54 protein-coding genes and 1 riboswitch are annotated in these 51,459 nt (G+C 69.6%); of the genes, 27 read left to right on the forward strand and 27 right to left on the reverse strand.

From position 1 onward, the window contains the following. The coding region (locus tag ASF60_RS12840; RefSeq protein WP_200940962.1) for a polysaccharide biosynthesis/export family protein at positions 1-582 on the reverse strand (582 nt) is incomplete at its 3' end. Positions 583-822: 240 nt separating this feature from the next. Here ASF60_RS12840 and ASF60_RS12845 point away from each other — a divergent pair. The 8 genes from ASF60_RS12845 to ASF60_RS12880 all read left to right on the forward strand — a co-directional run bounded on the left by ASF60_RS12845 (position 823) and on the right by ASF60_RS12880 (position 8,002). After that, entirely contained in the window at positions 823-2,103 is a 1,281-nt protein-coding gene (locus ASF60_RS12845) for a hypothetical protein (RefSeq protein WP_056185213.1), read from the forward strand. An 88-nt stretch (positions 2,104-2,191) separates the two neighbouring features. Beyond that, positions 2,192-2,746 (forward strand): gluconokinase, encoded by a 555-nt coding sequence (locus ASF60_RS12850; RefSeq protein ID WP_056185216.1) that lies wholly within the window; start codon positions 2,192-2,194, stop codon positions 2,744-2,746. Positions 2,747-2,767: 21 nt separating this feature from the next. Next, complete coding sequence (locus ASF60_RS12855; RefSeq protein WP_056185219.1) at positions 2,768-3,613, forward strand: Cof-type HAD-IIB family hydrolase; 846 nt, start codon at positions 2,768-2,770, stop codon at positions 3,611-3,613. A gap of 213 nt (positions 3,614-3,826) precedes the next feature. Beyond that, positions 3,827-4,729 carry a lytic transglycosylase domain-containing protein gene (locus ASF60_RS12860; RefSeq protein ID WP_056185221.1) on the forward strand — a complete coding sequence of 301 codons (903 nt, stop codon included), beginning with the start codon at positions 3,827-3,829 and terminating at the stop codon, positions 4,727-4,729. A gap of 417 nt (positions 4,730-5,146) precedes the next feature. After that, a complete protein-coding gene (locus ASF60_RS12865) occupies positions 5,147-6,058 on the forward strand; it encodes a helix-turn-helix transcriptional regulator (RefSeq protein ID WP_274533555.1) in 912 nt (303 codons plus the stop codon). Between the two features lie 239 nt (positions 6,059-6,297). Next, a complete protein-coding gene (gene cysE, locus ASF60_RS12870) occupies positions 6,298-7,155 on the forward strand; it encodes a serine O-acetyltransferase (protein WP_056185342.1) in 858 nt (285 codons plus the stop codon). A gap of 142 nt (positions 7,156-7,297) precedes the next feature. Next, positions 7,298-7,528: a DUF3126 family protein gene (locus tag ASF60_RS12875; protein WP_282103770.1), complete on the forward strand. Its 231-nt coding sequence runs from the start codon at positions 7,298-7,300 to the stop codon at positions 7,526-7,528. Between the two features lie 144 nt (positions 7,529-7,672). Beyond that, positions 7,673-8,002 carry a DUF6949 family protein gene (locus tag ASF60_RS12880; protein WP_056185226.1) on the forward strand — a complete coding sequence of 110 codons (330 nt, stop codon included), beginning with the start codon at positions 7,673-7,675 and terminating at the stop codon, positions 8,000-8,002. 128 nt (positions 8,003-8,130) lie between these two features. Here ASF60_RS12880 and ASF60_RS12885 read toward each other — a convergent pair whose 3' ends face one another. After that, positions 8,131-8,817, reverse strand: coding sequence for a transglutaminase-like cysteine peptidase (locus ASF60_RS12885; protein WP_056185228.1), 687 nt, complete (start codon positions 8,815-8,817; stop codon positions 8,131-8,133). Positions 8,818-9,069: 252 nt separating this feature from the next. Beyond that, entirely contained in the window at positions 9,070-9,696 is a 627-nt protein-coding gene (locus ASF60_RS12890; RefSeq protein WP_056185232.1) for a transglutaminase-like cysteine peptidase, read from the reverse strand. 355 nt (positions 9,697-10,051) lie between these two features. On the opposite strand from ASF60_RS12890, the gene argS reads away from it, so the two are divergent. The 6 genes from argS (at position 10,052) to tatC (ending at position 16,574) form a co-directional block, all read left to right on the forward strand. Continuing rightward, positions 10,052-11,800: an arginine--tRNA ligase gene (argS, locus tag ASF60_RS12895; protein ID WP_056185235.1), complete on the forward strand. Its 1,749-nt coding sequence runs from the start codon at positions 10,052-10,054 to the stop codon at positions 11,798-11,800. Between the two features lie 30 nt (positions 11,801-11,830). Beyond that, positions 11,831-13,363, forward strand: coding sequence for an SPOR domain-containing protein (locus tag ASF60_RS12900; RefSeq protein ID WP_056185237.1), 1,533 nt, complete (start codon positions 11,831-11,833; stop codon positions 13,361-13,363). Between the two features lie 234 nt (positions 13,364-13,597). Beyond that, the gene (gene nagZ, locus ASF60_RS12905) at positions 13,598-14,605 is read left to right on the forward strand and encodes a beta-N-acetylhexosaminidase (protein WP_056185239.1); all 1,008 of its coding nucleotides are present in this window, start codon (positions 13,598-13,600) and stop codon (positions 14,603-14,605) included. A gap of 196 nt (positions 14,606-14,801) precedes the next feature. Continuing rightward, positions 14,802-15,059, forward strand: a complete 258-nt coding sequence (locus ASF60_RS12910) for a twin-arginine translocase TatA/TatE family subunit (RefSeq protein WP_056185242.1) — start codon at positions 14,802-14,804, stop codon at positions 15,057-15,059. 115 nt (positions 15,060-15,174) lie between these two features. Continuing rightward, positions 15,175-15,777 (forward strand): Sec-independent protein translocase protein TatB, encoded by a 603-nt coding sequence (gene tatB / locus ASF60_RS12915; RefSeq protein ID WP_056185245.1) that lies wholly within the window; start codon positions 15,175-15,177, stop codon positions 15,775-15,777. Continuing rightward, complete coding sequence (tatC, locus tag ASF60_RS12920) at positions 15,774-16,574, forward strand: twin-arginine translocase subunit TatC (protein ID WP_056185248.1); 801 nt, start codon at positions 15,774-15,776, stop codon at positions 16,572-16,574. Before tatB ends, tatC begins: the two co-directional genes overlap by 4 nt. A 16-nt stretch (positions 16,575-16,590) precedes the next feature. Here the strand turns inward: tatC and ASF60_RS12925 are convergent, their stop codons facing one another. Next, the gene (locus ASF60_RS12925) at positions 16,591-17,343 is read right to left on the reverse strand and encodes a lysophospholipid acyltransferase family protein (protein ID WP_056185252.1); all 753 of its coding nucleotides are present in this window, start codon (positions 17,341-17,343) and stop codon (positions 16,591-16,593) included. A 164-nt stretch (positions 17,344-17,507) separates the two neighbouring features. On the opposite strand from ASF60_RS12925, the gene xth reads away from it, so the two are divergent. The 3 genes from xth (at position 17,508) to ASF60_RS12940 (ending at position 20,458) form a co-directional block, all read left to right on the forward strand. Beyond that, positions 17,508-18,317 carry an exodeoxyribonuclease III gene (gene xth, locus ASF60_RS12930; protein WP_056185254.1) on the forward strand — a complete coding sequence of 270 codons (810 nt, stop codon included), beginning with the start codon at positions 17,508-17,510 and terminating at the stop codon, positions 18,315-18,317. 189 nt (positions 18,318-18,506) lie between these two features. Beyond that, positions 18,507-19,754 (forward strand): DUF3419 family protein, encoded by a 1,248-nt coding sequence (locus ASF60_RS12935; protein WP_056185257.1) that lies wholly within the window; start codon positions 18,507-18,509, stop codon positions 19,752-19,754. Continuing rightward, entirely contained in the window at positions 19,751-20,458 is a 708-nt protein-coding gene (locus ASF60_RS12940) for a class I SAM-dependent methyltransferase (protein ID WP_244478415.1), read from the forward strand. Before ASF60_RS12935 ends, ASF60_RS12940 begins: the two co-directional genes overlap by 4 nt. A gap of 191 nt (positions 20,459-20,649) precedes the next feature. Here ASF60_RS12940 and ASF60_RS12945 read toward each other — a convergent pair whose 3' ends face one another. After that, on the reverse strand, positions 20,650-22,125 hold the full coding sequence (locus ASF60_RS12945) for an amino acid permease (protein WP_056185260.1): 1,476 nt from the start codon (positions 22,123-22,125) through the stop codon (positions 20,650-20,652). A 114-nt stretch (positions 22,126-22,239) separates the two neighbouring features. Next, positions 22,240-22,352, forward strand: a riboswitch (SAM-I-IV-variant riboswitch). A gap of 64 nt (positions 22,353-22,416) precedes the next feature. Between ASF60_RS12945 and ASF60_RS12950 the strand changes: the two genes are divergently transcribed. The 3 genes from ASF60_RS12950 (at position 22,417) to pnp (ending at position 26,353) form a co-directional block, all read left to right on the forward strand. Next, positions 22,417-23,487: a threonine aldolase family protein gene (locus tag ASF60_RS12950; RefSeq protein WP_056185262.1), complete on the forward strand. Its 1,071-nt coding sequence runs from the start codon at positions 22,417-22,419 to the stop codon at positions 23,485-23,487. Between the two features lie 218 nt (positions 23,488-23,705). Continuing rightward, a complete protein-coding gene (gene rpsO, locus ASF60_RS12955) occupies positions 23,706-23,975 on the forward strand; it encodes a 30S ribosomal protein S15 (protein WP_056185264.1) in 270 nt (89 codons plus the stop codon). Positions 23,976-24,181: 206 nt separating this feature from the next. Next, positions 24,182-26,353 carry a polyribonucleotide nucleotidyltransferase gene (pnp, locus tag ASF60_RS12960; RefSeq protein ID WP_056185267.1) on the forward strand — a complete coding sequence of 724 codons (2,172 nt, stop codon included), beginning with the start codon at positions 24,182-24,184 and terminating at the stop codon, positions 26,351-26,353. A 124-nt stretch (positions 26,354-26,477) separates the two neighbouring features. Here the strand turns inward: pnp and phnN are convergent, their stop codons facing one another. The 8 genes from phnN to phnG are packed head-to-tail and all read right to left on the reverse strand — an operon-like array spanning position 26,478 to position 32,797. Next, positions 26,478-27,014 carry a phosphonate metabolism protein/1,5-bisphosphokinase (PRPP-forming) PhnN gene (gene phnN, locus ASF60_RS12965; protein WP_200935907.1) on the reverse strand — a complete coding sequence of 179 codons (537 nt, stop codon included), beginning with the start codon at positions 27,012-27,014 and terminating at the stop codon, positions 26,478-26,480. After that, on the reverse strand, positions 27,014-28,177 hold the full coding sequence (locus ASF60_RS12970; RefSeq protein WP_443136759.1) for an alpha-D-ribose 1-methylphosphonate 5-triphosphate diphosphatase: 1,164 nt from the start codon (positions 28,175-28,177) through the stop codon (positions 27,014-27,016). The genes phnN and ASF60_RS12970 overlap by 1 nt, the downstream gene beginning before the upstream one ends. Then, positions 28,174-28,893, reverse strand: coding sequence for a phosphonate C-P lyase system protein PhnL (gene phnL, locus ASF60_RS12975; RefSeq protein WP_056185272.1), 720 nt, complete (start codon positions 28,891-28,893; stop codon positions 28,174-28,176). The genes ASF60_RS12970 and phnL overlap by 4 nt, the downstream gene beginning before the upstream one ends. After that, on the reverse strand, positions 28,890-29,660 hold the full coding sequence (phnK, locus tag ASF60_RS12980; RefSeq protein ID WP_056185275.1) for a phosphonate C-P lyase system protein PhnK: 771 nt from the start codon (positions 29,658-29,660) through the stop codon (positions 28,890-28,892). Before phnK ends, phnL begins: the two co-directional genes overlap by 4 nt. Continuing rightward, positions 29,660-30,577 (reverse strand): alpha-D-ribose 1-methylphosphonate 5-phosphate C-P-lyase PhnJ, encoded by a 918-nt coding sequence (locus ASF60_RS12985; protein ID WP_056185278.1) that lies wholly within the window; start codon positions 30,575-30,577, stop codon positions 29,660-29,662. Before ASF60_RS12985 ends, phnK begins: the two co-directional genes overlap by 1 nt. Continuing rightward, complete coding sequence (locus ASF60_RS12990; RefSeq protein WP_056185280.1) at positions 30,574-31,695, reverse strand: carbon-phosphorus lyase complex subunit PhnI; 1,122 nt, start codon at positions 31,693-31,695, stop codon at positions 30,574-30,576. Before ASF60_RS12990 ends, ASF60_RS12985 begins: the two co-directional genes overlap by 4 nt. Next, positions 31,686-32,354, reverse strand: coding sequence for a phosphonate C-P lyase system protein PhnH (gene phnH / locus ASF60_RS12995; RefSeq protein WP_082507939.1), 669 nt, complete (start codon positions 32,352-32,354; stop codon positions 31,686-31,688). The genes ASF60_RS12990 and phnH overlap by 10 nt, the downstream gene beginning before the upstream one ends. Next, positions 32,354-32,797, reverse strand: a complete 444-nt coding sequence (phnG, locus tag ASF60_RS13000) for a phosphonate C-P lyase system protein PhnG (RefSeq protein ID WP_082507940.1) — start codon at positions 32,795-32,797, stop codon at positions 32,354-32,356. Before phnG ends, phnH begins: the two co-directional genes overlap by 1 nt. Before the next feature lie 133 nt (positions 32,798-32,930). On the opposite strand from phnG, the gene phnF reads away from it, so the two are divergent. Together phnF and ASF60_RS13010 are read left to right on the forward strand one after the other, a co-directional pair. Further along, a complete protein-coding gene (gene phnF, locus ASF60_RS13005) occupies positions 32,931-33,677 on the forward strand; it encodes a phosphonate metabolism transcriptional regulator PhnF (protein ID WP_056185285.1) in 747 nt (248 codons plus the stop codon). Positions 33,678-34,083: 406 nt separating this feature from the next. Next, complete coding sequence (locus tag ASF60_RS13010) at positions 34,084-35,142, forward strand: hypothetical protein (protein ID WP_244478416.1); 1,059 nt, start codon at positions 34,084-34,086, stop codon at positions 35,140-35,142. Here ASF60_RS13010 and ASF60_RS13015 read toward each other — a convergent pair. Next, positions 35,082-35,525, reverse strand: coding sequence for a PACE efflux transporter (locus tag ASF60_RS13015; protein ID WP_056185288.1), 444 nt, complete (start codon positions 35,523-35,525; stop codon positions 35,082-35,084). The genes ASF60_RS13010 and ASF60_RS13015 overlap by 61 nt on opposite strands. Before the next feature lie 89 nt (positions 35,526-35,614). On the opposite strand from ASF60_RS13015, the gene ASF60_RS13020 reads away from it, so the two are divergent. After that, positions 35,615-36,523 carry a LysR family transcriptional regulator gene (locus ASF60_RS13020; protein ID WP_056185292.1) on the forward strand — a complete coding sequence of 303 codons (909 nt, stop codon included), beginning with the start codon at positions 35,615-35,617 and terminating at the stop codon, positions 36,521-36,523. A gap of 42 nt (positions 36,524-36,565) precedes the next feature. Here the strand turns inward: ASF60_RS13020 and phnE (ASF60_RS13025) are convergent, their stop codons facing one another. From phnE (ASF60_RS13025) to ASF60_RS13050, 6 genes are all read right to left on the reverse strand, one after another. Continuing rightward, positions 36,566-37,417, reverse strand: coding sequence for a phosphonate ABC transporter, permease protein PhnE (gene phnE, locus ASF60_RS13025; protein ID WP_056185295.1), 852 nt, complete (start codon positions 37,415-37,417; stop codon positions 36,566-36,568). Beyond that, positions 37,414-38,292: a phosphonate ABC transporter, permease protein PhnE gene (gene phnE, locus ASF60_RS13030; protein WP_056185297.1), complete on the reverse strand. Its 879-nt coding sequence runs from the start codon at positions 38,290-38,292 to the stop codon at positions 37,414-37,416. The genes phnE (ASF60_RS13025) and phnE (ASF60_RS13030) overlap by 4 nt, the downstream gene beginning before the upstream one ends. 32 nt (positions 38,293-38,324) lie before the next feature. After that, a complete protein-coding gene (gene phnD / locus ASF60_RS13035) occupies positions 38,325-39,251 on the reverse strand; it encodes a phosphonate ABC transporter substrate-binding protein (protein WP_056185300.1) in 927 nt (308 codons plus the stop codon). A gap of 29 nt (positions 39,252-39,280) precedes the next feature. Then, positions 39,281-40,081 carry a phosphonate ABC transporter ATP-binding protein gene (gene phnC / locus ASF60_RS13040; RefSeq protein ID WP_056185303.1) on the reverse strand — a complete coding sequence of 267 codons (801 nt, stop codon included), beginning with the start codon at positions 40,079-40,081 and terminating at the stop codon, positions 39,281-39,283. Positions 40,082-40,170: 89 nt separating this feature from the next. Next, positions 40,171-40,803 (reverse strand): DapH/DapD/GlmU-related protein, encoded by a 633-nt coding sequence (locus tag ASF60_RS13045; protein ID WP_056185306.1) that lies wholly within the window; start codon positions 40,801-40,803, stop codon positions 40,171-40,173. An 11-nt stretch (positions 40,804-40,814) separates the two neighbouring features. Beyond that, entirely contained in the window at positions 40,815-41,381 is a 567-nt protein-coding gene (locus tag ASF60_RS13050; protein WP_244478417.1) for a DUF1045 domain-containing protein, read from the reverse strand. Positions 41,382-41,548: 167 nt separating this feature from the next. On the opposite strand from ASF60_RS13050, the gene ASF60_RS13055 reads away from it, so the two are divergent. Both ASF60_RS13055 and ASF60_RS13060 read left to right on the forward strand, forming a co-directional pair. Beyond that, positions 41,549-42,499 (forward strand): DUF3108 domain-containing protein, encoded by a 951-nt coding sequence (locus ASF60_RS13055; RefSeq protein ID WP_244478418.1) that lies wholly within the window; start codon positions 41,549-41,551, stop codon positions 42,497-42,499. A gap of 117 nt (positions 42,500-42,616) precedes the next feature. Continuing rightward, positions 42,617-42,835 carry a YgaP family membrane protein gene (locus ASF60_RS13060; RefSeq protein WP_056185312.1) on the forward strand — a complete coding sequence of 73 codons (219 nt, stop codon included), beginning with the start codon at positions 42,617-42,619 and terminating at the stop codon, positions 42,833-42,835. Positions 42,836-42,959: 124 nt separating this feature from the next. On the opposite strand, the gene ASF60_RS13065 is transcribed toward ASF60_RS13060, so the two are convergent. Beyond that, positions 42,960-43,226 carry a GlsB/YeaQ/YmgE family stress response membrane protein gene (locus ASF60_RS13065; RefSeq protein WP_056185315.1) on the reverse strand — a complete coding sequence of 89 codons (267 nt, stop codon included), beginning with the start codon at positions 43,224-43,226 and terminating at the stop codon, positions 42,960-42,962. A 270-nt stretch (positions 43,227-43,496) separates the two neighbouring features. On the opposite strand from ASF60_RS13065, the gene ASF60_RS13070 reads away from it, so the two are divergent. Further along, the gene (locus tag ASF60_RS13070) at positions 43,497-43,871 is read left to right on the forward strand and encodes a RidA family protein (RefSeq protein ID WP_056185318.1); all 375 of its coding nucleotides are present in this window, start codon (positions 43,497-43,499) and stop codon (positions 43,869-43,871) included. Further along, a complete protein-coding gene (locus tag ASF60_RS13075; protein WP_056185321.1) occupies positions 43,868-45,025 on the forward strand; it encodes a polyamine ABC transporter substrate-binding protein in 1,158 nt (385 codons plus the stop codon). Before ASF60_RS13070 ends, ASF60_RS13075 begins: the two co-directional genes overlap by 4 nt. Positions 45,026-45,096: 71 nt before the next feature. Here the strand turns inward: ASF60_RS13075 and ASF60_RS13080 are convergent, their stop codons facing one another. The 6 genes from ASF60_RS13080 to ASF60_RS13105 all read right to left on the reverse strand — a co-directional run. Then, a complete protein-coding gene (locus ASF60_RS13080) occupies positions 45,097-46,512 on the reverse strand; it encodes a murein hydrolase activator EnvC family protein (protein ID WP_056185324.1) in 1,416 nt (471 codons plus the stop codon). Between the two features lie 119 nt (positions 46,513-46,631). After that, positions 46,632-47,288 (reverse strand): protein-L-isoaspartate O-methyltransferase family protein, encoded by a 657-nt coding sequence (locus ASF60_RS13085; RefSeq protein WP_056185328.1) that lies wholly within the window; start codon positions 47,286-47,288, stop codon positions 46,632-46,634. Positions 47,289-47,321: 33 nt separating this feature from the next. Beyond that, positions 47,322-48,101 carry a 5'/3'-nucleotidase SurE gene (gene surE / locus ASF60_RS13090; RefSeq protein WP_056185331.1) on the reverse strand — a complete coding sequence of 260 codons (780 nt, stop codon included), beginning with the start codon at positions 48,099-48,101 and terminating at the stop codon, positions 47,322-47,324. Further along, positions 48,101-49,384 (reverse strand): serine--tRNA ligase, encoded by a 1,284-nt coding sequence (gene serS / locus ASF60_RS13095; protein WP_056185333.1) that lies wholly within the window; start codon positions 49,382-49,384, stop codon positions 48,101-48,103. The genes surE and serS overlap by 1 nt, the downstream gene beginning before the upstream one ends. A gap of 221 nt (positions 49,385-49,605) precedes the next feature. Further along, positions 49,606-50,556: a LolA family protein gene (locus ASF60_RS13100; protein ID WP_056185337.1), complete on the reverse strand. Its 951-nt coding sequence runs from the start codon at positions 50,554-50,556 to the stop codon at positions 49,606-49,608. 360 nt (positions 50,557-50,916) lie between these two features. Then, positions 50,917-51,459 (reverse strand): DNA translocase FtsK (locus ASF60_RS13105; protein WP_162241316.1); only part of this gene is annotated, 543 nt, incomplete at its 5' end.

A 51,459-nucleotide genomic window follows, 5' to 3' on the forward strand; every position in this document is an offset into this window, starting at 1 on the left:
CACGCGGGCGCCGGCCACGACCTCGCCCGTCACCGTCACGGTCTGCGACACCGCCTTGGTCACCGAGACCAGCACCTGGGGCTGGATCGCCTTGCCGGCGAGTTCGGTCTCGATCAAGGCCTGCACGTCCTGGGGCCGGCGCCCGGCCACCTGGATGCGCCCGGCATAGGGCACGCTGATGGCCCCGTCGCGCGGCACCACCTGCTCGGGGATGAGGGCCGACTTGGAACCGGCCGAGAAGCGGTCGGCCACCAGGGGCCCGGAGAACAGGCCGCCCGAACCCGCTTCCCACACCGACACGGCCACGTAGTCGCCGACCCCGATCACGGGTTCGAGGGAGGGGCGCCGGTCGCCGAACGAGGCCAGCAGGCTGTCGAGGGCGCGTCCGCGCAGGGCCTCGATGGTGGCCGCCGACAGGTCGACGATCTCGTAGCGCGCGAAGGTCCCCTCGCTCGTGGCGATGTCGGCCCCGTCCACCACCGCACCCGTCGTCGGACCGGCGGCCGGTAGCATCGACGAGCAGCCCGACACCGCCAGGGCAGTGCCCAGGGCGGTGCAGAGGGCCAGAGGCAGTGCGCGCATGCAGGATCGCCTGTCGGTTTCTCTCACAGGCTGCCTAGACCATCGCCGAGGTTCTGTCCGTGGCGGAGGGGTCACAGTCCAACGGCGAGCGCCCGGACCCAGCCTCTCATCCCCGCTACCCACGCCTATCCCAAACAAATCGTGCAACGAGTAACATTTGAAAGGACAGGGCAATATACGTTCTCACCTCAAGGCGCAGGATCGATTTGCGAAACCTGAATTCCTGGCCCATCGGACGCTATGGCATCGCCGTTTGACTATACGCCTCCAGGCCTAGCGGATGCGGTCGCAGGGCCGGTCAAGCGACGACATATCTTCTATGTCCCGGGATACGACCCGGAGGGCAGCAGCCGCTACAGGATGCTGTTCGTCCGGGAACTGGCACGTTACACCAAGCGCTTCGCCGAGCCCAAGCGCGCGATCTCGCGCGCAACCCTCAGTGCGGACGGGACGGTGCAGAGCTGGCGGGTGGCGGCGCAGCCCGAGACACAGGGGGCTGAGACCACCTACGACGTGCTGATCTGGGACGATCTCGTCCGGACGGACTTCGGGCGGCGGCGCCCCCTCAGCGTCGCCCTCCTGCTGATGGGCACGCTCCAGACCCTTGCATCCGGTCTGATGATCCGGTTCTACCGCCTGAACTGGAAATACGGGAACGTCATTCTCTATCCCCTGGTGATGGTTCTCATCCTCGCTTTGTGCACGCTTGCCATCGCGACCTTCGTGCATGCCCATCTGGGGACGGCCTTCGGACACAGCCTCGGATGGCCGCTCTGGATCACCATGCCGGCGGGGCTTCTCATCGCCCTCGCGTGGATCAAGGCGATGGAAGCGTTCCTCAACCGGATCTACTTCTGGCAGCTCCTGAACGACTGGGTCTTCAACTGGCAGCATGGCCAGGGCTGGAGACCGGATTACGAGCAGCGCCTGGACGCGTTCACCGACCATGTCCTGGCGCGCTGCGCCGGGTTGGTAGCAGGGGACGAGCCCGACGAAATCCTGATCCTCGGCCATTCCTCGGGAGCCATGACCGCCGTCGAGGTTGCGGCCAGGGTCCTCGCCCGCAACGGGCGCCTTGGCACGGGGTCCACGACACTGGCCCTCGTGACCCTCGGCTCCGGACTCCCTCTCGTGGCAATGCAGCGCAGGGCCCAGCGCCTGCGCGATGAGATCACGAGTCTCGTCACCTCGCAGCGCCTGGTCTGGGCCGACTTCCAGGCACCCCAGGACTGGATGAACTTTCCGGGCTTCAATCCGGTGATTCATCTCGATCTCGACCTACGTGGTCGCCTCGCAACCAATCCGCTGGTGCGGTCTGCGCGATTCCGCGAGATCATCAGCGCCGAAACCTACCGGAAGGTGCGATGGCGCCCGTTCCGAATGCACTTCCAGTTCCTGCTCGCCAACGACCAGCGCGGCTATTACGACTTCTTCGCCATGACGCTCGGCCCGCAGCGCCTGCGCGAGCGCGTGCTGAGCCCGGTCCAGCCCGGGCTCTGCCCCGTCGCGATTGCGTCCTGACGCACCGCGAAAGCAGCCCACACCCGACCCGCGCAATCGCGCCAGAGCCTGCTAAGAGGCGGTTTCGTCAGGACAGTAAGGATACGCGATGGCGTCTCATCAGGCTCCGCCACAGACCCGACGTCCCAAAATCCTGATGGTGATGGGCGTCTCCGGCTCGGGCAAGAGCACGGTGGCAGCCCGCCTCGCCGAGCGCCTCGGCTGGGCCTTCGTCGATGGCGACGGTTTCCACAGCCCCGAGCACGTGGCCAAGATGCGGGCCGGCCACCCCCTCGACGACGATGACCGCGCCCCCTGGCTCGCCGCGATCGGGGCCTGGATCGATACCCGGATACAACAGCGTACACCCGGAATCGTAGTCTGCTCGGCCCTGCGGCGCGCCTATCGCGACATCCTTGTTCGCGGTCGCGACGAGGTGCGGATCGTTTATCTGGAGGGCGATCGAGCCCTGATCGAACGGCGTCTCGCGCAACGGCAGGGGCACTTCATGCCGCCGGCCCTCCTCGATACCCAGTTCGCGATCCTGGAGCCGCCGGGACCGGAGGAGAACGCGACGGCGGTCGGCATCGACGCGGCCCCCGAGGCCATCGTGGCAACGATCCTGGCCCGTCTGGACTTGGGGGAGGGCGGTCAGTCCTCCTGAAATCTCAACCCGAGCCTTGCCATGCCTGCTTCCCCCGACGCGCCCTCCTCTGTCGACGCGCCTCCCGCCGCGATCGCCCTGGTCATCTCGGATGTGGACGGCACGCTCGTCACCTCCGACAAGCGCCTGACACCGGCGACCCGCGCGGCCCTGCGCCGGCTGACAGCCGCGGGCATCGGCTTCACCATCGCGTCGAGCCGGCCACCGGTGGGGTTGCGATCCCTGGTGGCGGAGCTCGGCCTGACCCTGCCGATGGGGGCCTTCAACGGTAGCACCCTGGTCGCTCCCGACCTGACGATCCTGTCGGAAACGCTGATCCCCGCTGAGGCAGCCCAGGACGCGGCACGACGTTTCGCGGCGGCCGGCCTCGACACCTGGGTGTTCGCGCACGGGGCCTGGAACCTCACCAACCCGTACGGCCCGTACACGGACCTCGAGCGCCGAACACTCCGGACCGAGCCGAACGTGGTCGCGGATCTCGTGCCCCTCCTCGACCACGCCGCCAAGATCGTCGGCGTCAGCGCGGACGCGGCCCACCTGGAGGCCTGCGAGACCGAGATCGCCAAGGCGCTGGCCGGACGCGCCGAGGTCCACCGCTCGCAGGCCTACTACCTCGACGTAACCCCGCCGGGTTCCGGCAAGGCAGCCTTCGTCGAGGCCATGAGCCGCCATCTCGGCCTCGATCCAACCCGGATCGCGACCCTGGGGGATGCCGGCAATGATGTGCCGATGTTCAGGCGCAGCGGATTTTCGGTGGCGATGGGCAACGCATCGCCTTCGGTCCAAGCCGCGGCCAGTGCCGTGACGGCCACCAACGACGCCGACGGCTTCGCAAAGGCGATCGCCGATTTTATTTTGCCGTGCTGACCTCAAACGCAAGCCAACGACCGAGCAGATCCACGAGATCATTGGCAACATTGGAGAATCACTTCGGACACACTCAGTCAACCGAGCGTGAGCCTGTGTCGCGTGCGCCACAGCACATGGGGAAACGGCTACGCTCACCCCTTCGAAGCCGCTTTCCGGCCTCAATTGGCCCGGACCCTGACCGTCCAAGAAAAAGGACATCCGGGTCTCCGTATGAACCAGCGCTTCCTGATCCTCGCCGTCGTCGCGGTCGCCATGCCGTGCCGGCTCTTCGCGCCCGGCGAGGCGGCTGCGCAGGGGTCGGTCGCCCGCGACAACATCGATGCGCTGATCGAGGAGCAGGCCAAGGCCCAGGGGCTCCCATCCAGCTTCGTCCATCAGGTGGTGAAGCGCGAGAGCAACTACAATCCGAACGCCAAGGGCGGCAGCGCTCTCGGCCTCATGCAGATCAAGCACGCCACCGCGCGCGGGCTCGGATACCAGGGCGACGCGGCCGGCCTGTTCGACCCCCGGGTGAACCTGCGCTACGGCATCGCCTATCTGGCCGGCGCCTACCGCGCCGCCAAGGGCGATATCGCCCGCGCCTACGGCTTCTACAATCGCGGGTACTATTACGCCGCTAAGCGCCTCGGGATCGAGACCAACGTTCCCGACGAGGTCGAGGCGCCGAAATCCGGCGAGGCCTTCGGAAACGCCTTCGCGCGCGCCGACAAACCGGCCATCATCGCTGCCAACACCGCATTGGCCTATGCGCCGAGCCCAATCGCGAACGGGATTCCGACCGACCTCGTCGAGGTACCGCTGCCGCCGCGCCGTCCGGCCTCACTCGCCGGGCTCGATGTCGCCGCCCTCGCACCAGCCGAAGCCGCCCCGTCCATCTCCTCCGCAAGCCCCGCCGCTGCCATCAGCCCTCATCCCGGCATCGCGCCGGGGATGACCCAGGCTGGAGCACAGGTGGAGGCCGCCTTCAGCGAGGCCATCGAGGTGCCGCTGCCGCCTCGTCGCCCCTCGGCGCTCGCCCTGGCTTCGGTCGGCCGGACAGTCGTGGTGGCCAAGAAGGTACCCGTGGCCGGAACGGTGCTCGAGGCCTCGGCGCTGCCGGTCGCCGCACAGTAAGTCGTCCCGCCGGGCCTCCCTGTTGGGCCTTTTTTGGTTCGGTCCGCGTCTCGGTCTCTCCGAGACTGGCCGATCCCTTCCCGTCCCGGCCTTGCGCCCATCTGGACAGGGTGCGCTTCCGCTGAGTGGTTCCCGGGCGGATTATCGACGTTTCCAACGGCTCCTTGACCGCTGACCGCTTGCGCCGGAGCACGGCTCGCCTCACATGGTGCAATGCAAAGTGGCGCGGGTCGGTTAGCTTGGTCGGATCCGATCGGCATCCCAGGATCGCTCCACGGGAGACACGCATCCGGTTGTTGGGGTTGATGTCTTCAAAGCGCCCGTTTGGCGCGTGATCGTTCCCGATCCGCGGATAAGCGTTTCGAAATCAACATCGTGTTGTGGCAATCTGCGCTCGGATGAAGGTCCGAAGCGCGAATCGAGGAAGCGGACGACGGCATGGCCGGGGCGGTAGAACAAGAATCGACCTTCCTGGCCGACCTGGGCCGGCGGGTTCGTCATGCCCGGACGGTGCGTGGCCTGTCGCGCAAGCTTCTCTCTCAGACCTCCGGGCTGTCGGAGCGCTACATCGCTCAGTTGGAGAGCGGCCAGGGCAACGTCTCGATCATTCTGCTGCGCCGGGTCGCCAACGCGATGGGCGTACGCCTCGACGACCTGATCGCCGGGCAGGAGACGCTGCCGGACTGGCACGTGATCCGCGACCTTCTGGGCAATGCTTCGCCCGAGCAGATCGCTCTCGCCAAGGGCATCCTGTCGGGCCAATCTTCGTCCAGCGGCGACTCGCCGCAGCCACGCGTCGCCGTGATCGGTCTCCGGGGGGCGGGCAAGTCGACCCTTGGCCGCCGGGTCGCCGATCGACTGGGATGGACCTTCGTCGAACTCAATGCCGAGATCGAGCGCGAGAACGCGCTCTCGGTGAAGGAAATCTTCGCGATCTACGGGCAGGAGGGCTATCGCCGACTCGAGCAGGCCGCCTTGCGCAGGCTCACCGAGCACCCCGGCCCCCTCGTCCTCGCGACCAGCGGCGGCATCGTCGCCGAACCTCTGACCTACGATCTGCTGCTCCAGGCCTTCTTCACCATCTGGCTGAGGGCGCGCCCGGAGGAGCACATGCAGCGGGTGCGCGACCAGGGCGAGCTCACCACCACCGGTGACCATCCCTCGGCGATGCAGGAACTGCGCGCCGTGCTGGCCAGCCGCGAGCCCCTCTATGCCCGCGCTTCATCCGTGGTGGACACCTCCGATGTGCCCGTCGACGTGATGGTGGATCGCCTCGCCGAAGCGATCGAGGCCCGGTTCGGCAATCTGGATCACCGGCGCAGCGCCTGACGAGTCGCCTCCTGCTATGAGAAAGCGGGTGGACTTGATCGGCTGTGCCGGGCATCCCAAGCTAGGATGAGCTTGTCAGAGGCCGGTTTCGTCTGCCGGCCCCACGGATGACTGCAAAAACGTTCCCGGAGCGCCTGGAACGGGAGCACGGTCTGCCGGCCATGCAGCGCCAACTCGCGAAAGCCGGCGCGCGGTGCGCTCCGATCCGCCTCGACGAGACCGGTCCAGAGGAGGACCCGATGTCCGCCAGCCCATCACCCATCCCCCAGAGGGGCACCGAGCCGCTCGCTGTCTGCGATCCGATCTGGGCGCGCCTGCGCGGCGAGGCCGAAGCGATCGTTCGCGAGGCGCCGCAACTCGCTTCGTTCATCGTGGCGACCGTCCTCAACCACACCTCGCTGGAAGGCGCGGTGGCGCACCGCGTCGCGGCGCGGCTCGGGCACGCCTCCCTGCCGGCCGAGCTCATCGCCCACGGCTTCTTCGAGGCGATCACCGCCGAGCCGAGCCTCGGCCAGGATTTTCGCGCCGACATCGCAGCCGTGCTGGATCGGGACCCGGCCACCAGCCGCGCGATCGAGCCGGTCCTGTACTTCAAGGGTTTCCACGCCATCCAGGCCCATCGCCTGGCTCACTGGTACTGGACGGCCGGCCGGCGCGACCTTGCGCTCTATCTCCAGAGCCGGTCCTCGGAGGTGTTCCAGACCGACATCCACCCGCAGGCCCGGATCGGCCGTGGCATCTTCCTCGACCACGCCACAGGCCTCGTGGTGGGCTCCACGGCAGTGATCGAGGACGACGTCTCGATCCTGCACGCCGTCACCCTCGGCGGGACCGGCAAGCAGGGCAGCGATCGTCACCCCAAGATCCGTCATGGCGTGATGATCGGCGCGGGCGCCAAGATTCTGGGCAACATCGAGGTGGGTGCCTGCGCCCGGATCGCCGCCGGCTCGGTGGTGCTTCGCGCAGTGCCCGCCAACACCACCGTGGTCGGTGTCCCCGCTCGCGTGGTCGGCACCGCCGGTTGCGCCGAACCCTCCCGGGCCATGGACCAGCTCGTCGCCATGGACCAGTTCATCCACATGGCGGACGGCATCTGACGGCAAAGCCGGCCGGCGATTGCGGCGGCTTGCCCATCCCCCGGCGGCATGGCAAGCGGGGGCCAGCCCGGCCGAAGGCCGCGACCGGCTGGTCTTGCAGGCCGCCGCGCGCCGTCACACCGCCCGGATTCCCGAAATCTCAATGCGAGAGGCGACCAGCGTGAACAAGACCGACATTGTGAAGGTGCAGGATTACCTCCGCCGGACCTTCGCCAACACCAACATCCGCCTCGTTCCCCGTCCGAAGAAAGATGATTCGGCCGAGGTCTATATCGGCGAGGAGTTCCTGGGCGTGGTCTCGGTGGACGACGAGGACGGGGACCGCTCGTTCAACTTCGCCATGGCGATCCTCGACATCGACCTCGAGGATTGAGGCCTGCATTCCTGCCGGCGGGCGCTTCGGGGCACACCAGCCTGTGAGTGGATTTAACCCTGACGGCAGGAAACCCTTAACGTTTCGTAAACGACACGGCACAATGCGCGCTACATCGCCTCTCGATGGTGGAGCGTTCGCGTCATGACCCTGAGTCCCTCAGCCCTCGAATCTCTTCAGACCCTCTGCGTCGGACTCGCCCTGTCGGGCCTGCTCGCCAGCGCGTTCGAACTCTTCACCGAGCGCCGCGCGAGCTTCAGTCTGCTCGAGCGCGGCGGCGTCACGGCCGTGGCAGCCCTGCCGATGCTGGCCTTTGGTGCCCCCTTCATCATTCTGCGCAACACCGTGCGGGGCCGTCGTCTGGAACGCCGGCCGATTCCCTTCGTGATGATCGCCACGATGATCGCCTGCGGCTGGAGCCTGATGTCAGGCCGCATCGCCCTCGATCTCGCCCACCTGATCGCCGGCGTCTGATCGCCAGACATCCCGGAAGCGGTCCTTCATCCGAGCTCTCAGGATTTTCGAGTAAACACAGGTCTTCTCAACAAAAAAAGCCGCTCGCGCGAGCGGCCTTTTTTGCGTCGAGCGCTGAGGCCGCGCCGTCAGCGGTTGGCGGTAGCCACAGGCGACGCGCCGCCGTTCAGGGTGACCCAGGCAAGGCCATCCTGGCCCTCGCGCTTGATGAAGGTGTAACCGGTGCGCGGGCCGGACAGGACCGCATTGGTCTTGTTGTCGAGGATCAAGTCGCCCCGATCCGTCCGGACCATGAGGACCGCGTGCCCCTCGCCGATCTCATCGATCACCACGGTCATCCGCAGGGCCCGACGCGGCAGCCCGCGCTCCACCAGCATCCGCCGCTTGAGAAGCTGATAATCCTCGCAATCGCCGAAACCGTCATCTGGATAGTCCCAGCGGTCGACCACACCCCAATGGGCGAGGTCGGTGATCGGCTTAATTCGGGCGTTCACCCGCCGATTGACCCGGTTGAGCAGATCGCGAATGCGCGGCGTCATGGTGATGGTGGTCGGTTGCGTCGTGTCGACGGCGCACTCGCTAGGCATCCGACCGCAGAGAGCGGTCCAGGCCGCGACGGGTCGGGCGGGAGCGCCCTCTTCGAGGGCAGAGGCATCAGGCAGGGCCGCGACGGTCTGGGCTTCGGTGCTGGCGCCACCGAGCAGCAGGATGGTGCCGACGAGACCGAACTGCACCGTGCGGGCAAGGCGTCGCCACACGACGCCACAGCGCTCTTGCGGCTGTCCCTCGACGCTTCGCAGTATCGCGTGCCGCATGCCGGTCGCCCCGCCATCCCCTGGTGGAGCGACAAGGTTTGCACGGGAACGAGCCGGCCTCAATCGAAAAGTTAAACCCGAGTTAACACGGATGCTTCTGGGTTGGTTCCGTACAATCCGGCAAGGACTCGGCATGACATCGGCAGGCTCGGGTGGCCTCCACTGGGCCTTCGCCGATGCAGCCATCTTTCCACGATCTTGGATCGCAGGTCCGATCTTGGATCATGGACTTCACATCGGAAAGCCCAGATCTCAGCGGTTCGCCGTCGTGACGGGCGAGGTCACCCCGCCAAGCGAAACCCATGCCACCGCATCGGCTGACTCGCGCTTGATGAAGACGTAGCCGGTCCGATGCCAGGCCAGGATCTCGCTGGTCTTGTTGTCGAGGATGAAATCGCCGCGATCGGTGACCAGAGCCAGCACGGCATGCCCTTCGCCCTTCTCATCGATGACCACGGTCATCCGCATGGCCCGGCGCGGCAGGCCTGCCTCGGCCAGGAGCTTGCGCTTGAGGAGCTGATAGTCCTCACAATCGCCCGCGCCATCCTCGGCGAGATCCCAGCGGTCCTGCACACCCCAGTGCTCCATGTCGGTCACGGCCTGCAGAGACTTGTTCACCCGGCGGTTCACCGCGGCGATGGTGGCCCAGGTGGCTGGAGTGAGACTGATGCGGTTCGGCTCGTTCGCGTCGATCGCGCATTCGGAGGCGTAGCGCTGGCAGAAGGCGGCCCAGGCCGCGAGGGGCTTGGCCGCGCTCAGGGTCTGGGCAGAGGGGGAGGGGGCAGGCAGCGCAGCCAGGGTCTGGGCACCGGCGGCACTCACCGTCGTCGCGGCGAAAGCCACGAGAAGTGCCAGCGCGATCGTCTTCGTCCTGCCCATGGCGCCGCCCTCAAGTCCAACACCGCCATGGTGCCGCCCCGGGACCTGTCCGGCGCTGAAGTGGATGCGTGCAATTTTATCGATTCGCGGCCGCAAACGCGGCGCTCGCGTATCAGGCCGAACGCACCGTATCGGCGATACCGTGAAACACCGCGTTCGCCCCAAGGGATCCGTAACCGTAACCGGACCCAGCACTGTCGCGCAGCCTGCGGGGCAGCCGCGCCGTGACACCCGGTGATGCCCTTGCTATGCCCCGACCCTCAAGCAAGCGGGCCTTAAGCCCCAGCGGGGCATGCATGCGCCTCGCGGGGCCGGAACCAGGCTCCGAGCCCCTGAAGCGGATCCGAACGTCGCCATGAATATCTTCGCCACCTTCGAGGTCCGCGTCCGCGCGGCCGTGCAGGGCCTCATCCAGTCGGGGCACCTGCCCGAGGGCCTGGACCTGTCGCGCGTGGTGGTGGAACCGCCGCGCGACGCGAGTCACGGGGACCTCGCCACCAACGCCGCCCTGGTGCTGGCCAAGGAGGCGAAGACCAATCCGAAGGCGCTCGGCGAAACTCTGGCGCTCGCCCTGCGGTCCGACCCTGATGTCACGGAGGCGACAGTCGCCGGCCCCGGCTTCATCAACCTACGGCTGGCCCCGGACACCTTCCACGATGTCGTCCGGGCGGCCCTCACGGAGAACGAGGCCTACGGGCGCGGCACCATGCCGGGCGGCAAGGTCAACATCGAGTACGTCTCGGCCAACCCCACCGGCCCGATGCATGTCGGCCATGGACGTGGCGCGGTGTTCGGCGACGCGCTGGCCAACCTCCTGGTGGCGGCCGGCCGTGACGTGACGCGCGAATATTACATCAACGATGCCGGGGCGCAGGTGGACGTGCTCGCCCGCTCCGCCTTCCTGCGCTACCGCGAGGCGCTGGGCGAGCCGGTCGGCCCGGTCCCGGAGGGACTCTATCCGGGCGACTACCTCGTGCCGGTGGGGGCCAAGCTCGCCGAAACGCACGGACGCGCCCTCCTCGACCAGTCCGAAGCCGAATGGCTGCCCACAGTGCGGGCTTTCGCCATCGCGGCGATGATGGAGCTGATCCGTGCCGACCTCGCCCGGCTCGGCATCCACCATGACGTGTTCTTCTCCGAGGCCACCCTCAAAGAGGAGGTGCCCGTCCTTCTGGCGGAGCTGCGGGCCAAGGGTCTCGTCTACGAGGGCCGCCTGCCGCCGCCCAAGGGTCAGTTGCCTGAGGATTGGGAGGATCGCGAGCAGACCCTGTTCCGCACGGTGGATTTCGGCGACGACGTCGACCGGCCCCTGCTGAAGTCGGACGGCTCCTTCACCTACTTCGCCTCCGACATCGCCTATCACCGCACCAAGATCGCCCGCGGCGCCACCGACCTCATCGACGTGCTCGGCGCCGACCACGGCGGATACGTCAAGCGCATGCAGGCGGCCGTGAAGGCGGTGAGCGACGGCCGTGCCACGCTCGACGTGAAGCTGTGCCAGCTGGTGCGCCTGCTGCGCGCGGGCGAGCCCGTGAAGATGTCGAAGCGGGCCGGCGAGTTCATCACCCTGCGGGAGGTGGTCGACGAGGTCGGCCGCGACCCGGTGCGCTTCATGATGCTGTATCGGAAGAACGACGCCACCCTCGATTTCGACCTCGCCAAAGTCGTCGAGCAGTCGAAGGAGAACCCGGTCTTCTACGTGCAGTACGCCCATGCGCGCTGCGTCTCGGTGTTCCGCCAGGCCGCGCAGGCGATGCCGGGCGAAGATTTCTCACGAGCCGGGCTGCTGGGGGAGGCCGACCTCTCCCGCCTCACCGATCCGGGCGAAGTCGAGATCATGCGTCTGATCGCACAATACCCGCGCGTCATCGAGGCGGCGGCCGGGGCCCATGAACCGCATCGCGTGGCGTTCTACCTCTACGAACTCGCCTCGTCGCTGCACGGTTTATGGAACAAAGGCAAAGACTTGCCGCAATTACGGTTTATTAATCCTGACGACCGAAACTCCACACGGGCTCGATTGGCCCTCGTTGAGGCGTTGCGGGGCGTTGTTGCTTCCAGCCTCGCGGTGTTGGGCGTCACCGCGCCGGACGAAATGCGGTGAGGTGATCTCGGCGTGAAGAGGGATGCTGCCATGACGACGAACGCTTCGCGGGCGACGGTCGATTTCGACGCCTTTGCGCGGGATCTGCAGCAGCCTCAGGAATCGGCTCAGCCGCAGGCCGCTGCGCAAGGCCAGCCGCCGGCCCAGAATCAGGCGGCCAAGCCCGATCCACTGGCGGAACTTGCGCGCATCGTTGGCCAGGACGATCCGTTCCGGGCTCTGCTGCAGGCCCGGGACTCCCGGGCCGATGCTGCGGCCGCCCGTGGCCGCATCGAGCCGAGCTTCGTCGAGCGCCCGGTGCGGCCCCAGACTGCGCCTGTCCAAATCTCTCAAGGGCACCTCTCTCAGGGGCACGCCTCTGAGGTCCGGGCATCACAGGCCTCCTCATCACAGCTCCCCTCTTCGCAACCGGCCTACCCGGTCGCGGCGCAGGCCTCACCGACAGACGCCTTCGACCAGTATCTCGCCTCCGTCGATCACGGCGGCTATGCGAACCCACAGGGATCGTATCCGGACGCGAACGCGGCCGAATTTGCTCCCAACGACGCCGACGAACGGGTCCGCCCCCTGGAGCGGCCGCGCAAGCGCAGCCGCCTCGTCTCCGTCGGTGCCGGTCTCAGCGTTCTTGCCCTCTGCGTCACCGGGGCCCTGGCCTGGCGCGGCCTGCACGGCAGCTCCGGCAACGGAGGAAGCGTTCCGACCATCCTGGCCGATACTGCGCCCTTGAAGATCGCGCCGCAGAAGGCCGATGGCGTCGAGATTCCGGATCAGAACAAGCAGATCTACGAGCGCACCGCCAAGGACGGCCAGATCCGGATCGTCAACCGGGAAGAGCAGCCCCTCGACGTGGCCCAGGCCGCCCGCTCGGCCCTGGGGTCCGGCGAGGGTGGAGCGACGCCGGGCAGCGCAGCGCCGACGGTGCAACCGCCAGTGCAGCAGAGCGGCCTCTCCGACTCTCTCGGCGAACCTCGCCGGGTACGCACCGTCTCGGTCAAGCCGGACACGCCACCGCCGCCGCCGCAGCGTGAAGCAGCCGCAGAAACGTCGGCGCCGCAATCGGTGATCCCGACCATGACCCTGCCGGGTGCAACCAGCGACGGCGGTGCTGCAAGCCCGTCCCTGCGCCAGCGCGCGACGCGACTTCCGCCGCCGGTGGCCGAGGCACCCGCCGCGACACCGTCCGAGCCTGCATCGGCGCAAGCCGCAGCCCCGGCGCCTGCCCTTCGCGCCAAGGCACCGCAGCGCGTCGCCGCCGTCACGCCGGAAGCCACCTCCGCCATCGCGGCCCCGCCGCCCGTCGCGGCGACGGCACCGGTCTCGGGCGGCGGCTATACCGTCCAGCTCGGCGTACGCACCACTGAGAGCGAGGCTCAGGCCGCCTTCCGCCAGATGCAGGGCAAGTACAGCCAGCTCTCCGGTCAGCCCGCGCTGATCCGCCAGGCCGAGGTCAACGGCAAGACGATCTACCGCGTCCGCGTCGGGCCTCTCGGCAAGACCGAGGCGACAACCCTCTGCACGCAGCTCCAGGGCGCCGGCGGCCAGTGCTTCGTGGCCAAGAACTGAGGTCTGGCACCGGATCGGTCGAGAGCCGGGCGCAGAGTCTGACGCCCGGCCCGGTCGGCTCGCAACTGTAACCGCCCTGTGGCCCTCGCGACACGCGCCCATCCTCCCGGGGCCACACCCCGTTCCGTTCGATGCTGTCCGGCGCCATCGTGAACCGATCGCCCCGGTGCTGATTCGTCGCCAACTTCGCTTGCCGCCGTGCCGGCTTCACCCACCGAGGATGCGTCCCCGATCATGACCTCTCGTGCCCTGATCCTCGGTTGCACCGGCAAGATTCTCTCGGTTCAGGAGGCCGCCTTCTTCCGGGACGTGGCGCCCTGGGGTTTCATCCTGTTCAAGCGCAACATCGGCTCGCCTGCGGAGGTCCGGGCGCTCACCGACGCCCTGCGAGCCACGGTCGGACGCGCCGACGCACCGATCCTGATCGACCAGGAAGGTGGCCGGGTCCAGCGCATGGGGCCGCCGCACTGGCCGGCCTATCCGGCCGGACGGCGCTTTGGCGGGCTCAACGGCTCCGCCGCAACCATCGCGCATCTCGGCGCCCGACTCATGGCGCACGATCTGGCCAGCGTCGGCATCAATGTCGATTGCGCCCCCGTGCTCGACGTGCCGGTGGCCGGCGCCCACGATGTGATCGGCGATCGCGCCTACGACACCGCCCCCGAGCGCGTGGCCGAGATCGGCCGGGCCGTGGCCGAGGGCCTGATGCAGGGCGGCGTCCTGCCGGTGATGAAGCACATTCCCGGTCACGGCCGCGCGGGCTGCGACAGCCACAAGGGCCTTCCCGTGGTGGAAGCGGATCTCGCCACCTTGAGCGCGCAGGATTTCGTGCCGTTCCGGGCACTCGCCGATCTGCCCATGGCGATGAGCGCCCACGTGGTCCTGACGGCCCTCGACGCCACCCATCCGGCGACGCAATCCGCCATCGTGATCCGCGACATCATCCGCGGAGCCATCGGCTTCGACGGCCTGCTGATGACGGACGACCTGTCGATGCAGGCGCTCCAAGGCAGTTTCCGGGCCCGCACGGAAGCGTGCTTTGCCGCCGGGATCGACGTCGGGCTGCACTGCAACGGCGACCCGGACGAGATGCGCGGCGTTGCCGAGGGCGCCCCGCTCCTGGCCGGCGAAGCCCTGCGCCGGGCGGATGCGGCCCTGGCCCGCCTCCCAGCCAGCACCGACGCGTTCGACGTGCATGAGGCCCGCGCCCGCTTCGAGGCGGCCCTGGCGCTGGCAGCCTGATCACGAGACTTCCCCCGATGTCTGGTCTATGCACCGGATGCGGGCCGAGATCTTGCATGCCCGCGATGCGGCGATCGGAACGGACCGAGAGTCACCCGCACTTCTTGTGCTCCGGGTGCCCGATCCTTAGGTTCGCCCTCAATCGACACACGAGACGGCGACGCGCAGCGTTCAGGCTGCGGCGCGGGAGGTTGCCATGGGCAGCATGAGTATCTGGCACTGGATCATCGTCGCCGGCATCGTGATGCTGCTGTTCGGCCGCGGCAAGATCTCGGACCTGATGGGCGACGTCGCCAAGGGTATCAAGGCCTTCAAGAAGGGCATGGCCGAGGACGAGACGCCGACCACCACAGCGGTTCCGCCGCCGAGCGCGGGCGAGCCGGTGCGTACGCTGCCGCATCAGGGCGAGCCGGCGACCGCCAATACGGTGGCGGCCGATCGCAAGGTCGTCTGACGCCCGACACGAAGAGGGCGCTGCGGCCGATCAAAGGTCTGGCGGAACGCGCCACGACCTGCGATGGGCAGCGCGCCGTTGATGGGCAGCGCACGGCCGCGGGACAGTCGACACCATGTTGGACATGAGTTGGGGCGAGGTGATGCTGATCGGCGGCGTCGCCCTCATCGTCATCGGCCCGAAGGATCTGCCCAAGGCCCTGCGCACGGTCGGTCAGATCACGGGCAAGATGCGGCGCATGGCCGGAGAGTTTCAGTCGCAGTTCAACGAGGCGATTCGCGAGGCGGAGTTCGACGAGATCCGTCGCGAGGTGGACGGCGTCAAGAAGTCCGCCAGCACGATGGGGCCGACCTTCAACCCCGTCCAGACCATCCGCGACGAACTGAAGGGTGCGGTCGACGGCCGGACCGAGACGAAGGTGACGTCCTCGCCTACGCAGGGGCTCGCCAACGTGGCGGATCAACTGGCCGAGCGCGAGAACAGCATCCAGGCCCCTGTCCCGCACGAGGTCGGTCCGGTGGAATCGCTCCCGGACCTGCCACCGCGGCCTGCCTCGATGGCCAAGGAGGCCCCAGCCTCGACGCAGACCTCGACCCATGCCTGGACCGCCGACCCGCTAAGTTCCACCACGCCCTCCATCACACCCGCCGATCCGCCTCCCACCGAGCCTTCTCGACCAGAGACGCCGGCCAAACCGCAGCTTGATTCCGGCAGATGATCAACGAGACCGACGACGCCGAGATCGAAGCCTCGCGGGCCCCGCTCCTCGACCACCTCATCGAACTAAGGTCGCGGCTGATCAAGTCGCTGGCCGCCTTCGTGGTGATGTTCTTCGGGTGCTTTTTCTTTTCGCGGCACATCTACAATATTCTCGTCTACCCCTACGTCTCGGTGGTCGGTGTCGAGAACGCCAAGCTTATCGCGACGCACTTCCTCGAGCAGGTCTTCACCAACATCAAGCTCAGCGTCTTCGGGGCCGGCTTCCTGGCCTTCCCGGTGATCGCCACCCAGGTCTACGCCTTCGTGGCCCCGGGCCTATACCGCAACGAGCGTCAGGCCTTCCTGCCCTACCTCGTGGCGACGCCGGTGTTCTTCATCCTCGGCGCACTGGTGGTGTTCTTCCTGGCGATGCCGCTGCTGATCCAATTCTCGGTTTCGCTGCAGCAGATCGGGCAGCCGGGCGAGGCGACGATCGCCCTCCTGCCGAAGGTGGACGAGTACCTCTCGCTCATCATGACGCTGATCTTCGCCTTCGGCATCGCGTTCCAGCTGCCGGTAATCCTGACCCTGCTCGGGCAGATCGGCGTGATCGACACGGCGTTCCTGCGCGAAAAGCGCCGTTACGCCATCGTCCTCGTCTTCGTGGCCGCCGCCATCCTGACGCCGCCGGACGTGATCTCGCAGCTCTCCCTGGCGATCCCCATGCTGCTGCTTTACGAGGCCTCGATCTTCTCTGTGGCCCGCGTCGAGCGCCGTCGCACCGCCCGGCGCAAGGCCGAGGGCCTGGAGCCCTAGGGCATTCGCCCGCGCCTTACGAGGCCTCGGCGCTCGCCATCGTCATCGCCGAGGCCCCCGATGTCCGCCAGCGGTTCAGCTCGGCATCGATCGCCCCTTGCGTGCCACGCATGAACTCGGCGCCGGTCAGGCCGGGGGGCAGGGGAGCCAGGTAGCTCACCGTCACGGTCCCAGGGCTATGGCGGGCGCCGCCGTGAGGCCAGAACAGACCGGAATTCACCGCCACCGGCAGCACACTGAGCCCCAGCTTGGCGTAGAGCAGTTCGACGCCGCGCTTGAACTGGACGGGTTCGTCGATGCCGCCGCGGGTGCCCTCGGGAAACATCAGCACCGAACGTCCTTGCGCGATCGCCGCGCGACTCTCGTCGATCATCACCCGGAGGGCCTGGGTGCCGTTGGCCCGGTCGATGATGATCATCGGCGAGCGACGCAGGAACCAGCCGACGATGGGGATGGCCACCAGTTCGCGCTTGGCCACGATGGCAACGTTCGGCACCAGAACGAGGAAGGCCAGGGTCTCCCAGGCGGACTGATGGTTGGCCACGATGAGGCAGGGCTCGGCCGGGATGCGGCTGCGGCCTTCCTCGACGTAGGTCAGCCCGATGATGCGGGCGAGGCCAAATAGGATCCCGCGCGACCACAGGCGGGTGAAGGCGCGGATGGGCCGTGCCGGTGCGCCCAGAAGGGCAAGCACCGCCAGCGGCAGGATGAACAGGGCGGTCCAGCCGGCCCAGTAGGCATTGAAAAGCGCGGAACGGATGCGCGACACGTGACAATCCCTCGATCTCGCCCGACGCGCGATCCCTCGCGGATCATGAGCCTCTGGCGCGGCATTTCCCCGGCGACGGCGGCGGCGATCCGGTCTATGCCGGCCCGCCGCCGTCGCGCGGACGATCCTTTAAACACTTTCCAGTTTCACGCGAGCCGAACGCCGTGCGCCTGACCGTCACCTCCTGGAACATCAACTCGGTGCGGCTGCGCATCGATTCGGTTCTGCGCTTCCTGGCGGAGGCGCAGCCGGACGTGCTCTGCCTGCAGGAGACAAAGTGCCCGGACGACGCGTTTCCGCTGAAGGCCCTGCGCGGGTCGGGCTACGAACACGTCGTGTTCGCCGGTCAGAAGGGCTATAACGGCGTCGCGATCCTGTCGCGCTTCCCGCTCGTCGCCCGTGACGTCATGGCCTTCTGCGAGCGCCAGGATGCGCGCCACATCTCGGCCATGCTGGGGCCGGAGGCCGGGAAGGCGGCAGGGATCGTGCTGCACGATTTCTACGTGCCGGCCGGGGGCGACGTGCCGGACCGCGCCCTCAACCCGAAATTCGCGCACAAGCTCGATTTTCTGGACGCCTTGCGCGCCTGGGGTGGCCGGCGGGGCAGCGGCCCGGCGATCCTGGTGGGGGATCTGAACGTGGCCCCGCTGGAGCACGATGTCTGGTCCCACAGACAGCTCCTCGATGTGGTGAGCCACACCCCCATCGAGACCGAGCGGCTGGAGACCCTGCGGGGAGAAGCTGGCTGGATCGACACCGCCCGCCTGCTCGTTCCGGAGCCGACGAAGATCTATACGTGGTGGAGCTATCGCTCCCCCGACTGGGCGGCGGCCGACAAGGGCCGGCGCCTCGACCATGCCTGGGTCTCCCCCGACCTGGCCGGGACGGTCCGCGACCTGACGGTGGCGCGCCATGTCCGGGGCTGGGAGCGTCCCTCCGATCATGCGCCGGTGACACTGACCCTTCACCTGTAAGCGGGCAGCCCATCGGCTTGCGCATCCACCGGCCGGCGTCCCGTCCTCGGATCGGGCGTTTCTGCGAGACAACATTCGCCGGAATGGTTCGCCGTCGATCGCGATCATCCGTTGGCGTGTCACCGCCCGGTCATGCGCGCAGCGTAGGGGCGGCGTCCATCATCCTTGATGGACAGCCCGAGAGCCCGCATGAACTCCGCAGCACGGGCGGTCCGCCGCGAAACCAGCCTCGGCCTGACCCAGGCCGTTCACCGCAGCCGAGCGCTGTCCCGCGCCGGCTTCGCCGAGCGGCTGTTCACCCTGGCCTTCAGCGGATTGGTCTATCCGCAGATCTGGGAGGACCCTGCGGTCGACATGGAGGCCCTGGCCCTGACGCCACAGGACCACGTGGTCGCCATCGCGTCGGGCAGTTGCAACGTGCTGTCCTACCTCACTGCCGATCTGGCGCGCATCAGCGCGGTCGACCTCAACGGGGCGCATATCGCCCTGGGGCGCCTCAAGGTCGCGGCATTGACCCGATTCCCCGATTCGGAGACCTACCTGCGCTTCTTCGGGCGCGCCGACACTGCGGACAACGTGGCCGCCTACGACGCGCACATCGCCCCGCACCTCGACGCGGCCTCTCGCGCCTACTGGGAGACGCGACGCCTCGACGGGCGGCGACGCATCGCGGCTTTCTCCGAGAACATCTTCCGGCACGGGCTGCTCGGGCGCTTCATCGGCACCGGCCACCGGCTGGCTCGCCTCTATGGTTGCGACCTCTCCGCCGTCCTCAAGGCCCGCAACCGGGAGGAACAGCGCGCCCTGTTCGCCGCACACGTGGCCCCTCTGTTCGAGAAGCGCCTCGTGCGCTGGCTGATCCGGCGCCCGGCCTCCCTCTACGGCCTCGGGATTCCGCCGGCCCAGTATACGGCGCTGGCCAAGGACCGCCCGGGCGGCATGGTCGACGTGCTGCGGCACCGGCTGGAGCGCCTCGCCTGCGACTTCGATCTCGACCGGAACTACTTCGCCTGGCAGGCCTTCGGCCGGAGCTACGCGCCGGGCTCCGACGCAGCCCTGCCGCCCTATCTTCAGCCACGCCACTTCGAGACCTTGCGGGCACGGGCCGGTCGGGTGAGCTATCGCCAGCAATCGATGACGGCGTTCCTGGCCGGGAGCCCGGACAAGAGCGCCGATGCCTACGTGCTGCTCGACGCGCAGGACTGGATGAGCGATGCCGACCTGACCGCTTTGTGGACCGAGATCACCCGGACCGCGCGGCCCGGGGCGCGGGTGATCTTCCGGACGGCGGCCGACGAGCGCTGCCTGCCCGGCCGCGTGCCGGAGGCAATCCTGAACGCCTGGGACTACGCCGAGGCCGAGAGCCAAGCCGCCGTGACGCGCGACCGCTCGGCGATCTACGGTGGCTTCCATCTCTACCGCCTGCGTGCCGTATGAACGACGCCGCGCATGCGATGGACCGGATGTACCGGCGCCAGCGCCACCTCTACGACGCCAGCCGGAAGTTCTATCTTCTGGGCCGTGACCAGACGATCGCCGAACTTGCCGTGCCGGCAGGCGGCTCCGTGCTGGAGATCGGCTGCGGTACCGGACGCAACCTCGTCCGCATCGCCCAGACCTATCCGGGCGCTGCCTGCCACGGCCTCGACGTCTCGGCGGCGATGCTCGACACCGCCGCCCGCAGCGTCGCGCGAGCCGGGCTCGACGGGCGCATCAGCCTCGCGCGCGGAGACGCCACGGCTTTCGACCCCACGGCCCTGTTCGGGCAGGACGCTTACGATCGGATCCTCATCTCCTACGCCCTGTCGATGATCCCGCCCTGGGAGCGGGTCCTGGCGGAAGCCGTCGGCCATCTCGCACCCGAAGGGCAGCTCCACGTGGTGGATTTTGGTGGGCAGGCCGGCCTACCGCGGCCGGCCCGGGCGCTCCTCAACCGCTGGCTCGCGGCCTTCTCGGTGACGCCGCGCGCGACCCTGCCGCAGGTGGTCGCGGACGCAGCGGCGAGAACAGGTGCCGAAGCGTGCGTGCGCCAGCGCTTCGGGGGCTATTGCGTGCAGGCGGTGATCGTTCGCCGGACCGGCAGCGGCGTCCCGGCTGGTGGTGGCGGGCCGCCCGTCCCGGATCATCGGCCGATTGCGTGAGCCAACTTCGGAACGCGTGAGCCGGCCGCCGCATTGGTTCTGCAACGCGGTGGCCTACGGGCCGCCCCACCCCGGAACCGGAGATCGCTCCTCATGCGCAAGCTGCTCGTCGCCTTCCTGCTCCCGAAGCTCGTTTCCTACCTGCGTCGCCGGTACTCCGGCCGCCCGAGCCCGCGCCACTACTCCTGAGTTCAGGCCGCCGAGGCCTCGCGAGGCCTCGGCCCAGCGGCGCGGTGCAACCGTGCCACCTTTCGGCCGTAGCCGAAGTAGATCGCCAGCCCGATGGCGAGCCAGACGGCCAGACGCAGCCAGGTGTCTCCCGGCAGACCGAGCATCAGGCCGAGACAGGACAGGATGCCGAGCACCGGCACAACCGGCATACCCGGCACCCGGAAGGGACGCTGTCGATCCGGCTCCGTCCGACGCAGAACCAACGCAGCCGTACAGATCACGATGAAGGCGAAGAGCGTTCCGATGCTCACCAGTTCGCCGAGAAGATCGATGGGCACCAGCCCCGCCACGAGGGCGGTGACGATGCCGATTGTGATCTGGCTCGTGGCGGGCGTCCGGAAGCGCGGGTGCACCCGTGCGAATGCCGGAGGCAGCAGACCGTCGCGCGCCATCGCGTAGAAGATTCGGGCCTGTCCGTAGAGCGCGGCCAGTGCCGATGTCGTCAGACCTAGGATCGCCCCGACCTTGATTGCCGCCGAGAAGGGGCCGAGCCCAATCACCTCGACGGCCTTGGCGATTGGATCGGGCACGTCGAGGGCTCTGTAGGGCACGAGGCCGGTCAGCACGGCCGCCACCGCCACGTAGAGTACCGTGCTGATCGCCAGCGACCCCAAGAGACCGATTGGCGCGTCGCGCTGCGGCTGCCGCGTTTCGCCCGCCGCCGTCGAGATCGTCTCGAAGCCGATGAAGGCGAAGAACACCACGCCGGCTCCCCGCAGGACCCCGCTCCACCCGAACTCCCCGAAGGTGCCGGTGTTCTCCGGTACCAGCGGCGACCACAGGCCCGTGTCGACGTGAGCCGCGCCGATGCCCACGAAGGCCAGGATGATGATTATCTTGATCACCACCATCATGGCGTTCACCCGGGTCGATCCGCGATTTCCGCGCACCAGGAGCAGCGTCAGCAGACCAATAAGGAGGGCCGCCGGCAGGTCGAACCACGCCGTCGCACTGCCGGGGAGGGGACTGAAGGGGGCCGCCGTGAGGGCAGGGGGCAGGTGGAGGCCCGCCGTACTCAGCAGCGAGCGGACATACCCCGACCAGCCCACCGCCACGGTGGCGGCGCTCATGGCGTATTCGAGGACCAAGTCCCAGCCGATGATCCAGGCGCAGGCCTCGCCCAGGGTTGCAGAAGTGTAGGTGTAGGTGCTGCCCGAGGCCGGCACCATCGCGGCGAGTTCGGCGTAGCAGAGGGCGACGAACCCGCAGGCGACACCGCCCAGCACGAAGGACAGGGTCAGGCCGGGGCCGGCATAGTTTGCTGCCGCCGTGCCGGTGAGGACGAAGATGCCCGCCCCGATGGTCGCCCCGACGCCAAGGGCCACGAGGTCGCAGGCGGACAGGGAACGCGGCAGGGACGACGGCTCGCCGCCCTCGTCGGACGAGGCCAGGATGTCGGAGACGGATTTGCGTGCGGTGAGACTGTTGCCCGTCATCGGTCAGATTGTCACATGGCGGTGGAACGCGCGCCATCGCGGCAAATTTCGCGCCATCGCGTTCGGCGGCAACCTAGCCGTGTTGTCAGAGCCGGGCGCCTCTGGTAGCCTTCAACACAGCATCAAGAGTCAGGGCGATCCCTGACGCCAACCTGCCCTCCCGGGCAAGGTGGCACCCTCCGGCGAACGGCGGGGATGTGGCCGGACCGGCAACCAAACGGGCTTCGCCATATCGCTGTCTCGGCCGGTCGACGCGCTCCTGATGCGCACCGGGCCAGACGAGAGCGAACCATGTTGACGGAAACCTATCCCCCCAAGCCGCAGCAATTTGCGAGCGACAACTACGCCGGCATCTGCCCGGAGGCCTGGGCAGCGATGGCAGCAGCCAACCAAGGCTCAGTCCCGGCCTATGGCGAGGATCCGTGGACGAAGCGGGCGGCCGACGCGTTCCGGACCCTGTTCGAGACGGAGTCCACGGAGGTGTTCTTCGCCTTCAACGGCACGGCCGCCAACGCGCTGGCGCTCGCTTCGCTCTGTCAATCCTATCACAGCGTCATCTGCTCGGCCTCGGCCCATGTCGAGACCGACGAGTGCGGGGCGCCCGAGTTCTTCTCCAACGGCTCGAAGCTCCTCGTGGTGGCGAGCCCCGACGGCAAGCTCGACCCAGCCCTGATCCGGGGCGTCGCCACGGGACGCTCGGATATCCATTTCCCCAAGCCCCGGGTGGTGACGATCACCCAGCCCACCGAGACGGGGCAGCTCTACAGCCTCGCCGAGATCCGTGAGATCGCCGCCACCTGCCGGGATCTGGGCCTGCGCCTCCACATGGACGGGGCGCGCTTCGCCAATGCATGTGCCAGCCTCGGCTGCAGCCCGGCCGAGATGACCTGGAAGGCCGGCGTCGACCTCCTCTGCTTCGGTGGCACCAAGAACGGCATGGCGGCGGGCGAGGCGATCCTGTTCTTCGACCCGGCACTGGCGGAGGATTTCGGCTATCGCTGCAAGCAGGCGGGACAGCTCGCCTCGAAGATGCGCTTCCTCTCCGCCCCCTGGGTCGGGGTCCTGGAGGACGGCGCCTGGCTGCGCCACGCGAGCCACGCCAATGCCTGCGCACAGCGTCTCGCCTCGGCCGTGGCGGATGTGGCCGCCTTCGACCTGATGTTCCCGGTGGAGGCCAACGCGGTGTTCCTGCGCGCCGCGCCCGAGCACCTCGAGGCTCTGCGCGCCCGGGGCTGGCGCTTCTACACCTTCATCGGCGGCGGCGCCCGCTTCATGTTCGCCTGGGATTCGGACCTCGCCCGGATCGCGACCCTGGCGGCGGACATCCGCGCCGTGGGCACCTCGGTCGCCGTGGCGGCCTGAGAGGTCGATCTCTCATCCCAACAGACCGAGGGCTGGCGTCACAGCCGGTTTCGTGTATGGTCCGCGCCGCTCCGACCCGTGTGAACGGGGCCGGGGCACAAGCTGCTTGTGGGCCTGACCGTGCTGGACGACATCCCGGCACCGGCCTTCCACGAGCGTGGCGCGGCTCTCCTGACGGGGCCGCCCGTTTCCGAAAACCCGTACCGAAAGGCACTGCGATGTCGATCACGGCAGAGCGCAAGACCGCGCTGATCAAGGAATACGCGACCGGCGGCAAGGACACCGGTTCTCCGGAGGTCCAGGTGGCGATCCTCACCGAGCGGATCACCAACCTCACCGGCCACTTCAAGACCCACAGCAAGGACAACCATTCCCGCCGCGGCCTCCTGAAGATGGTTTCGCAGCGCCGCTCGCTGCTCGACTACGTCAAGCGCAAGGACGAGGCCCGCTACCGCAGCCTCATCGAGCGTCTCGGCATCCGCCGCTAAACACGGCGCTCACGCGGTTCCGGGCCCGGCCCGGGACCGCGTTTTGACAGTTCGGGTTGCCGGAATGGGTTCGGCCACTCGAAAACCCGGGCGACTTGAAGGCGGATGCGTCGGGGACAGGATCGCGGGGGGCACGGTGCGCGGCGCCCCCCGCCATCTTGCCCCTGACGGCGCCGGGTTCGCCCGACCGCAGGAAGGCTAGACATATGTTTGATATCCAACGCGAAGAGCTGATGTGGGGCGACCGCAAGCTCGTCCTCGAGACGGGCAAGGTGGCCCGCCAGGCCGACGGTTCCGTCATGGCGACCTACGGCGAGACCTCGGTGCTCGCCACCGTGGTGTCCGGCAAGGAGCCTAAGGCCGGCATCGACTTCCTCCCCCTCACGGTGAACTATCAGGAGCGCGCCTACGCCGCCGGCCGCATCCCCGGCGGCTACTTCAAGCGCGAGGGTCGGCCCAGCGAGAAGGAGACCCTGGTCTCCCGCCTCATTGATCGCCCGATCCGCCCCCTCTTCGTCGAGGGCTGGCGCAACGACACCCAGGTCGTCGTCACCGTCCTGACCCACGACCTTGAGAACGATCCCGACATCCTCGCGATGGTCGCCGCTTCCGCCGCCCTGACCCTGTCGGGCGTGCCCTTCATGGGCCCGATCGGCGCCGCCCGTGTCGGCTATGCCAACGGCCAGTACAGCCTCAACCCGCTGGTGGCCGACCTCGAGGCCTCGACCCTCGATCTCGTCGTCGCCGGCACCCAGGATGCCGTCCTGATGGTCGAGTCCGAGGCGAAGGAACTCGACGAGGAGATCATGCTCGGCGCCGTGATGTTCGGCCACAAGCATTTCCAGCCGGTCATCGAGGCGATCATCCGTCTGGCCGAGAAGGCCGCCAAGGAGCCCCGCAATTTCCAGGCTCCCGAGAACGGCGACGTGGAGCAGGCCGTCCTCGACGTGTGCGAGTCCGATCTGCGCGCTGCCTACAAGAACACCGTCAAGCAGGAGCGCTACGCCGCTGTCGACGCCGTCAAGGCGAAGGTGATGGCCGCCCTCTGCCCTGCCGAGGGCGAGGCGAAGTTCCCGGCCGAGAAGGTCAAGGCCGCGTTCAAGGAAGCGCAGTCCAAGGTCGTGCGCTGGAACATCCTCGACACCGGCTCGCGCATCGACGGCCGCGACGTGCGCACCGTGCGCCCGATCGAATCCCAGGTCGGCGTGCTGCCCCGCGCTCACGGCTCGTCGCTGTTCACCCGCGGCGAGACCCAGGCCCTCGTGGTCGCCACCCTCGGCACCGGCGAGGACGAGCAGTTCATTGACGCGTTGGAAGGCACCTACAAGGAGACCTTCCTGCTGCACTACAACTTCCCCCCCTACTCGGTGGGCGAGACCGGCCGCATGGGCTCCCCGGGCCGCCGCGAGATCGGCCATGGCAAGCTCGCTTGGCGCGCCGTGCATCCCGTGCTGCCGCCGGCCCACGAGTTCCCGTACACGATCCGCGTCGTGTCCGAGATCACCGAGTCCAACGGCTCCTCCTCGATGGCCTCCGTCTGCGGCGCCTCGCTGTCGCTGATGGATGCCGGCGTGCCCCTGCGCCGTCCGGTGGCGGGCATCGCTATGGGCCTCATCCTCGAGGGTGAGCGCTACGCCGTGCTGTCCGACATCCTCGGCGACGAGGACCACCTCGGCGACATGGACTTCAAGGTGGCGGGCACGGAAGCCGGCATCACCTCGCTGCAGATGGACATCAAGATCGCGGGCATCACCGAAGAGATCATGAAGGTCGCCCTGCACCAGGCGCAGGAAGGCCGCGTCCACATCCTCGGCGAGATGGCCAAGGCCCTGACCGACGCCCGTCCCGAGCTCGGCGAGTACGCACCGCGCATCGAGACCATGCAGATCCCCACCGACAAGATCCGGGAAGTGATCGGCACCGGCGGCAAGGTGATCCGCGAGATCGTCGAAAAGACCGGCGCCAAGATCAACATCGACGACACCGGCACGGTGAAGATCGCTTCCAGCGACGGCAAGGCCATCAAGGCCGCCTACAACTGGATCCGCTCCATCGTGGCGGAAGCCGAAGTTGGCATGATCTATGACGGCACCGTCGTGAAGACGATGGAGTTCGGTGCCTTCGTGAACTTCTTCGGCGCCAAGGACGGCCTCGTCCACATCTCGGAGCTCGCCGCCCAGCGGGTCGCCAAGGTGACGGACGTCGTCAAGGAAGGCCAGAAGGTCAAGGTCAAGTTCCTCGGCCAGGACGATCGCGGCAAGATCCGCCTGTCCATGAAGGTGGTCGACCAGGAGACCGGCGAAGACCTCACCGAGAAGCTCAAGGCCGAGCGCAACGCCGAGCAGGACCGCGCCCGCGGACCCCGCCAGGAGGCGTAAGCTTCAGCCTGAGCCGGGTGCGCGAGCGCCCGGCGATGGTCCGAAACGAGAAAGAGCGCGGTCCCGCCAGGGCCGCGCTCTCTATCGTTCGGAGGAACGGCCTCGGCCCCGGACCGACTGAAGTTCAGGCCGCCCGCTCGCGCAGGTGGGCGATCAGTGCCGCGGCGGCGCTGCCAGGGTCGCGATCGTTCCAGATCGTGCACGCGGCTTCGATCGGGACGACGCGCTCGAGGCGGCTGCGCAGATCACCGTCCTCGGGCCGGGCGCGGGCCGCCAGGCGCTGGGCGAGCACGTCGGACGCGGCCGTAATGGCGACGACGCCGACATGCGGCAAGGTCCGCCGAGCCTCGTCAACGATCCGGCGGGAGACGTTGCAGACCACCACCCGTCCGGCCCAGGCCTGCTCCACGGTCTCGGAGGGGATCGCGTAGCCCAGGCCATGGGCCCGCCAGTGCAGAGCGAAGGCACCGGAGGCGGCGCCCGCGGAAAAGGCCTCCTCCGTGAGGGCGACGTTGTCCTCGTGGGCCGAGGGCGCCCGGGTGATGAGGCGGCGCGGGAAGACGAAGCGGGGATCGCCGGCGAGCGCGTCCCGCGCCAGCCGCAACAGGGTGTCCTTGCCGGCCCCGCTCGGGCCGACCACGAGGGCGAAGCCGCCGGGCATCACACCACCCGCTCGCCGGCGCGCCAGACCTGGCGCACGACCGGCACGCCCCGGGCGAGGCGGACCCGGACGAGATCGGCGCGCAGGCCCGATTCCAGTCGGCCGCGATCGGTCAGGCCGGTGGCGCGGGCCGGATTGGCCGTCACGGTGGCGATGGCGTCAGGCAGGCTGATGCCGGGCACGCGCTCGGACAGGCCGAAAGCGGCCATCAGCAGACTTGCCGGCACGTAGTCCGAGGACAGGATGCTGAGGATACCGGCCTCCGCCAGGGTATGAGCCGCGACGTTGCCCGAATGCGAGCCGCCCCGGATCAGATTGGGTGCCCCCATCATCACGGTGATGCCGGCCGCGTGCGACGCCTCGGCCGCCTCCAGGGTGGTGGGGAATTCGGCGAGCGCCACCGACTCGTCGCGCGACAGCGCCACGTCGGCCAGCGTGGTGTCGTCGTGGCTGGCAAGCGGGATGCCGCGTTCGCGAGCCAGCGCCACCAGGGCGGGCCGGTTCACGGCGTTGAGGGCATGGCCGTCGCGCATCTTGCGCTCGGTGCTGAGCTTGATCTCCTCCAGGGAGCGACCGCCGCGCCCGGCATAGACGTAGTACTTGGCCACATCGCGGAACTGACGCTGGCCCGGCGTATGGTCCATCAGCGACAGCAGGCCGATGGCATAGCGCTCGGCGAAGGCGCGCACGGTCCCGACCACGTCGGTGGAGGGAATCTCGCAGCGCAGATGGGTGCGGTGCTCGGACCGGAACAGGTCCGCACCTTGGGCTTCCGCCAGGGCGGCAGCCAGAAGCTCCAGTTCGGTGCCGAGGCCGCTGCCGTCCGGATCGGTGCCGGCCCGCAGCGAATCGAACACCGTGGTGATGCCGGACGCCGCGATCTGGGCATCGTAGGCCAGCACCGCCCCGAGGGGATGCCAGCGCACGCCGGGGCGCGGGGCGTAGTGGCTCTCCAGATGGTCGGTGTGGAGTTCGACGAGGCCCGGGATGATGGTGTCGCCCGCGCAGTCGAGGCCGCGCTCGGGCGCGCGCCCGGTGCCGATCTCGGCGATGCGCCCGTCGACCGCCGCGAGCCAGCCGGTCTCGACCCGGTCGGGCAGAACCAGGCGCGCGTTCTCGAGAATTTCGACCCGGTCCGTCATGCTTGCCTGTTCCCGCTTCATGCCGCCGTCGCTCCGCGGAAGGCGGCGACGTCGACGATCCGGGTCGCCACCGCCTCGCGCACGTCCGCATCGTGGAAGATGCCGAGGATGGCGGTGCCGGCGGCGCGCTTCTCGGCGATGAGGTCCACCACGACGGCACGGTTCTGCGCGTCGAGGGAGGCCGTCGGCTCGTCCATGAGGAGGATCGGCCGCTCGGCGATGAGGCCGCGGGCGATGTTCACCCGCTGCTGCTCGCCCCCCGAGAATGTGGCGGGAGGCAGGGCCCACAGGCGCTCAGGCAGGTTGAGACGGGCTAGGAGGTCGCCCGCCCGGATGCGGGCCGCCTCGGGGCCGAGGCCGCCCTCGCGGCCGGCGGCCTCCACCACGGCGCGGGCGCTGACGCGGGGAATCACCCGAAGGAACTGCGAGACGTAGGACAGGGTGGTGCGGCGAAGGCCCAGGATCTCACGCGGTGCGGCCGTGACGAGGTCGACGATGCGCTCGCGATCGCGGACCCGGATGGCGCCGGCAGCGCAGCGGTAATTGCCGTAAGCCATCTTGAGGAGCGAGGACTTGCCCGCCCCCGAGGCGCCGCCGAGCACGACGCACTCGCCCGGATGGACCGCCAGGGTGGCGTCGGCGATCACCGGCAGCACGGCGCCGCCGCGCAGATGCAGGGTGAAGCTCTTGGCCACGTTGTCGAAAACCAGGAGGGGCATCGTTGCGTGACGCGTCATGCGGCGAGCACCGAGGAGACGAGGAGCTGGGTGTAGGCGGCCTGGGGGTCGTCCAGGACCTGGTCGGTCAGACCGGTCTCGATCACCCGGCCCGCGCGCATGACGAGGACGCGGTGCGAGAGCAGGCGCGCCACGGCGAGGTCGTGGGTGACGATGATCACCGCGAGGCCGAGCTCGGCCACCAGACCCCGGATCATATCGAGGAGGCGGGCCTGGACCGAGACGTCGAGGCCCGAGGTCGGCTCGTCCATGAGCACGAGACGGGGCGCGGTGACGAGGTTGCGGGCGATCTGCAGGCGCTGGCGCATACCGCCGGAGAAGCGCGTCGGCGGATCGTCGACCCGGTCGGGGGCGATCTCGACGCGGGCGAGCCAGTCGAGGGCGGTGGCGCGGATGCGGCCGTAATGGCGGTCGCCCACCCCCATCAGGCGCTCGCCGACATTGCCGCCGGCGGAGACCGCCATGCGCAGGCCCTGGGTGGCGTCCTGGCGCACGAAGCCCCAATCCGTGCGCATCAGCGCGCGTCGGTCGACCACGCTCAACGCGTCGAGGTCACGCGTTTCGCCGTCGCGCATGCGGTAGGACACCGAGCCCGCATCGGCCGCGACCTCGCCGGCGATGAGCGACAGCAGGGTCGACTTGCCGGAGCCCGATTCGCCGACCACTGCCAGGACCTCGCCGGGGTCGAGGCTGAAGCCGATGCCGTCGCAGGCGAGGCGCCGGCCGTAGCGCTTGGTCAGGCCTTCGACGGTCAGGAGCGGTTCCATCACGCGGCCTCTCCGGTATGGCCGTCGGCGCGGCAGGTCTCGTCACGGCGGGTCTCAACACGGCGGGTCTCGCAATGATCGGTGTCCGAGCAGACGAACATCCGGCCGCCGGCATCGTCGAGGACGACCTCGTCGAGATAGACGCCTTCGGCGCCGCACAAGGCGCAGGGGCGGTCGAAGCTCTGGACCCGGAACGGATGGTCCTCGAAGTCGAGGCTGCGCACCCGGGTGTAGGGCGGGATCGCGTAGATGCGCTTCTCGCGCCCGGCTCCGAAGAGCTGGAGGGCGGGGCAGTCGTCCATCTTGGGGTTGTCGAATTTCGGCGTCGGGGAGGGGTCCATCACGTAGCGCCCGGCCACCTCCACCGGGTAGGCGTAGGTGGTGGCGATGTGGCCGTGGCGGGCGATGTCCTCGTAGAGCTTGACGTGCATCAGGCCGTATTCGGCCAACGCGTGGAGCTGGCGCGTCTCGGTCTCGCGCGGCTCGAGGAAGCGCAAGGGCTCGGGGATCGGCACCTGGTAGACGAGGACCTGACCCTCGGCGAGCGGCGCTTCCGGGATGCGGTGGCGGGTCTGGATCACGGTGGCCTCCGCCGTGCGGGTCGTGGTGGCGATGCCCGCGGTGGCGGTGAAGAAGCGCCGGATCGAGACCGCGTTGGTGGTGTCGTCGGCGCCCTGGTCGATCACCTTGAGGACGTCCGCGGCGCCCAGGATCGCGGCGGTGACCTGCACGCCGCCGGTGCCCCAGCCGTAGGGCATCGGCATCTCGCGGGCGGCGAAGGGCACCTGGTAGCCGGGGATCGCGATGGCCTTGAGGATGGCCCGGCGGATCATCCGCTTCGTCCCCTCGTCGAGATAGGCGAAGTTGTAGCCGGTGCCGGCCGAGACCGTGACGGAGACGGGACCTTGCGGGTTCATTCGGCGGCCTCCGGCCAGGCGGATTCGTCCGGGACCGAATCGGCCGCCCGGGCGGCATGCTCGGCGCGCAGGCGCCGGACGAGATCGAGTTCGGCCTGGAAATCGACGTAGTGCGGCAGCTTCATGTGCTCGACGAAGCCCGTCGCCTGCAGGCTGTCGCAATGGGCCAGCACGAATTCCTGGTCCTGGGCCGGCACCACCACGGGCTCGCCGAGCTCGGCGGCCCGGAGCGAGCGGTCCACCAGGGCCATCGCCATGGCCTTGCGCTCGCCCTGGCCGAAGACGAGGCCGTAGCCCCGGGTGAACTGCGGCGGCACCGCATCGCTGCCGTGGAACTGGTTGATCATCTGGCACTCGGTCAGATCGACCGCGCCGAGGCAGACCGGGAAGCCCAGCTCTTCCGGCGTGAATTCGAGCGCCACCGCCCCGACCCGGATCTCGCCGACGAAGGGGTGGGTGCGGCCGTAGCCGCGCTGCGTCGAGTAGCCGAGCGCCAGGATGAAGCCCTCGTCGCCCCGCGCCAGCCCCTGAAGGCGGACGGCCCGATCGGCGGGGTAGTCCACCGGCTCGCGGGTGAGGTCGCCGACGGGGGCGCCCGCGTCCGGGGGCGAGGGCTCGAGCAGCCCGGCCTGACCGAGGAGGTCGGTGACCCGTGGGCAGACGGCGGCGTCGGCCTCCGGCTCGGCCTCGGCGGCCGGCACCGGATCGGCGCCGTCACCCAGGGCGAAATCCACGAGGCGGTGGGTGTAGTCGAAGGTCGGACCCAGCACCTGCCCGCCGGGCAGATCCTTGAAGGTGGCGGAGATGCGCCGCGTCAGCGTCATCGCGCCGGTGTCGACGGGCGCGGTGGCGCCGAAGCGCGGCAGCGTGGTGCGGTAGGCCCGCACCAGGAACACCGCCTCGACCACGTCGCCCCGGGCCTGCTTGAGGGCGAGGGCGGCGAGATCCGGATCGTAGAGCGAGCCCTCGGTCATCACCCGGTCGACCAGGAGGCGCATCTGCTCGCGGATCTGCGCCACGCCGAGATCGGGCACCGCCGGGTCGCCGCGCCGGGCCTCGGCCAGGAGCCGGTGAGCGTTGTCGATGGCGGCTTCGCCGCCCTTCACGGCTACGTACATGGGGACATCTCCGGGGCGACGGGACGGGTCGAGCGCGGGAGGCCGGCAAGGGACCCGGGGGCGACGAACAGGAGATCGAGGCCCAGGGGGAAGGCCGCATGGTTCGCGGCCCAGCGCGACGCCCAGTCGGCGGGCAGGGGCGACGCGTCGAACGATACGGTGCCGCGGATGCCCGGCCCCGCGAAGGCGGGGCCGCCTTCGTCGGACAGGGTCTCGACGGCGAGAATCAGCGTGGCGGAGGCATCCGGGTAGGCGGGGGTACCGGGCGCAAAGTCCGTGAAGGCCGGGCAACGGGCCGGATCGGCGATCAGCGCGAAGGCGGCCCGATCCGGCGCGTCGACGAGCGGCGCCCCGGTGTGGAAGCGCAGGAAGGCGGCGACCGCCGGCTCGGCCCGGAGCGGTGCATCGAGCCAGACCGGCGTGTCGGCGTCGATGAGCGCCAGGGCCAGCGCCGCGAGTTCCGGCGTGAGCGGCGCCGGGGGCACCAGGGCGGTGGCCAGGGGGCGGAGGCGGCCGGGCCGGCTCAAGGCCTCCATCGCGGCGCGGAACACTGCCTGCCCCTCATGGACGGGATCGGCGAAGCCGCGGGCAAGAGTCCGAGTTTGGGAAAGAGTCTCGGCCTGGGTCTTGGCAAGGGCCTGGGTGTGAGTCTGAGCCATCAATCCTCTCCCCGCGCCAGGGTGAAGAAGTTCACCCGCGTCGCCGCGACCTTGCGGGCGGCCTGCGCCGCAGCCTCCGCCCGGCGTTCGGCGATGGCGGCCAGGGCCGCATCGAGGGCGGGCCGTGCCTCCGGGCGCTGCCAATGGGCATCCACGATGGCGGCGAGGCGGGCGCGGTCCCGGTCGCGGCCGAGATGGTAGGCGAAGCCGGTCTCGCCGCCGGGCAGGCGCACCGCCGCCCGGGTTACCGTGGCCTCGCCGGCGTTGAAGGGCCGGCCGTCGCCGCCGATTCGGCCGCGCACCATGACCAGTCCGGTCTCCGGCCGGCGCAGATCCTCGGCCACCGGGTTCGCGCCGGCCTGCGCCAGGGCCGCGTGCAGTTCGTCCAGGTTGGCCTGTCCGGCCCGAGCCATCGCGCGTTGCCGGGCGGCGGGGTCTGGCATCGGGAGCTCAGGTGGTGTTTGGCTGGCGCTCGGCATCGATCGGTCTCCAAACCTGTCTATACGTCTAGACAAGCGGATGAGCGAACGCAAGGGCTTTCGAGGACGTCATGCGGGTAATTCGTGCGAGCCATCCATGAATGAGGTGCGCGACACCGGCGTGACGGCCCTCCAGCGGGGCGCCGGCCTGGCGGCCTGGCGGCAGATCGCCGACGCTCTGGCGGAGGAGATCCGAAGCGGGGTCTTCGCCGCCGGGGGGCAACTGCCCTCGGAATCGGCGCTCGCCGCGCGCTTCGGCGTGAACCGGCACACGGTGCGCCGGGCGCTGGGCGTGCTTGCCGAGGGCGGGCTGGTCCGCACCACGCAGGGCAGGGGCAGCTTCGTGGAGCAGGGGCCGATCCCCTATCCGATCGGCCCGCGCACCCGATTCTCGGAGATCGTCTCGCGCACCGGCCGCGAGGCCTGGGGCGACCTGATCGCCGCCGCGACCGTGCCGGCCGATGCGGGCTGGGCCGAGGCCCTGGCGATCGCCCCCGGCGTCCCGATCCTCGAACTGCGGACCGTGCACCGCGCCGACGGCGCGCCGATCTCGACGGCCCGCACCTGTCTGCCGCTGCCGCGCTTTGCCGGATTCGACGCGGCCTACGCCGCCAGCGGTTCGATCACCCGGGCGTATGCGGAGTTCGGGGTCGCCGATTACACCCGGCTCTCGACCCGGATCGGCGCCCGCCCCGCCGAGGCGGAGGAGGCGGCGCGCCTCGACATCGCCCCCGGCCGCACCCTCATCGCCCTGTCGAGCGTGAACGTGGACGGGGCGGGCCTTCGCATCCAGGCCACCCGCAGCCTGTTCGCCGCCGACCGGGTGGAACTGGTGGTGGAGTGATCGTCGCCTGCGTGGCGCCTACGATCGTCACGCCTCTCGACGCGACGCGGCCCTCCTCCGAGCGGATCTCGGGCCTTCCCGCGATCCGCCGGGTCACCCAACCACCCCCACTCCTGACCTCTCCCCACAAGGGGGAGAGCGACGCGTCGCGCTTCTTAAAACGTGGTCGAGCTTCCCAAAACGTGGATGTGTGAGTCCGCCCGGCGAGGAAGCGAGGTCTGGCTGGCACCCTCCGAGGCGATCAGCCGAATGTCGGATCGGACGGATTCGGGAGCTGGCGGTGGCCTGCGTCCCCGTATCCGCCGGCCCGATGCATCCCTGCCGGGGGGCTCGGCGTTCCGCTTGTCGCGCGCGACCGGCGCGCCGTCGTCGAGAGGAACCAAGCGGACCCATGGAGAGCGGACCCATGGAGAGCGGACCCGTGGAGAGCGGACCCGTGGAGCGCGACTGCGTCGTCATCGGCATCCACGGCCTGGCGAACAAGCCGCCCGCAGACGAGAAGACGCGCTGGTGGAAGGCGGCGGTCAGCGAGGGCCTCGCGCGCAACCAGGGCCTCGCCGAGCCTGCCTTCCGGTTCGAGTTCGTCTACTGGGCCGACCTCCGCTACGACGCGCCCCTGTCCGAGGACGGCAACCGCGAGCCGTACCGGCCCTATGACGGGACGGGGCCGCTGCCCGACGGGGACGCGGCGCCGGTGCTCACCGCCAACGCCGTGCTGGCGCCGATCTATGCCGGGATCGATGCGGTCGAGGAGGCGACCGGCCTCACCCTCGTGGACGACGTGATCCTGGAGCATCGCTTCGACGACCTCTGGCACTACCACGCCGAGCGGGACTTCGCCCGCCGGGTCCGGGCGCGGCTGAGCGAGCGCCTGAAGGCGTTCCGCAGCCATCGCATCCTGCTGGTGGCGCACTCGATGGGATCGGTCATCGCCTACGACGTCTTGCGGATGCTGGAGCGGGAAGACCCCGCCCTGCGCATCGACCACCTCGTCACGGCGGCCTCGCCCCTGGGTCTGGCGAAGGTGAAGCTCAAGTTCGAGGGCGAGCACGGCCCGCTCCGCGTGCCGAACAACGTCGCGGCCTGGACGAACCTGGCCGATGGCGAGGACGTGGTCGCCATCATGGGGTCCCTGGGTACGGACTACGCTGCCAGCGAACGCGGCGTCGGCGTCGCGGACCAGCGGGTCGTCAACGGCTATCGGCGCCCCGACGGGACGCCGAACCCGCACAAGTCCTACGGCTATCTCCGGACGCCCGAATTCTCGGGGATCGCCGCGCGTTTCGTCGCCGACCGACCGGAGGCCGTATTGCCTGCCGGGGAAGGGGAGGGCCCCGCAGCACAGAAGAGGCCGCCCGCGATGCAGGAGGACGCGGAGAGGAACGCGGGCATGACGGCCCTCGCTCAGACGGACGGCCCGGCCGCGACCTTGCCCCAGTTCGGCAGGGGGAAGGCCCGATCGTAGGCGAGATTGAAGACGAAGGCGTAGGCCACGTAGAAGGCCGCGATCGCCAGATCCATGAAGAAGGCCTCCATCAGGCCGATGCCGAGGTACCAGGCGATCGGCGGCAGCAGGATCATCAGCAGGCCCGCCTCGAACAGCACGGCATGCCCCACCCGCAGCAGGAGACTCTTGCGGGTGTGCCCGGTCAGCCGCTGCATCGCCCGGTCGAAGCCGAGATTGTAGACGTAGTTCCAGGCCGTCGCGATCAGGGCGCTGCCGATGCCGATCACCCCCATGTCGGAGGCGTGCAGGCCGAACAGCACGGTGCCGAGCGGGATCATCAGGGCCAGCCCGAACAGCTCGAACAGGAGGGCGTGGCGGATACGGTCACGGGTGCTGCGCATGAAGAGGTCTCGAAAAGCCGCGTTGGTTGCGGGTCTTCTATCTGCGATACCCGGTTCGACAAGTTAGTAGGTATCTGAGGATCAGATAGATGGCCGTCTCGCTCGATCAGCTCCAGGCTTTCGTGGCGGCGGCCGAGGCCGGGTCCTTCTCCGGCGCCGCCCGAATGCTGCAGAAGGCGCAGTCGGCCGTCAGCACCCAGGTGGCGAATCTTGAGGCCGATCTCGGGGTTACGCTGTTCAGCCGGGCGGGCCGCAACCCGGTGCTCACCCCGGCGGGGGAGCGGCTCCTGCTGGAGGCGCGGGTGGTGCTCGACCGGCGCGAGCACCTGATCGGCGTGGCCCGCAGCTTGGAGCAGCGGGTGGAAAACCGCCTCGTGGTGGCCATCGACGAGCTGTATCCGGAGCATGCCCTGGGCGCGCTCTTCGCCGACTTCGCCCGGCACTTTCCCTTCGTCGAACTCGAGCTGCTGTTCCCCCTGATGGAGGATGTCAGCCGCATGGTGCAGTCCGGCGCCGCCGATCTCGGGGTGATGTGGCGCCAGGAGGTGCTGCCCACGGAGCTTGGCTTCCAGACCATCGGCTGGGTGCCCCTCAAGCTCGTGTGCGGACGCGACCACCCGCTCGCCAAGGCGCGGGTGGAATGGGAGGAATTGAAGCGCCACCGCCAGATCCTGGTCGCCGCGCGCAGCGACGGGCCGGAGAAGCGCCGCCTGCGGGTGGCCGCCGAGGTGTGGTGGGTGGAGAGCCACTGGGTGATCCTGGAGCTGGTGAAGCACGGGATCGGCTGGGCCTTCGTCACCGACCACGTCATCGCCTCGTCGCTGACGGCGCCGTACCTCGTCACGCCGGACCTGCAGTTCGACGCGGGCGACTGGCCGATCGCCCTGGAACTGGTCTGGCACAAGCAGCGGCCCTGCGGCCCCGCCGCCGCCTGGCTGCGCGCGCGCTTCGCGGCCGAGCGGATCGGCCCCGTCTCGGGGGACGGCCTGCCGGGCTGACGGGGGAGGCCGGGGTCGGCGTTCGGCGTTCGGCGTTCGGCCTCAGCGCGCCGCGCCGCCGATCAGGGCCCGGCGCAGGCGTCCGGAGACGACGTCGATGATCGCCACGGTGACGAGGATCATCAGGATCAGGAAAGCGACCTGGCGCAGTTCGAGGACGCGGATCAGCTCGGTGAGGTACTGGCCGATGCCGCCCGCGCCGACGATGCCGATGATGGTGGCCGAGCGGGTGTTCGATTCGAAGAAGTACAGCACCTGGCTGCCGAGCACCGGCAGCACCGCGGGAATCAGGCCGAAGCGGATGCGGTACAATTCGGCCCCGCCGGAGGCGGAGACGCCCTCGCCGGCCTTGCCGTCGACGGTCTCGACGGCTTCCGAGAACAGCTTGCCGAGCGCCCCCACATCCGCGCACGCGATGGCGAGCGCCCCCGCGAAGGGGCCGAGCCCGACCACGTTGATCCAGATCAGCGCCCAGATCAGCACGTCGACGGAGCGCACCACGTCGAGGCCGCGCCGGACGGTGACATGCACGAACGGGTTCGGCACGACGTTGCGGGCGGCCAGGAATGCGATCGGAAAGGCCACGAGGGCCGCCGTCAGCGTGCCGATGAAGGCGATGCCGAGGGTCTCGGCCAAAGCCTGCAGGAAGGTCCAGGCCCGTCCGCCGGCCTCCGGCGGCAGCATCAGCAGGCTGAATTCGCCGAGGCGGCCGAGGCCGGCGAGCAGGCGGGCGGCGGAGAAATCGAGGCGCACCAGCGCGTAGCCCGACAGCGCCGCGAGGGCGGCGAGCGCCAGGCCCGCGACGAGGCGGCCGCGCCAGGCCGGGCGGAAGCTCTCCGGAAAGCGCTGCCGCAGGGCGGCGATCTCGGCCGGGCTCAAGTCGGGACCGGTCATCGCAGGCTTCCGAGGAGATGGTGGCGCAGGCGCTCGGTGCCGAGGTCGATCGCCATCACGGTGAGGATGATCAGGACCAGGATCGCGCTGACGTCGGCGTAGTAGAAGTTGCGGATCGCCACGAGCAGTTCCTGCCCGATGCCGCCGGCCCCGACGAAGCCCATGACGCCGGCGCCCCGCACGTTGATCTCGAAGCGCAGCAGCCCGTACGAGACGAAGTTCGACAGCACCTGCGGCAGCACGGCGAAGCGCAGGGTCTCGATCCGCCCGGCCCCGGCCGCGGTCAGGCTCTCCACCGGCTTCATGTCGATGTTCTCGACGACCTCCGAGAACAGCTTGCCCAGCGCCCCCGTGCTGTGGATCGCCAGCGCCAGCACGCCCACCATCGGCCCGAGGCCGAAGGCGATGACGAACAGGAGCGCGAACACGATCTCCGGCACCGTGCGGCAGAATTCGAGCCCGCGCCGCACCAGGAAGCAGGTCGTCCGGCTTCCCGTGACGTTGGCGGCGGCGGAGAAGCACAGGCAGAACCCGGCGATCGCCCCCAGCAGGGTTCCGAGATAGGCCATCAGCAGGGTCTCGCCCAGAAGCGCCAGCCATTTCGGCCAGCCCCAGTACCATTCGGCGAGATCGCCCCGCAGGTTCCCCAGGGTCAGGTGGGGCAGGATCTGGACGATGTAGTCGGTGAACCGGCCGATATGGGCCGCGAGCACGAGCGGGCGCACCTCGGCCGCCTGGGCGGCGAGGGCGGTGAGGACCGCGAGCACGGCGAGGCCGGCCCAGATCCGGCGCCGGGTCGCCGCGACGGCGCCGTCATAGGCCCCCGCCAGAAGGGCGGCCCGGTCCGGGGGCAGGGGCGTGATCCGCTCAGGCATCGGCCGTCACCGGCGGCTCACACGGGGTGCGCTCACGATTTGCGGCGCTGGTCGTCGTTGAACTTCAGCATCTCGATGACCGGCTGGTAGTCCTTCAGGGTCACGGGCGTGAGGCCCTGGTCCTTGCCGTCCGAGAGCCGGTCGAAGGCCGCCTTGTCGGCCGTGGGCAGGGCCACCAGGGCATCGCGGATCGTCGTCTTCAAGGCGTCCGGCAGGCTCGACAGCATGGCGAAGGGGCCCTCGGGCAGGAAGTCGGACTTGAACACCACGCGGAAATCGGCCTGGCTCATCGGCGTGCCGTCTGGCTTCTTCAGCATGCCCTTGGCGGCCATGCGGGTGACCATGGTGTCGGTGTCGGTGTTGTAGAGGTTGGCGGCGGCGTCCACGGTGCCCTGCACCAGGGCGAGAACCGCGTTCTCGTGGCTGCCGGCATAGACGGTCTTGCCGAAGAAGGTGTCGACCGGGTAGCCGGCCTTGCTCAGGAAGAAGCGCGGCGCCTGGTTGCCGGAGGTGGAATTGGGGTCCACCAGCGCAAGGTTCTTGCCCTTCAGGTCCTCGATCGTCCTGTAGGGGCTGTCGGCGCGCACGTAGATCACCGAGTAGTAGCCCGAGGCGCCGGTGTTGTGGCGCTGGTTGACGATGGGCTCGACCTTGACGCCGGTCATCACCGCGCGGGCGAAGGAGGCGGGGCCGTAGAAGGCGAGCTGGGCGTTGCCGGCGCGCTGGCTCTCGATCACGGCGGCGTAGTCGTTGGCGATGCGCAGCTTGACCGGCACGCCGAGAGCCTTCGACAGATAGGCGGTCATCGGCGCGTAGCGATCGGTGGTGCCCGACGCGTTCTCGGCGGGGATCACCGCCAGGGTCAGTTCCGGATAGGCCACCTTCCAGTCCTGCGCGGCGGCGGGAGCGGCGAGGAGGGCGAGCGCGAGGGCTCCGGCGAGGGATCGACGGGTCAGCATGGCAATCTTCCGGATGGTTGACTTCAGGATCAGGCGACGAGGGCGGCGGGGTAGGGCGCGCGGCGGGCGGGCGCGGGCGCGTCCATGACCTCGCCCGCCTCCAGCCCGTAGAGCTGGCGGGCGACGTCCTCGGTCAGGTCGGCGGGGGCGCCGTCGAACACGAGACGGCCATCGGCGAGGCCGACGAGGCGGTCGCAATAGGTGCGGGCGAGATCGAGGGAATGCAGGTTGCACAGCACGGTGATGCCGTGGCGCTGGTTGGCCTCGGCGAGGGCGTCCATGACGATGCGGGTGTTGCGCGGGTCGAGGGAGGCCACGGGCTCGTCGGCCAGGATCAGGTCGGGGGCCTGCATCATCGCCCGCGCGATGGCGACGCGCTGCTGCTGGCCGCCGGAGAGCTGGTCGGCCCGGTGGCCGGCGAAGTCGCCCATGCCGAAGGCGTCGAGGGCGGCCAGCGCCAGGGCGCGCTCACGCTCGGACCAGAGCTTGAGCAGCGAGCGGTGCCGGGGCACCTCGGAAAGCCGGCCCATCAGGACGTTGCTGAGCACGTCGAGGCGGCCGACGAGGTGAAACTGCTGGAAGATCATGGCGCAGCGGGTGCGCCAGCGCCGCAGGTCGCGGCCCTTGAGGCCGGTGACGTCGAGGCCGTCGAACAGGATGCGGCCGCCGGTCGGCTCTGCCAGGTGGTTGATCATCCGCAGCAGGGTCGACTTGCCGGCCCCGGAGCGCCCGATCACACCGACGAAGCGGCCCCGGGGAATGGCGAGCGAGACGCCGTCCACGGCGCGGCGGTCGCCGTAGCGGCGCGTCAGATCTTCGAGGATCAGCATGCGGGTATCCGGCTATTCACGATGAACGCCGGTAAACCCGTCCCGCGCGACAGGTTCATGACAGTTGTTCGGCTAAACGAAAGACGGAGTCAGGTGTCTTCGCCTTCGTAGCGCTCGAGGAAAGCTTCGATACCAAGGGACCGGAAGTCTGGCAGGGCACGGCCCAGGCGCGCGTGGTCCCAGTCCCACCAGGCCAAAGCTTGCAGACGCTCGGCGATCGCTTCCGGAAAGCGGCGGCGCACGACGCGGCCCGGATTGCCGACCACGATGGTGTAGGGTGCGACATCCCGGGTCAGGATCGTGCCGGCGCCCACCACCGCCCCGGTGCCGACGGTGCGCCCGGCCAGGATCACGGCCCCGTGGCCGATCCAGACATCGTGGCCGATGGTGACCGGCAGGGCGCGGCGCCGGGCGAAGAAGGCCGGTTCGTCCTGCGCTTCCCCCGGCCAGTAGGCGCTGGCCCGATAGGTGAAGTGGGATTGCGAGGCCCGCTCCATCGGGTGGTTGCCGGGGTTGATCCGCACGTGCGAGGCGATCGAGCAGAACCTGCCGACAGTGGCATAGTTCGCCTGCCCGTCCTCGGCGATGTAGGAATAATCGTCGAGATGCGTCTCGCTGAGGCGGGTGCGCGCGCCGACCTCGGTGTAGCGGCCGAGGCGGCAATCCCAGAGCTGAGCCGTGGGGTGGACGGCCGGTTCGAGGCCGAGGCGGTCGGAGACCATCGGGTGTTCCTTCAGGGGCGGAAGGGGAGGCGGCGCAACAGGTGGAACGGCGCGGCGCCGGCCTGTCCGACCACGCTGACCCCATCGATCACGAGGTCCGGAAGACCGGCGGCGGCCTCGGCCAGAACGGGCAGGGCGGCCGCCCGCGCCTCCGGATTCAGCCGCTCCGTCAGCGTCATGTGGAAGCGGAAGGCCTCGAACACGTGCGGGTAGCCCCAGCGCTCCAGCAGCGCCCGGCCGCGCGGGTCGAGGCGTTCGGGACGGCGGCGGGCCCGCTCGGCGTCGGTCAGGGGCGCGCGCAGGGGATCAAGGGCGGCGACGCACTCGGCGGCGAGAAGGCTGAGGGCGGGGGGCGCTGCTGCCGGCACCAGAGCGAGGAAATCGCCGAGGGCGGCCACCCGCAGGGGACCGGCGGGCAGGGGCGCCCGGTGCGCCGCCAGGGCCTCGGCGGCCGCGAAGACATCGGCTTCGGTCATGCCCGGACGGAGCCGCATCGGCGCCTTCAGGGTGGCGTGGAAGCCGTAGACGCGCGGCGCGGCGGTGTGGGCGGCGACGAGATCCGCGAGCGCCCCGGGCACGGGCACGGAACCTAGCCCTGGACCTGGACCCAGAATCGCGTCCCCGAAAGCGGCCAGAGCCGAGCCCGGAGCGGGCGTGAAGTAGAGAGCGTATCGGTCCAACGAGGGGTGTCCCGGACGGCGCGAGAGGTGCCGAAGCGCGCATACTACCTGGGCCGGACGTTGATATGACAATCGTTGCGCCGCCCTTGGCGCGCTGGGGCATGACGCCGGTGTCCGGTCGCAGGCACAGATACGCCCCGGTCCTGGCGGGGCTGGCGCTCGGCGCCGGCGCGACCTGCGCGCAGGCCGCGGGCGATGCGCCCACGCGCCGCTTCAGCGTCGTCTATGGCTTGAGCGTCCTCAACCTGCAGGCCGGCGAGGCCACCCTGATCGTCGAGCGGGCCGGAGACCGCTACGCCCTCGAACTCGACGCGGCCCTGCACGGGCTCGCGGGCGTCTTCTTCGACGGTGTCGGCAAGGCCGTGGTCGCCGGATCGACGACCCGCGCCGGCGCGGTGACCGCCACCTTCCGGGTCGACAGCCGCTACGGCGGCAAGCCGGTCGCGGTCGCGCTGGATCTCGCCGGCGGCCGCGTGCGCAGCGCCAGCGTCGAGCCGCCTCCGGCCCCGCGCACGGACCGCGTCCCGGTGGCGCCGGAGGACCGGGTCGGCGTGGTCGATCCCCTGACCATGCTGACGATTCCACTCGGCCCTGCTCCCCTGGAGCCAGGCCTGTGCGACCGGCGTATCGCCGTCTTCGACGGGGCGACGCGTGCCGACCTGGTGCTGTCCCGCGGCACTCTCGTGGCGGTGACCGAGGGCGCTTACCAGGGACCCGCCCTCGCGTGCCGGGTGCGCTGGGTGCCGATCTCCGGGCACCGCTCGGGCGGCAGCAATGTCCGGCGCATGGCCGACAACGACGAGATCCAGGTGCGCTTCGCGCCGATCCTCGACGGGACGCTGCTGCTGCCGGTGTCGATCACGGTCGCCACCGGCTGGGGCACGGTGCACATCGAGGCGACGCGCTGGGGCGGCCCGCCGCCGGCCTCGGCCGATGCGCCCGCCGAAGCGCAGGCGCAGGGTGGGGCGCAGGCCGGCCGGCCCGGCGTCACGGTGCGGCTGCCGAACGCCCGCTAGGAACGCGGCCGGAACCCGGGCCTGCGCGACGTCGTCGTGCCGCGCCGCACGCCCCGCGGTGGAACGGCGCTCCCTCCGCCGCGTTCGCCCCGCGACGCAGCACAGGAGACGCCTGACATGGCCAATGCGATGATCCACGACATCTTCAGCGGCACCCCGAACCTGACCACCACGGAACGCGCCGTCTCGGTGGTCCTCGGCCTCGGCATCGCGGCCGCCGCCGCGCAGCCGCGCCCGAACAAGTGGCTCAGCCTCGCGGCCCTCGTGGTCGGCGCCGGCCTCGCCATCCGGGGCGCCACCGGCCACTGCGCCGTCAAGGCCGTGACCGAGGCCTGAGAACGACCGGGCGCAGAGGCCGGCCTCTGCGCCCTCTCGACCGGACAGAAATCCCGTCGGACACGAAAAAGGGGCGCCTCGGTAAGGCGCCCCGTCTCGTTCGACCTTTCGGATCCGGGTGGGATCAGAGCGTGGTGGTCGAGCGACGGCCCTGAATGAAGCCGTAGATCGCCAGGACCACGATGGCACCGACGACGGCGCCGATGAGGCCCGCGCCCTGGTTGGGCCCGTACCAGCCGAGCGCCTGGCCCAGGAAGGTGGCGACGAAGGCGCCGACGATGCCGAGGATCGTGGTCAGGATGAAGCCGCCCGGCTCATTGCTGCCCGGCATGATGAACTTGGCGATAACACCGGCCAGGAAACCGATGATGATGGTCCAGATGATACCCATGAGCTGATCCTCGAACTTTTTGGCCGAACCCTCTGGGTCGGACTTCCCTGGCCGTGACGGCTGGCTGTGTCGCCTTGGCCTCTGCCTGGGGTGAGAACGCCGCACCCGTGGGATGAGTTGCGCTGCGGCACGCGACTTTGTCGTGTTGCGTCCAAGGGATCGCGTGCCGGGCCTCTTTACGCTCGGGCACCCGGCGCGGCACAACGCTGGGCCGGACGTCCAGGCGCCACGGGGCGCCGGTCCGGCATGTGAAAGGCACGTATTCCCGCCATGACGATCCAGGCCACGCCGATCCAGCGCTTCGAATCCGGTCCCCGCATGAGCCAGGCCGTCACCTACGGCGACATGGTGTTCCTCGCCGGCCAGGTCGCCGGGACCGTGGTGGGCGCCGGCGTCACCGCGCAGACCCAGGAGATCCTGGGCGAGATCGACCGCCTGCTGGCGGCCGCCGGCACCGACAAGAGCCGCATCCTCACCACCACGATCTATCTGGCCGACATCGCCACCTTCGCGGAGATGAACGCCGCCTGGGATGCCTGGGTGCCCCAGGACAACCCGCCCGCCCGCGCCACCGTGGAGGCCAAGCTCGCCGCCCCCGAATACCGGGTCGAGATCGTGGTGGTCGCCGCGAAAGGACAGGCATGATCCGAGCCGGCACCCGCCGCGCGCTCCTCTCCGGGGGGATCTCCGCCGCAGGGCTGATCGCCGGGGCGCTCGCCGCCCTGGCGCTCGGCCTGCCCGGGGCCCGCGCCGAGACGGCCGCGCCGAAGGGCGAGCGCGTCGTCAACATCTACAACTGGTCGGACTACATCGACCCGAAGGTGCTGGAGGCCTTCACCCGGGAGACCGGCATCAAGGTCGTCTACGACACCTACGACAACAACGAGATCCTCGAGACCAAGCTGCTGGCCGGGCGCTCGGGCTACGACGTGGTGGCGCCCTCCGGGCCGTTCCTGCAGCGGCTGATCCGAGCGGGCGTGTTCCAGCCCCTCGACAAGGCGAAGATCCCCAACCTCGTCCATGCCTGGCCCGAGATCGCCGCGCGGCTCGCCACCTACGACCCCGGCAACACCTACGCGGTCGACTACATGTGGGGCACCACCGGCCTCGGCGTGAACCTCGCCCTGGTGCGCGAGCGCCTGGGGGCGAACCAGCCCCTCAACACCTGGAGCCTCGTCCTCAATCCGGGCCTGATGGCCAAGCTCAAGGATTGCGGCGTGATGCTGCTCGATTCGCCCGAGGACCTGATCCCGAGCCTGCTGCCGTTCTACGGTCTCAAGCCGGATTCCAAGCGCTGGGACGACATCTCCCAGGTCACCGACGCGCTGTTCAAGGTGCGGGGCTCGGTGCGCAAGTTCCACTCGTCGGAATACATCAACGGGCTGGCCAACGGCGACCTCTGCCTCGCGGTCGGCTATTCCGGCGACATGATGCAGGCCCGCAAGCGCGCCGAGGAGGCCAAGAACGGCGTCGAGATCGGCTACTTTATTCCGCGCGAGGGCGCGCTGATGTGGTTCGACGCCTTCGCGATCCCGAAGGACGCGCCCCATCCGGCCGAGGCCCACAGCTTCCTCGACTACATGATGCGACCCGAGGTGGCGGCGGCCAACACCAACTTCGTCTCCTATGCCAGCGGCAACGGCGCGGCCAAGGCATTCGTCAAGCCCGAGATCCTGGCCAATACCGGCATCTACCCGGACGAGGCGACGATGCAGCGCCTGTCCACCAACACCGCCTGGGACGACCGCACCCAGCGCTTCGTCACCCGGAGCTGGACCCGGGTGCGCACCGGGCGCTGAGGCCCGGCTGAAACGCGAAACGGCGGCCCCGCGGGGCCGCCGTTCTCCTGTCCGAACCGGGATGGCGACGTTCAGTTGCTGGCGAGGTGCGGCATCGGGTCGACCGGGGTCGCGCCCTTGCGGATCTCGAAGTGGAGCTGGGGCGAGGTCACGTTGCCGGAGGCGCCGGACTTGGCGATGGTCTGGCCGCGCTTCACCTTCTCGCCCGGACGCACGTCGAGCTCGCCGTTATGGGCGTAGGCCGAGACGTAGCCGTTGGAGTGCCGCACCAGGACGAGCTTGCCGTAGCCCTTCACGTCGGAGCCCGCATACGCCACGGTGCCGTCCTCGGCCGCTTTCACCGCCGTGCCCTCGGGCACCGAGATGTTGATGCCCTCGTTGCCGGAGGTGCCGTAGCCGGAGATCACCCGGCCCTTGGCGGGCCAGCGGAACGACTGCTCGGGAGCGGCGACCGACCCGGTGCTGGCCGGCTCGGCCTTGGGCTGCTCCACTGCGGCGACCTTCACGGGCGCCTTCGCGGCTTCCTTGTCCTTGGCAGCGGTCTCGGCGGCCTTCGCCTCGGCGACCTTGCGGGCCGCGTCCTTGGCGGCTTCCGCCTTGGCGAGCTTGGCTTCGGCGAGCTTGGCCTCGGCCTCGGCGGCCTTCGCCTTCTTGGACGCCTCCTTCGCGGCCTCCTTGGCGGCATCGGCCTTGGCCGTATCGGCCTTCACTTCGGCCTTGGCGTCCTTGATCTCGATCTTGCGGACCGGCTTGTCGTCGGCCTTGGCGACCTGTCCGGGTCGGACATGGCCCTTGCGGGCCTCGGCCAGCTTGGCAGCCTCGGCGGCCTTGTCCGCGGTCCGGCGCGCCTCGGCGAGCTTGGCGGCGCCCGCGGCCTTCTCGGCGGTCTTCTCCGCACTCTTGCGGGCCTCGGCGGCCTTGGCGGCTTCCACGAGCCTGCGGGCCTCGGTGAGCTTGGCGGCCTCGGCCTCGCGCTTGGCCTCGGCGGCTTCGGCTTCGCGGCGGGCTTCGGCGGCGCGCTTCTCGGCGGCGCGGTCGATCATCTTCGGGGCCGGTGCGGCGGGGGCGGCGCGGGTGCTCATCCGGGCCGCATCGGGGTTCATGCCCGACACCGCCGACGCCGTCATGCCGCCGCCGGAACTCATGCCCCCCGAAACCGGCTCGGTGGAGGCGAGGCGGGTGGTCTGGGGGCGGGCCGCGACCGGAGCCGCCACCATCGGGCGGGGCGACATGCCCGCGCCCGGAGCCCCGAGGGCCTGGGACTGGATGCGGCTGGTCCGCACCACCGGTGCCGGGGCGATCTCGCCCTCCGGCAGGCTGCCCGTCGCGGCGGGCTCGCTCGACAGGTTCGAGGCGAAGGGGTTGCCGAAAGGATCGCCCAAACGGGACGCATCCGAAGAACAGGCGGCCGCACCGCCTCCAATCACACCGATGAGAGCGAAACGCGACAGCGTCCTCAATCCCCGACCAGTCCCGCGAACCCGCATCGACGCACCTGTTTGCCTGACGCAACTTGATGACGTCATTCAAACCGGATTCAGGTTAAGCAACCGTTCCGATTCACCACGTTTGCGCGATGATCGGACCGGCGCGGAAACCTTTCGGCCTACAGGACGCAGGCGCGGCCGGGGGTGAGCGGAGCGAGCCGCAGGGCCGCGCCGGGGCGATTTTCGAGGCTGCCGTCCGCCATCCGGGTCCAGGTGACGAGGCCGGCCGCCTCCGGCCGCCCGACCGGGGCGACGAGGCGTCCGCCGGGTGCGAGCAGGCCGGCGAAGTAGTCGGGAATCGCCGGGACGGTTCCGTTGAGCAGGATGCGGTCGAAAGGCTCCGCCCCCCGCAGGGTCGCCGGATGCAGGCCGTCCCCGACGACGATGTCGGCGAGCACCCGGTCCTCCGGCACCAGGTTGTCGCGGGCGTCGTCCGCCAGGGTGGCGTAGCGCTCGAGGCTGTGGACATGGGCGGCGCCCAGCCGCAGCAGCAGGGCGGTGACGTAGCCCGAGCCGGTGCCGATCTCGAGGATCCGGGCGCCCGGGCGCAGGGCCAGCGCCTTCAGCATCGCCGCCACCGTGGTCGGCGCCGTCATGGTCTGGCCGCAGGGCAGCGGAAGGGCGAGGTCGCGCCGGGCGAGGTCGCGGTGATGGGCGGGGGCGAAGCGCTCGCGCGGCACCCGCTCCATCGCCCGCAGGGTGTCGGTGTCGCGCACGCCACGGCCGCGCAGGGCCATGACGAAGGCCGCATCCTCGATCGAGCCCTCGTGCATCATGGCTGGCTCTCGACCGGTTCCGCGCCCGTCGCCCTACGCGGCGAAGCCCTGCGCCGAGAACCCTTGCGCGAAGCGCGTCAGGCTCGGCTCATCGGTGAGGTCGAGGCGCAGCGGCGTGACCGAGATGCGCTTCTCCGCGATGGCCTTGAGGTCGGTGCCGTGGCCGGGCTGGAAGGTGGCCTTGGCGAAGGCGAGCCAGAAATAGGGATTGCCGCGCCCGTCCTGGCGGGCATCGATCTGGAGCAGGGCCTGGTTGCGGAACCCCTGCGCGGTCACGGCCGTGCCCACGACCTCCTCCGGCTCGCAATCCGGGAAGTTCACGTTGACGACGATGCCGGGCTCGATCCCGATGTCGAGGATCTTGCGGACGACCCCGGGGCCGTGCTCGGCCGCGCAGTGCCACTTGATGGCGCCGCGCCCGCCGGCCCCGTAGGCCTGGCTCAGCGCGATGGAGCGCACGTTGAGGATCGTCCCCTCCATGGCCGCCGCGATGGTGCCCGAATAGGTCACGTCCTCGGCGACGTTCTGGCCGCGGTTGACGCCCGAGAGCACGAGGTCCGGCCCGTGGTCCTTGAGGATGTGGCGCACGCCCATGATCACGCAGTCGGACGGCGTACCCTTCACGGCGAAGCGCTTCTCGGCGACCTGGCGCAGGCGCAGGGGGTCGTTCAGCGACAGCGAGTGCGACACGCCGGACTGGTCGGTCTCCGGCGCCACCACCCAGACGTCGTCCGAGATGGCGCGGGCGATCCCCTCCAGGGTCTCGAGCCCCGGCGCGTGAATGCCGTCGTCGTTGGTGACGAGAATGCGCATCAGCTCTTGAACCCCTCGATCCGGTCGATCCCGCCCATATAGGCCTTCAGCACCGACGGCACCGTGACGCTGCCATCCGGGTTCTGGTAGTTTTCCATGACGGCGATGAGCGCCCGGCCGACCGCGACGCCGGACCCGTTGAGGGTATGGACGAACTGGACCGCCTTGCCGTCCCGGGCACGGACGCGCGCGTTCATCCGCCGCGCCTGGAAGTCGCCGCAGACCGAGCAGGACGAGATCTCCCGGAAGGTCTCCTGGCCCGGCATCCAGACCTCGATGTCGTAGGTCTTCTGGGAGGCGAAGCCCATGTCGCCGGTGCACAGGGTCATGATCCGGTAGGGCAGGTCGAGCTTCTTCAGCACCGCCTCGGCCGAGCCGAGCATGCGTTCGTGCTCCGCGGCTGACTGCTCCGGATTGGTGATCGAGACCAGCTCGACCTTGTTGAACTGGTGCTGGCGCAGCATGCCGCGGGTGTCTCGCCCCGCCGACCCGGCCTCGGCCCGGAAGCACGGGGTCAGGGCGGTGAAGCGCAGGGGAAGCTCCTCCTCGCGCAGAATGCTTTCGCGGACGAGGTTGGTGAGGGGGACTTCCGCCGTGGGGATGAGCCAGTGCTCGCCCGCCTGGAACTGGTCGTCCCGGAACTTCGGCAACTGCGCCGTGCCGAACATCGCCTCGTCGCGCACCAGGATCGGCGGCGCCACCTCGGTGTAGCCGTGCTCGCCCGTGTGCAGGTCGAGCATGAACTGCCCCAGCGCCCGCTCCAGGCGGGCGAGCTGGCCTTTCAGCACCACGAAGCGGGCGCCGGACATCCGCGCGGCGGCCTCGAAATCCATCAGGCCGGAGGCTTCGCCGAGTTCGAAATGCTGCTTTCCGGTGGCAAGCTGCGGCCGGTGCGCCGTGAAGCGGCGGTACTCGACGTTGCCGTGCTCGTCGGCGCCCTCGGGCACCTCCGGGTTCGGGCGATTCGGGATCGCGGCGAGGCGGTCGTCGAGCGTCCTGGCGGCCTCCGCTTGGGCCGTCTCCAGGGCCGGTGCCGCGTCCTTCAGGCGGGCGACCTCGGCCATGAGGTCCTGCGCCCGGGCCTCGTCCCGGGCCTTCTTGGCGCCGCCGATTTCCTTGGCCAGGGCGTTGCGGCGCTCCTGGTTGGCCTGCGCGGCCGAGATCGCGGATTTGCGCTGGTCGTCCAGGTCGATGAGTTCGACGGCGAGCGGCGCCAGCCCGCGCCGGCGCAGGGCGTCATCGAAGGCGTCCGGGTTCTCGCGGATGGCGCGGATGTCGTGCATGGGCTCGGCTCGTACGATGCGAGCCCGACGCTTAGCCGCATCGGCCCCGGCCCGACAAGGTCGGGTGGGCCATGCCGGCCCCGCTCATGGGACCGAATCTCAGACGAACCGCGTCGTCTTTCCGGGACTGCGAAGCAGGGCCCGGAATGACGACGCGGGCGGCAAAACCGGCGTCTTGGAATTCGGGCCGGGACACCACGGGAGGTTTGGATCCCGACGCGCTACTGCGCCCGGATCTGGCGCTCGGCCGCCTTGTCCTCGGCGCGGCCGTAATTGATGAAGAACAGATTGCCCTCCACGGCGCGCCCCTTCTGCAGGTTCGAGAGCTGCACCGTGGTCTGGTAGCCCTGCGGATCGGTGATCCGCCACTGGCTCAGGGTCTTCACCTCGGCATCGAAGAACAGCTGGATCTTCGAGGTGCCGCCCAGCGTGGAGCGGTCCTCCAGGGAAAGGCGCAGGCCGCCCGGATCGTTGGCCACGTCGATCACGGAGAGGTCGCGGGCGAGGTCGATCTTTTCGCGCAGCAGGAATTTCAGGGGCGTCTGCGAGATGAAGTAGAGGTCCTGGGTCCCGAGCTTGCGGTCCTTGACCGCCACCGAGGTCCCGTCGGCCACGATCTCCAGGGGGGAGGGCTGGTCGTAGTCGAAGCGCAGGCGGCCGGGTTTGGCCAGGGTCAGCTTGCCGCCGATGCGGCGCCCGTCCGGGCCGATCTGAATGAAGTTGCCGGTGAGCGTGGTCATGCCGTTGAAGTAGGCGTTGGCCTGCGCGATCACGGTGGCGTCGTCCGCCTCCGGCGCGATGGCGGCGGCGGGCGCGCCCACGGCCGCGACCTTGGCGCCAGCCTTCGGATCGACGGCCTTCGGATCGGTGGACTTCGAATCAGCGGACTTGGACTCCGCCCTGGCCTTGGCCGCAGCGGCCTTGTCGGCGGCCACCTTGTCCGACGGCTTGGCAGCCTTCGGCGCCTGGGCCACGGGCTTCTTCGGCGGGGCGGCGGGAGCCGCCGGGGCGGGCTCGGGCTCCGGTTCCGGCGCGGGGGCCGGCTGCTCCTTGCGGCCGAACAGGCCGTCGAGGAACGAGGAGACCTGGGCGGAGGCCGGCTGCGGCAGGGCGAGACCCGCCGCCAGGACGAGCAGCGGACCGGCGGCGAGGCGGTGACGGCGGCCGATCATCGGGACGCTCCCTTGAGGCGATTCACGGATTGTGCGGGCGACGCCCGCTTAGAAGCCGGCCCTGTGGCGAATATGCGACGGGTGGGATCGGGCATCGACCGAAGGCAGGACACCGGACGATCCCGAAGCCAGCGACGCCCCCCACGCAGTCCAGGAAGCGCGATGCCGATGGCGCCCCACCGTCATTCCGGGGCGCCGCAGGCGAGCCCGGCCCCGAAGGGGCGCGCCAGCGGCGCGCGATCCGGAACCGCCGACAGCGTCAAATTTTGCGCACCCCATGTGTCCGGATCCCGGGCTCCGCGACGCGGCCCCGGGATGACGGATCGTGCCGGACAGGGTCCGGTACGCGAGGTCTGTGGCTCAATCGTCGTCATACATCATGCCGGAAGCGGCGTGGCCGCCCTCCATCAGGATCTCGCGCTTGCCGGCATGGTTGGCCGGGCCGACGATGCCCTCGATCTCCATCCGCTCCATGATCGAGGCGGCGCGGTTGTAGCCGATCTGGAGGCGGCGCTGGATGTAGCTGGTCGAGGCCTTGCGGTCGCGCATCACCACCTGCACCGCCTGGTCGTAGAGTTCGGCGCCGGGATCGATGCCGCCGCTGCCCGCATAGGCGCCGGCGTCGAAGATCGGGGCGTCGGTGTCCTCGATCTCGTTCGACGGGGCCTTCTCGGCCCGGTCGGCCTTGTCCGCCTTCGCGCCCTTGGTCGGCTTCTCGTCGCCGCTGCCGTCGTCGGCGGTGACGGCCTCGAGGTAGGACGGCCGGCCCTGGCGCTTGAGGTGGGCGACCACGCTCTCGACTTCGGAATCCGAGCAGAACGGACCGTGCACGCGCGTCGTGCGCCCGCCGCCGGCCATGAACAGCATGTCGCCCTGGCCCAGCAGCTGCTCGGCGCCCATCTC

The sequence above is a fragment of the Methylobacterium sp. Leaf113 genome (assembly GCF_001423325.1).
In the GTDB taxonomy this organism is placed as follows: domain Bacteria; phylum Pseudomonadota; class Alphaproteobacteria; order Rhizobiales; family Beijerinckiaceae; genus Methylobacterium.

Bases quoted from the DNA above. Each gene is read 5' to 3' on its own strand.
- phnL (WP_056185272.1), bottom strand. From the start codon at position 28,893: ATGACGCGTCACGCAACGATGCCCCTCCTGGTTTTCGACAACGTGGCC.
- phnE (WP_056185295.1), bottom strand. From the start codon at position 37,417: ATGACCGGTCCCGACTTGAGCCCGGCCGAGATCGCCGCCCTGCGGCAG.
- ASF60_RS12990 (WP_056185280.1), bottom strand. From the start codon at position 31,695: ATGTACGTAGCCGTGAAGGGCGGCGAAGCCGCCATCGACAACGCTCAC.
- pnp (WP_056185267.1), top strand. From the start codon at position 24,182: ATGTTTGATATCCAACGCGAAGAGCTGATGTGGGGCGACCGCAAGCTC.
- ASF60_RS12970 (WP_443136759.1), bottom strand. From the start codon at position 28,177: ATGAAGCGGGAACAGGCAAGCATGACGGACCGGGTCGAAATTCTCGAG.
- ASF60_RS12940 (WP_244478415.1), top strand. From the start codon at position 19,751: ATGAACGACGCCGCGCATGCGATGGACCGGATGTACCGGCGCCAGCGC.
- ASF60_RS13085 (WP_056185328.1), bottom strand. From the start codon at position 47,288: ATGATGCACGAGGGCTCGATCGAGGATGCGGCCTTCGTCATGGCCCTG.
- tatB (WP_056185245.1), top strand. From the start codon at position 15,175: ATGTTGGACATGAGTTGGGGCGAGGTGATGCTGATCGGCGGCGTCGCC.
- ASF60_RS13010 (WP_244478416.1), top strand. From the start codon at position 34,084: ATGGAGAGCGGACCCGTGGAGAGCGGACCCGTGGAGCGCGACTGCGTC.
- ASF60_RS13070 (WP_056185318.1), top strand. From the start codon at position 43,497: ATGACGATCCAGGCCACGCCGATCCAGCGCTTCGAATCCGGTCCCCGC.
- phnF (WP_056185285.1), top strand. From the start codon at position 32,931: ATGAATGAGGTGCGCGACACCGGCGTGACGGCCCTCCAGCGGGGCGCC.
- argS (WP_056185235.1), top strand. From the start codon at position 10,052: ATGAATATCTTCGCCACCTTCGAGGTCCGCGTCCGCGCGGCCGTGCAG.
- phnC (WP_056185303.1), bottom strand. From the start codon at position 40,081: ATGCTGATCCTCGAAGATCTGACGCGCCGCTACGGCGACCGCCGCGCC.
- phnE (WP_056185297.1), bottom strand. From the start codon at position 38,292: ATGCCTGAGCGGATCACGCCCCTGCCCCCGGACCGGGCCGCCCTTCTG.
- nagZ (WP_056185239.1), top strand. From the start codon at position 13,598: ATGACCTCTCGTGCCCTGATCCTCGGTTGCACCGGCAAGATTCTCTCG.
- ASF60_RS12855 (WP_056185219.1), top strand. From the start codon at position 2,768: ATGCCTGCTTCCCCCGACGCGCCCTCCTCTGTCGACGCGCCTCCCGCC.
- ASF60_RS12910 (WP_056185242.1), top strand. From the start codon at position 14,802: ATGGGCAGCATGAGTATCTGGCACTGGATCATCGTCGCCGGCATCGTG.
- ASF60_RS12900 (WP_056185237.1), top strand. From the start codon at position 11,831: ATGACGACGAACGCTTCGCGGGCGACGGTCGATTTCGACGCCTTTGCG.
- ASF60_RS13100 (WP_056185337.1), bottom strand. From the start codon at position 50,556: ATGATCGGCCGCCGTCACCGCCTCGCCGCCGGTCCGCTGCTCGTCCTG.
- rpsO (WP_056185264.1), top strand. From the start codon at position 23,706: ATGTCGATCACGGCAGAGCGCAAGACCGCGCTGATCAAGGAATACGCG.
- cysE (WP_056185342.1), top strand. From the start codon at position 6,298: ATGTCCGCCAGCCCATCACCCATCCCCCAGAGGGGCACCGAGCCGCTC.
- ASF60_RS13020 (WP_056185292.1), top strand. From the start codon at position 35,615: ATGGCCGTCTCGCTCGATCAGCTCCAGGCTTTCGTGGCGGCGGCCGAG.
- ASF60_RS12880 (WP_056185226.1), top strand. From the start codon at position 7,673: ATGACCCTGAGTCCCTCAGCCCTCGAATCTCTTCAGACCCTCTGCGTC.
- phnG (WP_082507940.1), bottom strand. From the start codon at position 32,797: ATGCCAGACCCCGCCGCCCGGCAACGCGCGATGGCTCGGGCCGGACAG.
- phnN (WP_200935907.1), bottom strand. From the start codon at position 27,014: ATGCCCGGCGGCTTCGCCCTCGTGGTCGGCCCGAGCGGGGCCGGCAAG.
- phnH (WP_082507939.1), bottom strand. From the start codon at position 32,354: ATGGCTCAGACTCACACCCAGGCCCTTGCCAAGACCCAGGCCGAGACT.
- ASF60_RS13055 (WP_244478418.1), top strand. From the start codon at position 41,549: ATGACAATCGTTGCGCCGCCCTTGGCGCGCTGGGGCATGACGCCGGTG.
- ASF60_RS13015 (WP_056185288.1), bottom strand. From the start codon at position 35,525: ATGCGCAGCACCCGTGACCGTATCCGCCACGCCCTCCTGTTCGAGCTG.
- ASF60_RS12950 (WP_056185262.1), top strand. From the start codon at position 22,417: ATGTTGACGGAAACCTATCCCCCCAAGCCGCAGCAATTTGCGAGCGAC.
- ASF60_RS12985 (WP_056185278.1), bottom strand. From the start codon at position 30,577: ATGAACCCGCAAGGTCCCGTCTCCGTCACGGTCTCGGCCGGCACCGGC.
- ASF60_RS12875 (WP_282103770.1), top strand. From the start codon at position 7,298: ATGCGAGAGGCGACCAGCGTGAACAAGACCGACATTGTGAAGGTGCAG.
- ASF60_RS12935 (WP_056185257.1), top strand. From the start codon at position 18,507: ATGAACTCCGCAGCACGGGCGGTCCGCCGCGAAACCAGCCTCGGCCTG.
- ASF60_RS12845 (WP_056185213.1), top strand. From the start codon at position 823: ATGGCATCGCCGTTTGACTATACGCCTCCAGGCCTAGCGGATGCGGTC.
- ASF60_RS13065 (WP_056185315.1), bottom strand. From the start codon at position 43,226: ATGGGTATCATCTGGACCATCATCATCGGTTTCCTGGCCGGTGTTATC.
- ASF60_RS13060 (WP_056185312.1), top strand. From the start codon at position 42,617: ATGGCCAATGCGATGATCCACGACATCTTCAGCGGCACCCCGAACCTG.
- ASF60_RS13075 (WP_056185321.1), top strand. From the start codon at position 43,868: ATGATCCGAGCCGGCACCCGCCGCGCGCTCCTCTCCGGGGGGATCTCC.
- phnD (WP_056185300.1), bottom strand. From the start codon at position 39,251: ATGCTGACCCGTCGATCCCTCGCCGGAGCCCTCGCGCTCGCCCTCCTC.
- phnK (WP_056185275.1), bottom strand. From the start codon at position 29,660: ATGGAACCGCTCCTGACCGTCGAAGGCCTGACCAAGCGCTACGGCCGG.
- ASF60_RS12860 (WP_056185221.1), top strand. From the start codon at position 3,827: ATGAACCAGCGCTTCCTGATCCTCGCCGTCGTCGCGGTCGCCATGCCG.
- serS (WP_056185333.1), bottom strand. From the start codon at position 49,384: ATGCACGACATCCGCGCCATCCGCGAGAACCCGGACGCCTTCGATGAC.
- ASF60_RS13080 (WP_056185324.1), bottom strand. From the start codon at position 46,512: ATGCGGGTTCGCGGGACTGGTCGGGGATTGAGGACGCTGTCGCGTTTC.
- surE (WP_056185331.1), bottom strand. From the start codon at position 48,101: ATGCGCATTCTCGTCACCAACGACGACGGCATTCACGCGCCGGGGCTC.
- ASF60_RS12945 (WP_056185260.1), bottom strand. From the start codon at position 22,125: ATGACGGGCAACAGTCTCACCGCACGCAAATCCGTCTCCGACATCCTG.
- ASF60_RS12850 (WP_056185216.1), top strand. From the start codon at position 2,192: ATGGCGTCTCATCAGGCTCCGCCACAGACCCGACGTCCCAAAATCCTG.
- ASF60_RS12885 (WP_056185228.1), bottom strand. From the start codon at position 8,817: ATGCGGCACGCGATACTGCGAAGCGTCGAGGGACAGCCGCAAGAGCGC.
- ASF60_RS12890 (WP_056185232.1), bottom strand. From the start codon at position 9,696: ATGGGCAGGACGAAGACGATCGCGCTGGCACTTCTCGTGGCTTTCGCC.
- tatC (WP_056185248.1), top strand. From the start codon at position 15,774: ATGATCAACGAGACCGACGACGCCGAGATCGAAGCCTCGCGGGCCCCG.
- ASF60_RS13045 (WP_056185306.1), bottom strand. From the start codon at position 40,803: ATGGTCTCCGACCGCCTCGGCCTCGAACCGGCCGTCCACCCCACGGCT.